We start from the raw sequence: 55,217 nt of genomic DNA, 5'->3' as shown, positions 1-55,217 counted from the left end.
GACGCCCAGCGTGAAGCGCAACGTGGCCACCTGGATCGCGGTGCTCGGCTTCCTCACCGTGCTGATGAACCTGTTCGGCGTGAACATCTTCTTCACCGGCCTGCACTCGTACGGCGGGCTGGACTGAACCACAGTTGACAGAATGTAGAACTACACTTCTTAGAAGCGTAGTTCTACATTCTGTAGGGGTGGCAGTGAAGCGGTGGCCTGCTTGCCGGTTCGGCTCCGCTGCGCGGACGGGCCGGGCTGGAACTGCCCGTGCCACCGCTGGACTACCGGGCAGCCGCAAAATTCTGGGGGATCGATGACCCTTCACTCGCCGCCCGCGTGTTCGCCATCGTCGGAGGCACACCGGCCTACCGACGGGAGTACGTCCAGGACGATGTACCCGACGGGCCAGACGATTTTGACGATTGGGTAGTGCGCGCGGTGCTGAATCCAGCCCGCCCGTTGTTCCGCGAGGCTCGCTATCTGCTCGCCGAGGATCCCGACCTGCGGGACACCGCGCTCTACCATTCCGTACTGTCTGCGGTCGCCGAAGGCAACGGCACCCGAGGGGGGATCGCCGGGTACATCGGACGGAAGGCCACCGACCTCCAGCACCCGCTCACCGTCCTTGAGGACGCCGGCCTCCTCATCCGCGAGCCCGATCCGCTCCGTAGCGGGCGTAGCCGTTACCGCATCGCCGAACCCCTGATCACCTTCTATCAGGCGGTCATGCGGCCCTCCTGGACGGCCTTGGAGCAACGGCGTGGCACGGACGTCTGGAGGCGTTCCAACCGCCGGTACTCAAGCGGGGTGCTGGGTCCGGCATTCGAGGAGATCGTTCGGCAGTGGGCTCTGCGCTTCGCCACGCCGGAGACGTTCGGCGGTGTCGTCGCGGAGGCCAGCGCGGCCGTCCTCAGCGATCCCTCCACTCGCACCAGCCTGGAACTCGACCTGGTTGCATTCGGGGAGCCACCGTTCGGCGACGGCCCTCGGCCGCTGCTCGCCATCGGCGAGATCAAGTGGGGTCGCACGCTGGGTCGGGCCGAGTTGGATCGACTGGGCCGGGCACGTGACCTGCTCGCCGCGCGTCCCGGCCTGGACGCGCGGGACGCCCGGTTGCTGCTGGCAAGCGCCGCGGGCTTCACCGACGAACTTCGGCACGCGGCAGGTCAGCGTCCCGATGTCGTCCTTGTCGACCCGTCGCGGCTCTATTCGGGCGACTGAGGGCGACCGGGCCGCAGGGGAGGATATCGACGGCTGCGGGTGCTGCGCAGGGTCTCGTCCACGCGCAGAGTGACCTGGTACGACACCTCCGGCAGGTCAACCAGCTCGATCCGTTCGCCGCGCAGCGCCAGTTGGGCGTGCAGCTCCCGGGCGATGGCGTCGCGAAGCGCGACCAGCAGAGGAGACAGCCCGTCCGGGTCACCAACGACGAAGGCGTCAGACATGGATCCACCCTGCCCCCGCGTCCCGCCGATCCGCCACCGGGGGTGAGATGTGTCCGCCAGGCTTGACCCGGCTCGGGCTGAGCCGCCCAACCCCCCGATATCCGCGTCATGTGATGACACAGCGTTCAGCGCTCGCTACCGTGCGGCAGGTGGGTCGGGTGACCCACCGATCGCGGCGGAAGGTGGGTGCGGTGACCACAGTGGTGTCAACGGCGGCGCTGATCCGGGAGCAGCTCCGGCGGTCCCGGCTCGCGGCCGGGCTGACTCAGGAGGAGTACGGCAAACGGGCGCACTACTCGCCGTCCACGGTGTCGGCCGTCGAGCTGGGGCAGACGGCACCCAACGAGGCGTACCTGAAGCGGGCCGACGAGGTGCTCGACACCGGTGGCTTGCTGACCTCGCTCCGCGACCTGGGCCGGCGCGACGGCGAGCCGGTCTGGTTCCGTCCGTGGCTGGAGGTCGAGCGGGTCGCCACACAGCTGCGCTGCTTCGAGGCGACGATGATTCCCGGGCTGTTGCAGACCGCCGACTACGCCCGGGCGGTGTTCCGGCTCGACCTGGGGCTGACCGCAGACCGGGTGGAGGAGTTGGTGGCGGCCCGGCTGGAGCGGCAGACGATCCTCGACCGGGACCACCCGCCGCAGCTCACCGCTGTGATCGACGAGGCCGCGTTGCAGCGCTTCGCGGAGGGCTGCGCCGGGGTGCTGGCCGACCAGTTGCGGCACCTGGTGGCGTGCGCCCGCCGCCCGCACATCAGGGTGCACGTGCTGCCGCAGGGTGTGGGTCTGCACGCCGGCCTCTTCGGGCCGTTCATCCTCGGCCGCACCGCCGACGGCAGTTGGCTCGGCTTCCTCGACAACCAGACCGGTGGCACCGCCGTGGACGACATCTTCGAGGTGGCGACCCTGCTCGGAAGGTGGGAGAGTCTGCGCAGTGACGCGCTGCCCCGGCAGCAGTCGATCGACCTGCTCGAGGAGATCGTGAAGCCATGGATCTGACCGGAGCCCGCTGGCGCAAGTCCACCCGGAGCGGCAACAACAGCGGTGCGTGCGTCGAGGTCGCCGACAACCTGGCCGGCCGGGTGCACGTCCGCGATTCCAAGGACCGCGACGGCGGCCTGCTGACCTTCACCCCGGCCGCGTGGCGGGCCTTCGTCGAGCTGGCCCGCACCCAATGACCGTCCGCTGAACCGGTCGGCCGGTAGCCGCGATCAGCCCCTCAACCAGCCGGCCGGCAGTCGCGGTCAGCCGCTGAAACAGCCGGCCGGCAATCCGCGATCAGCCGCCGAACCGGTCGGCCGGCAATCCGCGGTCAGCCGTTGGACCGGTCGGCCGGCGGCCCGCGATCAGCCGCCGAACCAGCCGGGCACGTCGAGCCGGAACCAGTTGGCCGAGGCCATCGTGCCGAGGTCGTCTTCCATCGCGGTGACCCGTTCCGGGCCGAGCGTGTCTGCCCACTGTGCACGCAGCCGGTCGAAGATCTCGGCCGAGCGGCGTAGCCCGTCGGCGCCGCGCGGGGTCACCCGGACCAGCCGCCGTCGGGCGTCGGTGGGGTCGTCGGCCCGCTCCAGGTAGCCGACGGCCACCAACCGGTCGACGGTCTTGCCGGCGGCCTGTTTGGAGATGCCCAGTCGCTGGCCCAGCTCGGTGGCGGTGGTGCCCTCCGCGCCGACCGCCTGGAGCACGAACCCGTGCAGCGGTCGCAGCTCCGGATGCCCCTCCCGGGCCAGCTCGGCGTGCAGGTCGTCGATCAGCGTCCGGAAGCCGGCCAGCAGCAACAGCGGCAGCGCGAAGCCGGGGCGCGCGGGATCAGCGGTTGCCATCTTCGACAACCACGTTTACTATTTCATCAACCACGTTGACCATCTTACGTCGTCCGATCCAAGCTCGGGAAAGTAGGCAGCCATGTCCGTCTTCACCGCTCACACCGCCGAGACCGCGCCCGCCGCCGCCCGACGAGCCATCAAGGGCGTACACGGCCGGTTCGGCTGGCTGCCCAGCGCGGTGGCGCTGATAGCCGACTCGCCGCAGTTGCTCACCGGCTTCCTCACCGCCAGCGCGGGCTTCGAGCAGACCGACCTCGCCCCGCTGGAGCGGGAGGTTGTCATCCTGGCGATCTCCACCAGTCACGAATGCCATTTTTGCGTCGCCCTGCACAGCGGCAAGCTCACCCAACTCGGCGCGACCGCCGAACTGATCACCGCGCTGCGTGCCGGCTCGGCGCTGCCCGACCCACGCCTGGAGGCGCTGCGCCGGTTCACACTGGCCGTGCTCGACCACCGGGGCGCAGTGCCGGACGACGAACTGGACGACTTCCTGGCCGCCGGCTACCAGCCCCGGCACGCGCTGGACGTGGTGCTGGGCGTCGGCGCGTACACCATGTCCACCTTTGCCAACCGGCTCACCCGGGCACCGCTCGACCCGCCACTGGCCGCCCACGCCTGGACGCCCGCCGCCTGACTGCTGACACCTGCGGGCCCTGCTCAGGCCGTCTCAAGGAAGTCCCGCAACAGGGCGAGCATCTCGTCCGGACGCTCCTCGTACAGCCAGTGCCCGCAGTCCTCGATCACCTCGCCGCGCACCGTGTCGGCGTACCGGCGGACCTGCTCGGCGACCTGCCCACCGAGGCTGGCCGCCGCCCCGACGGCCAGCACCGGCATGGTCAGCTTCGTGCCCCGGTACGCAGCGTTGTCCGCGATGTCCTGCTCGAACGCCCGGAAGTAGGCGAAGCTGGCCCGCAGATGTGCCGGGTCGCGCAGATGGCTGGCGAACTCCTCGATGTCGGGCGCGCTGATGCTGCCCTTGCGCACCATCAGCGCGTCGGTGAACCTGTCCACCCAGAGCGACTCCCGCCCGTCGACCAGCGCCTCCGGAAGCCCGTTGCCGAGGGAGAAGTAGCCGAAGTTCCACACCCCGGGCCCGGCCGAGGTGAGCGCGGGGAACGTGTAGATGCTCTCGTCGGGGATCGGCGCCTCGGTGAGCGCCAGCCGGCTCACCCGCTGCGGATGGGCGGCGGCGTACGCGTACGCCACCATGGTCCCCAGGTCGTGCCCGACCAGTCGAAGGTCACTGACCAGGCCGAGCTGGTCGAGTAGTCCGTGCAGGTCGGCGGCGACCGTCTTCTTGTCGTACCCGCCGTCCGGGGCGTCGCTGCCCCCGAAGCCGCGCAGGTCGGGCGCTACCACGTCGAAGGAGCGCCCCAACTCGGGCAGCAGGTGCCGCCACATGTACCAGCACTGCGGGTACCCGTGCAGCAGCACCAGCGGCGGGCCGGCGCCGCCACGGACGTAGTTCATGGTGATCTGGCCGACCCGAGCCCGCTGCTCGGTGAACCCCGCCGGGACCCGTTCCACGCCCATCGCCGCCTCCGCCCGCTGTCCGTCTGCCCGGCTACCCGCTCAACCGCCCGCCATGCCCGCGAGGTTCGGGTTCTGCCGGTTGATCCACTCGCCTTCCTTGAAGTCGCGGTGTCCGGCGGCCTGGGACACCGCGACTTCCTGAAAGCCGAGTCGATCAGGGGGCGATCGCGAGCGTCACAGCACCCGGCTTGGGCCGTTCGGGAGCCCGTGCGGGAGACTGGGTGACATGGCGGCTCGTGGCTTCCCGTACACCGATCTCAAGGACTTCCTCGCGGCGCTGGAGCGCGCGGGGGAGTTGCGCCGGGTCGACGTCCCGGTCGATCCGACCCTGGAGATCAGCGAGGTGGTCACCCGCACGGTGCGGGCCGGCGGCCCGGCGCTGCTCTTTGAGCGTCCGACCCGGGGCGAGATGCCGGTGGCGATCAACCTGTTCGGCACCGAGAAGCGGATGGCGATGGCCCTCGGGGTGGAGAACCTCGACGAGATCGGCGCGCGGATCGGCGAGATGCTCAAGCCGGAACTGCCGCAGGGCTTCTCGGGCATGATGGGCGGGCTCGGCAAGGTCATGCAGCTCAAGTCCATGCCGCCGAAGAAGGTCAAGACGGCCCCCTGCCAGCAGGTGGTCTACCGCGGCGACGACGTCGACCTCAATCGGTTGCCCGGGCTGCAGGTCTGGCCGGGCGACGGCGGGATCTTCCACAACTTCGGGCTGACCCACACCAAGCACCCCGAGACGGGCAAGCGCAACCTCGGGCTCTACCGCCTGCAGCAGCACTCGCACAACACCATCGGTATGCACTGGCAGATCCACAAGAACTCCACGGCGCACCACGCGGTCGCCGAGCGGCTCGGGCAGCGCCTGCCGGTCGCGATCGCCATCGGTGCCGACCCCGCGGTCGCCTACTCGGCCAGCGCGCCACTGCCTGCGGACATCGACGAGTACCTGTTCGCCGGTTTCCTGAGCGGCGAGCGGGTGGAGATGGTCGACTGCCTGACCGTGCCGCTGCAGGTGCCGGCGCACGCGCAGATCGTGCTGGAGGGTTACATCGAGCCGGGCGAGCGACTGCCGGAGGGCCCGTTCGGCGACCACACCGGCTTCTACACGCCGGTCGAGCCGTTCCCGGTGATGCACATCGAAGCGATGACCATGCAGCGCAACCCCGTCTACCACTCGATCGTCACGTCGCAGCCGCCGCAGGAGGACCACGGCCTCGGCAAGGCCACCGAGCGGATCTTCGCACCACTGCTGCGCTTCCTGATCCCGGACATCGTCGATTACAACCTGCCCGCCGCCGGGGTCTTCCACAACTGCGCGATCGTGTCGATCCGTAAGCGCTACCCGAAGCACGCGCAGAAGGTGATGAACGCGATCTGGGGCGCGCACATGATGTCGCTGACCAAGCTGATCGTGATCGTCGACGAGGACTGCGACGTGCACGACTACAACGAGGTGGCCTTCCGCGCCTTCGGCAACGTCGACTACGGCCGCGACCTGCTGCTCACCGAAGGGCCCGTCGATCACCTCGACCACGCTTCGTACCAGCAGTTCTGGGGTGGCAAGGCCGGCGTCGACGCGACCCGCAAGCTGCCCACCGAGGGCTACACCCGCGGCTGGCCGGAGGGGATGAGCATGAGTCCCGAGGTCACGTCCCTGGTCGACAAGCGCTGGAAGGAGTACGGAATCTGATGGCCGTTCTCGACGCACCGGCCGAGAAGCCGGGCCGGGTCAAGTCCTTCCTCAAGCTCGTGGCGATCGAGCACTCGGTGTTCGCGCTGCCCTTCGCGTACCTGTCGGCGCTGAGCGCCATGCAGGTCAACGGTGGGCGCGTGCGCTGGTGGGACCTGCTGCTGATCACCGTGGCGATGGTCGGGGCGCGGACGTTCGCGATGGCCGCCAACCGGATCCTCGATCGCAAGATCGACGCGCGGAACCCGCGTACCGCCGGCCGGGAACTGGTCACCGGAGCGGTGAGCGTGCGGACGGCCTGGACCGGCGCGGCCGTCGCGCTGGTGGTCTTCCTCGCCGCAGCGGCTCTGCTCAACCCGCTCTGCCTGGTGCTCGCGCCGCTGGCCGTGGTGCCACTGGTCGTCTACCCCTACGCCAAGCGGTTCACCAACTGGCCGCACGCCATCCTCGGGATCGCCCAGGCGGTCGGCCCGGTCGGCGCCTGGCTCGCGGTCACCGGTACCCTGGACGGCTCCTGGCCGGCCTGGCTGCTCGGCGTGGGGGTCGGGCTGTGGATCGGCGGCTTCGACCTGATCTACGCCTGTCAGGATTCCGAGATCGACCAGGAGATCGGCGTGCACAGCGTGCCGGCCCGGTACGGTCGGCGCTTCGCCCTGCACGCCTCCACTGTCGCGCACGTGGTGACCTTCGGGTTGTTCGTCTGGTTCGGCGCGCTGATCGGTTTCGGCTGGCTCTGGTGGATCGGGCTGGCGTTGACCGCTGTCGCGTTCGGCTACCAGCACCTGGTGGTCACGCCGACCGACCTGAGCAAGGTCAACCGGGCGTTCTTCACCGCCAACGGGTTCGTCGGCATCGCGCTGTTCGTGTTCGCCCTGCTCGATCTTGTGGTGCGGCTCGGCCTGAGCGGCTAGTCCTGGCCGCTGTGGCGGCGGCCGACGGCGGCGGTGCGCTCGGCACCGCCGCCGTCGGCGTTTCCCGGCGAGGGTCTGCTCGTCGAGCGGACCGGCGAGCGTTCGATCGTCGTCACGGTGGCCGACGCCGGCACCGCCGCCGCCCTGCTCAACACCCTCGCCGACCGTCACCGGCGGACCCATTGACCCGGTAGCCCACCCCCCCCGGGGGGATCAGCTCCAGGACGCCGAATATCGATCGCTCTCCAGCGACCAGTCGATCGTGCCGCGCACCGAGCGGGCGACCCCCTCAACGTGCGCGGCCACCGCCGGATCCAGTTCCGGGCCGAAGGACGGGATCGTGGCCCGCAGCTCCATGAACCGCCCCATCGCCATGCGCCAGCGATCCACCGCCGCTTCCACTGCCCGCTCGTCCGGCAGGCGCTGCTCCCTCGCGATGGCCAGCACCAGGTTGTGCCCGCCTGAGATGACGCGGTCCTTCTCCAACGACACCAGGTCGTTGAACCAGGAGAGCAGGTCGTTGCCGGTTGCCGCCAGTGCCCGTAGCGCCGGGTGGTGGTAGACGGGGTCTGGCAGCGCGTGACCGGTGACGAACTCGATCATGGTGTACGACACGTACGCCGCCGAGGTCGCCCGGCGCAGCGCAACGTATTCGGCGACAGTGGGGAAGTGGCTCCTGGTCTTGTTCTCCGCCTCCGTACGGTCGCCTTCCAGGTGGTGGGCGACCGCGTCGGCGAAGCGCTGCTGCCAGGACGGGGGCATCCGGGCACGCGGCGCCTGCCACGCGTCCGCGAGCATCCGGCGCAGCGGTCCCCGAAACCCCGCCGTGCGGGCGCCGGGGCCGTGGCGCAGCACCTGGAGCACGCCGTCCCGCAGGGCAGCGACGTCCGCGCCGCTCGCACCGTGCGGTCCGTCGCAGGCGTCGTCGAGCAGGAAGAACCAGGTCCAGAGAGCGGCGACCGTACGCAGATCGGCGGCGCCGGCGTCAGGGTAGAGCCGACCCGCATACCAGGCGATGCGACCGGCGTCCAGCCGACACAGCTCGTCGTCGTCCAGCGGCAGGTCGAAACGGCGCACCCAGCCCGCCAGCCACTCCTGGGTCTCCTCGGCATGCGGCGAGCACCGCGAGGGAAGGGGACATTCGGCACGTAGTGTGCGGGCTGCCGCCACCGTCATCGGTCGTACCGTCCCTCCGGTTGCTGCACAGAGGTTTCCCCCAGCCGAGCATGTCAGAAATCGGCTGTCGATGATGTCCGTCGTGGGCCGGGAGGACGGCGGACGGGCGAGGGCGGGGGCCACGGCACGGCGCCCGGCCGGACCAGGCAGGCTGGGGGCATGCGGGAACCATGGGTGGTCGGGGTCTCCGGTGCCTCCGGCACGCCGTACGCGGCGGCCGTCATCGGCGGACTGCTCGACGCGGGCGAGCCGGTGGACCTGATCGTGTCCCGGGCGGCACGACTCACAGTGCTCGACGAGACCGGCCGCCCCTTCCGTGACGGGCACTGGGCCGAAGACCTCGCCGCCTGGCTGGATCGGGACCTGACCGCGGCGGATGTGCGGCACTGGCCGGCCGGCGACCTGGCCGCCGGGCCGAGCAGCGGCTCCTACCGGGTACGCGGAATGGCAGTGGTCCCGGCCAGCACTGCCGCCTGCGCGGGCATCGCGATCGGGCTCTCGAAGGACCTGTTGCAGCGCGCCGCCGAGGTCAACCTCAAGGAACGCCGTCCCGTGGTGCTGGTCCCCCGGGAGACACCGGTGACCCGCAGCCACCTGGAGCACCTCATCGCCCTGCACGACGCGGGCGCGGTGGTGCTGCCGGCCAGCCCCGGCTTCTACGGCGCCGGGGCGGCGGCCAGCGCGCAGCAACTGGTCGACTTCGTGGCCGGCAAGGTGCTGGACGCGCTCGGCGTCCCGCACACCCTGTTCCGGCGGTGGTCCGGCCAGCTCGGCGCGGCCCGGAGCTGAGCCGTCCCGCGCGTGCTGCGCCGTCCCGCTCGCGCTGCGCCGTCCCGCTCGCGCTGTGCCGTCCCGCTCGCGCTGTGCATTGTTGTGCTGCTCAGCACGAGCGGTGCTGCCGCCCGGCGGTTGGCCGAAGCGGGACGCGGACCGGACTGGTGTCCGGTCCGCGTGGCGTTGTCCGCACCAGTTCAGTACATGCCGGCGTTGGCCGGACCCGGCCCCGTGGATGCTGCCGGCCCCACATTGCGTGGCTTACCGACCTCATCCACTTCGTCCAGCATGCCCTCCCCCTCAAGCAGGGCTCGCACCTCGGATTCCCGAAACCGGCGATGCCCGCCTGGAGTCCGGATGCTTCCTATCCGGCCGGCCGCCGCCCATCTCGTCACAGTTTTCGGGTCTACCCGAAACAGCGCGGCGACCTCACCCGGTGTCAGCAGGCGATCTCCAGTGTCCACAGCCCCCTCCTCGCGTCGACGAAGCCCCCGGCTGAACACACTGCCCCCGGCTGGTGCGTAGCCCAGAGCCGTCATGAGGGACGTATGGCAATTACAGCACCAGGGACATGGCCTGTCCGCCCAAACGCGAAAAATGCACTGAGTGGGGAGTTAGTAATGTTACTGGTGCTACCTCGACCCTGACCGGTGGTTTATGAACAGTGACTCACCGCTCAGTCCAACGGGTGCCGAAGGCCGCACGTTACGCGTCAGCGGTTAAGGTGACTCTCTGTGGATGCCATCGACCTGAGCCTCGTCGACCTGCTGCGCGGCAACGCCCGCCTCTCGTACGCCGAGTTGGCCCGTCAGGTGGGTCTCTCGGCGCCGGCCGTGCACGAGCGGGTCGGCAAGCTGGAGAGCAGCGGCGTCGTCCGGGGTTACCGCGCGGATGTTGCCCCGGAGTCGATCGGGTTGGGTGTCACGGCGCTGATCGGCATCGTCGAGGACTCCGGTGCCGACAGCGACGACATGCTGGAGTCGCTGCGGGTGCTGCCCGAGATCGAGTCCTGCTACTTCATGGCCGGCGTGGAGTCGTTCCTGCTCAAGGCGCGGGTCGGCACGATCGCCGAGCTGGAGCAGTTGATCGTGCGGTTGAACCGGACGCCGGGGGTGGCCTCCACCCGTACCGCCATCGCGCTCTCCACGAAGTGGGAGAACCGCCCCCAGCCGGTCGGCCCGCCCGCGGCCTGACCGCCGCGTACCCCTGGTGTCGCCCGGGCGGCCAGCGGTAGCGTGCGCCGATGACCCAGCCTGCGCGCCCCGTGGCCGTGGTGACCGGCGCTGCCGGCGGCCTGGGCCGTGCCATCGCCACCGCGCTGCACACCGACGGTTGGTCGGTGCTGCTCACCGACCTCGACCCGGTGGCGGTCCAGAGCGCCGCCGCGCCGCTCGGCGGCTGGTCGGCCGCCCTGGACGTCCGGGACGAGGCCGCCTGCGCCGCCGTCGCCGCGACCGCGGCAGGCCGGGGTGACCTCGCCCTCTGGGTCAACAACGCCGGCATCCTGGTGACCGGTGCGTCGTGGGAGCACGACGCCGCGACCCGCCGTCGGCTGCTCGACGTGAACACCCACGGGGCCATGAACGGCACCCTCGCCGCGCTGACCGTGATGCGCGTCCAGGGCCACGGCCACGTGCTCAACGTCGTCTCGCTGGCCGGGCTGATCGCCGCGCCCGGCGAGACGGTGTACGCGGCCAGCAAGCACGCTCTGCTGGCCTTCAGCCTCGGCACCCTGTCCGACCTGCGGATGGCCGGGTACCGGCGGGTGCACGTCTCCTGCCTCTGCCCGGACGGCATCTGGACCCCGATGCTGCACGACCGGCTGGACGACCCGGGGGCGGTGGCCTCGTTCACCGGATCGATGCTGACCGCGCAGCAGGTGGCGGCGCGGGCCGTCCGGCTGGCCCGCCGGCCACGTCCGGTGGTCAGCCTGCCCCGCTGGCGGGGAGCGCAGGTGCGCCTGTTGGACGCACTGCCCAGGCTGGCCGTCGCACTCACCCCGATCGTCCGGGCCGCCGGCCGCGCCGGTCAGCGCCGCCAACGCCGCAGGTCAACGCCGCCGGACCCGCGCTGACCACCGCTGGCCCGCTTGCTAGGTTTCCGAGCGTGACTCATCTCGACCGGTGCGACGAATCCAGCCGAACCTGGGTGACCGAGGCGATCGCCGCCGTCGAGGCAGACGCCAACCGGTCCGCCGACACCCACCTGCTGCCGTTCCCGCTGCCCAGGGAATGGGGGATCGACCTCTACCTCAAGGACGAGTCGTCACACCCCACCGGCTCGCTGAAGCACCGGCTGGCCCGTTCACTGTTCCTTTACGGGCTCTGCAACGGCTGGATCGGGCCGCGCACCACGATCGTCGAGGCGTCGTCGGGTTCCACGGCGGTCTCCGAGGCGTACTTCGCCCGGATGCTGGGCCTGCCGTTCATCGCGGTGATGCCCGCCTCCACCTCGCCCGAGAAGATCACGCAGATCGAGTTCCAGGGCGGCCGGTGCCACCTGGTCGACGACCCGGCGAGCGTGGTGGTCGAGGCCCGGTGGCTCGCCGAGGACTCCGGCGGGCACTTCATGGACCAGTTCACCTACGCCGAGCGGGCGACCGACTGGCGGGGCAACAACAACATCGCCGAGTCGATCTACGCGCAGTTGGAGCTGGAGCGGCACCCGATCCCCGCCTGGGTCGTGGTGGGCGCCGGCACCGGGGGCACCAGCGCGACCATCGGCCGCTACGCCCGGTACCGCCGGCTCGCCACCAAGCTCTGCGTCGTCGACCCGGAGAACTCGGCGTTCTACCCGGCCTGGCTGGCCGCCGACTGGTCGGTACGCACCGGGAAGGGCTCCCGCATCGAGGGGATCGGCCGGCCCACGGTGGAGGCGTCGTTCCTGCCCTCGGTGGTGGACCGGATGGTCCAGGTGCCGGACGCGGCGTCCCTGGCCGCCATGCGCGCCGGCTCGGCCCTGCTCGGCCGCCGGGTGGGCGGGTCCACCGGCACCAACCTGTGGGGCGCGTTCGGACTGATCGCCGCGATGCTCGCCGAGCGTCGGACCGGTTCGGTGGTCACCCTGATCTGCGACCCGGGCGACCGGTACGCCGACACGTACTACGCCGACGACTGGGTGGCCGCCCAGGGCCTCGACCTGGCTCCGCACCTGGCCACCATCGAACGCTTCCTGGCCAGCGGGACCTGGCCCGCCTGAAGCGGTCAGCGGATCCCGGCCCCCCGGGCGGCTGAGCCACTGGCCCCGCCACGATGCTGATCAGCGCGGATCGATCCGTTCGGCCAGCCCGGGGTAGCGCACCACGTAGCCGCTGTCGTCCAGATCGATGTCGGCTGTGAAGGTGCCGCTGGCGAAGCGCACCCGACCGGGCCCGCGCCCGGTGTAGATCTGCTCGGCCGGCACCACCTCCAGGCCGGGCAGCAGCACCCAGGCAACTGTGATCCGGTGCGCCACATCGGCCGGCTCCGCCGCCATCCGGAGCCGGTGGACCGGCAGGGTGTTGAACAGCGGCGAACCGCTCAGGTCGACGTCGAGCGCGTCGGCCAGCCGGTCCGGGTCGTCCGTACCCGGCAGGCCGGCCCGGGGATGACCGGCCGCGACCAGGGCGGCGTCCAGGTCGCCCTGCTCGGCGGTGGTCACCCGCCAGCGGCCGGCGGCCCGATCCAGGGTCACCCGGCGCAGCCAGCCGAGACCCTCTGCCTCGACCTCGACGCGGGTGGTGGCCCAGTCCGGCGTGGTGGTCAGCTGATAGCGGGCGGTCCACGGGATCGGGTCCACGGCGAGCAGAGTGCCCCGGGCCGCCAACCCGTGGCCGTCGTCGAGTAGAACCTGCTCGCTGCCGGCGGTGTCCGTCCGGGACCAGAAGATCGACTTAGGCATGGTCGGCATGAGCCGGACGTTACGCGACCCGTTCGGTATCGGCAGGGCATGCGCGAACGCCGCCGCGAAGCCTGGGCTTCACGACGGCGTTCGGTGGATCAATCAGTAGGTACGAGCTGCCGGTCGCCCGCCGAAACCGCGCCGGTCGTCACGCGGGCGGTCCTCGCGGGGCCGGTCGTCGCGGGGCCGGTCGTCCCGTACCCGGCTCTCCGGGCGGAACCCACCCCGAGCATCCCGGTCGCCGAAGCGCCGTTCACCCTGCGGCCGGTCGCCGAAGCGCCGCTCGCCGGTCGGTCGGTCGCCCCGACCGTCGCGGTCACCGAACTGCGGCCGGTCGCCGAAGCGGCGCTCGCCCTGCGGCCGGTCGCCGTACCCCCGGGTGTCCCGATCGGCGTAACGCCGCTCGCCCTGCGGTCGGTCACCGTAGCTCCGGTCACCCTGCGGTCGGTCGCTGTGCTGCCGGTCGCCGAAGCGGCGCTCGCCCTGCGGTCGGTCGCTGTAGCTCCGCTCGCCCTGCGGGCGGCCGCCGTAGCTCCGGTCACCCTGCGGTCGGTCGCTGTAGCTCCGGTCACCCTGCGGGCGGTCACCGAAGCGGCGCTCGCCCTGCGGTCGGTCGCTGTAGCTCCGGTCACCCTGCGGCCGTCCACCGTAGCTCCGGTCGCCCTGCGGGCGGTCGCCGTAGCGCCGCTCGCCGGTGGGCCGGTCGCCGTAGCGCCGCTCGCCTCCCGTGCGGTCGCCGAACCGGCGCGGTCCGCCGGAGCGGTCGCCGTAGCCCCGGGGCTCCGCCTCGAGGCGGACCGGGACGCCACTGGGCTCGCGGGCGCCCACCAGCTCGGCCAACGCCGCGTCCCCGACCCGGACCCGGGTCTCGGCCGGCGCGACGCCGGCCTTCTCCATCATCGCCAGGGTGGTACGGCGCTGCTTGGGCAGCACCAGCGTGGCGACCGCGCCCGACTCGCCGGCCCGGGCGGTACGCCCCGCGCGGTGCAGGTAGTCCTTGGGGTCCTTCGGCGGGTCGACGTGCAGCACCAGGGTGACCCCGTCGACGTGGATGCCTCGCGCCGCCACGTCCGTGGCGACCAGCACGTTCATCCGGCCCTCACGGAACTCGGCGAGCGTCTTGGTGCGCATCCGCTGGGTCTTGCCGCCGTGCAGCCCACCGGCGCGTACGCCGACGGCCGCGAGCTGCTCGACCAGCCGGTCCACACCGAGCTGCGTGCGGGCGAAGACCATGGTCCGGCCGTCCCGGGCGGCGATCGAGGCCGCCACCGGGAACTTCTCGTGCGGCGGGATCAACAGCATGTGGTGGTCCATGGTGGACACCGAGGCGGTGGAGGGCGCCGTGGAGTGGGTGACCGGGTCGGTCATGAACCGCTTGACCAACGCGTCGACGTCACCGTCCAAGGTGGCCGAGAAGAGCAGCCGCTGACCGCCCGCAGGCGTCTTCGCCAGCAGATCGGTCACCTCGGGCAGGAAGCCCATGTCGGCCATCTGGTCGGCCTCGTCGAGCACCGTCACCTCGACGTCGTCGAGCTGGCAGATGCCCCGCTCGATGAGGTCGCCGAGCCGGCCCGGGGTGGCCACGATGATCTCCACGCCGCGGCGCAGCGCGTCGATCTGTCGGTCGTACGGAACGCCGCCGACGGCGGTCTTGAGGAAGATGCCGACGGACTTGCCCAATGGCACCAGAGCGTCGTTGACCTGCATGGCCAGCTCGCGGGTGGGCACCAGGACCAGGGCGCGCGGGCGCATCGGCCGGGCCCGGTTACGGGTGGCCAGCCGGGCGATCATCGGCAGACCGAAGGCGAGCGTCTTGCCCGACCCGGTCTGCCCGCGGCCCAGCACGTCGCGGCCGGCGAGCGCGTCCGGAACGGTGGCCCGCTGGATCTCGAACGGGCTGGTGATGCCCTGCTGGGCCAGCGCGCGGACCAACTGCTCCGGAAGGCCGAGAGCGGCGAAGCTCATCGGCTCGGCGGTCTCGGTGGTCTCGGCGGTCTCGGTCTGAGCGGTCGTTACCGCAGGGGTGCCGGCATCGCTCGGGGCGACGTCGAGCTGCTCCCGGGAGGCGTCGGCCGCCGGGACTGAGTTGAAAACGGACGTAACGGTGCTGTGGTCAGCAGAGGTGGTCAACAAAAACCTTTCGAGCGGGGCGCATCTTCGCGATGGCCTGCCGCGGCTGTGCCGCCGGATCGCCCGCAAGATCGCCCAGGGGCGCACACCACGCGCGCCGGGTCAGTGATCTCGACCAGTGTACGGCGGTCTGGCGAAGTCGCCAGTCGGTTGACCGACCGTAGTGGGCGGACTCACCATCGCCGGCGCTCGCTGGCTCACCCGTTGAGCACGCTGCCCACCAGACCGTCCAAGGCGTCGCCGGCCAGCAGGACGACCATGACACTGATCGCCACCAGCAGCCCCAGCGCGGCGGCCAGGACGATCATCACCCGGGCGTTACTGGACCGTTCGGCCGGCGTGTCGGACCACCCCTGGGCCAGGATGTGCCCGGTCAGCGAGCCAGAGTTCTCCACCGCGTTGGCGGGTATCGCGATAGTGGTGAAGCCGGCGCCCTCGCCGTTGCCGTTGCCGTTGCCGTAGACGGTGCCAGCCAGGTCGGTGCGGTTGTCGCGCCGCCCACCACGGGCGCCGTCCCGTCCGGCGGAGCCAGCCGGCGGGCCGCCAGGCGGCGCGGTCACACGCGAGTTTCCGGCGTTCGCGGTCGACGAAGGTGCCCCGGCGGTGGACGGTGGCCAGCTCGGCAGTGCTGGTGCGGGCACCACCGGCGGCGCGGAGACGGCTGCACCGGCCCATCCGGCACCGGACGTCGGGCGGGTCGCCCCGGTGGGGGACGACCACCCGGCCGGTGGTGCGGAGACCGAGGCGCTGGCCCGTACGCCGGGCGTGTCGATCATCGCGGGCGGCGGCGGAAACGGCGGTGCCGGCATCGGGCCGGGCGGGGCCGGTGGTGCCGGCACCGGCGGACCGGGTGGCGGCAGCGGCGGGCTCGGGACGGGCGGCGTCGGCGGGCCGGGGATGGGCGGCATCGGCGAGGGCGGCGGGGACGGCGGGCCCGGAAGGGGTGGAACCGGACCGGGCGGCGGCGTCGGTCGGGGACCCGGCGTCGGCGCCGGACCGGGCGGGTACGGACCCGGGGCCGGCGCGGGCTCCGGTTCCGGTGGCGACGGCTGGGTCGGCCCGGGGCCGGGTGGCGTGGGGTCCGGCTCCGGCTCCGGAGTCGACGGCGTCGGAGGTTGGGCCGGCTCGGCACCCACCGGCGCGGCTCGATAGACGGCGGGCGCGCTCTCGCGACGGTCCGGGGTGCCCAGGGCGCTGGCAGTGCCCCGGCTGCTGCTCGGAACCGTGGCGCTGGCCCGGGCCGGCGCTGAGGAGTCGCTTCGCTGGCCCGGCAACGACACGTCGGCTGGGCTGGCCGAGCCGGTCGCACGGTAGGTGGTCGCGGTGACCGGAGCGCTGGCCGGCAGGTCACTGCGGAGAGCGCCGGCGGTCACGACGCTGGCACGTGCGCGTACCGGTGCCGCCGCCGGGCTCTGGTGCTCGTCGCCGGCCGCCGCGTCGTCATCGGCGTCGGTCGAGTCGTCAGCGACGACCGCTGCCGTGCCACCGCCGACCTGGCCGCTGACCGCCGTGCCGCTGACCGCCGGGGCGGCGTCGCTGGCGGCGGAGCCGGCGTCCGTCGAGCTGGTGTCGCTGCCTGTCGAGCTGGTGGCAGCCGGGTTGGCGTCGCTGGCAGCCACCGACTCGGCGGTGTCCGGCCCCGGTGGGCCGGGCTGGTCGACGGTGTCCGGCCCTGGTGGGCCGGGCTGGTCGACCACGGGGTCGACAGTCTCCGCCGGATCTCTCTGCTCGGCCATTTCCGCCCTCCGCGCCGTGCTCGCACCCGGACCCGTGACGTCGAGTCGGATGTGCCTGGTTGTCACGGTGCCACAGATCTTCCCGAGCGGACAGCCGGAGCCGGTCGTGGCGGATCAGCCCGTGGCGCTGGGGCTGCCCGTCGCGCTGCTACTGCTCGACGCGCTCGTGCTGGCCTTCGGCGTGGTCGGCGGAGACGTGCTGGCCGGCGCGCTGGTCGTTGCCGGAGGCAGGGTCGTCGGAGGGTTGCTCGCAGTGCTCGACGGCTTCGGCGTGGTGCTGCTGGTCGGAGTGGGCGTCGGGGTGGTCGTCAGCGTCGGCGTCGGCGTGGGCGTCGCGCTCTCGGTGGGCTTCGGGGTGGTGGTCGGCGTCGGCGTCGGCGTCGGCGTCGGCTTGGTGGTCTTCGTCGGCGACGGGGTGGGCTTCGGCGTCGACACGGGCGGGGTCGGGTTGGTCACGACCGGTGCCGGCACCGCGCCGATCACCCGGGTGGCGGCGTACAGCCGGGACCAGCGGACGACCGAGATCTTGACGACGTCGCCAGTGGTGGGCGCCTGCACCATCTTGCCGTTGCCGATGTACATGCCGACGTGGTGGATCGTCGTCCAGCTGCTGCCCGAGGCGAAGAAGAGCAGGTCGCCGGGGAGCAGCGCGCTCTGCGGGACGGTGCGGCCCCGGGTGGCGGCGTACTGGTCGCGGGAGACCCGTGGCAGGTCGAAGTAGTCAGCGCCGGGGGACCGGTACGCCGCCCACATCAGGCCGGAGCAGTCGAACTGGTTCGGCCCCTCCTCGGACCACTTGTACGGGTCGCCGAGCTGGGCGAGCGCGTACCGGACCGCGGCCAGTGCCCGGGGGTGCGCGGCCATGCCGCTGATGCTCTGGTTGGAGACGTAGCCGGCACCGATCTGCTGCTCGGCGGCCTCCTGCTGACGTTCGATCTCGATCAGCGCGGCGGCGTTGTCCCGGCGCAGCTTGAGCAGGCTCGCCTCGGCGGTGCGCAGCGCCGTCTCACCGGTGGTGAACTCCGCCTCGGCGGCGGCAAGCAGATCCTTGGCCTGGCTGTGCTTCTGGTACGCGGCCTGCTCGCCCGCGCGGGCCCGGGACAGCTCCCCGGCCACGCCGGTGGTGCCGCCGTCGACCTTCTCGCCACGGGTGATCGCCTGGAGGCGGCTCAGCCCGCGGATGTCCTGGGCGAAGTCGCCCGGCGGCAGCGCGGCGGCGGCCTTGACGGCCTCGGCGGCGGCGGTGTCGGCCGACTGCTGGGCCCGGAGCAGGGCGTCCTGCGCGGTCGCCAGCGCCTTGCCGGCCGCGTCGAGCTGCGCCTGGGCGTCGACGCGTTTCTGCCGCCTCACCAGCAAATCCTCGCCGAGCGCGCCGACCTGGACCTCACCGGCGGAGATCGCGGTGGCCAGCGGACCGTTGCCGATGTTGACCACCGGAGGGGCGGGCACGCCGGCGACCGGCGCGCTGCCCGGCAGTTGGAGCGAGCCGGTGACCGCCGGGCGCGAACCCGTGTCCGGCACTGTGGTCGGCACGCCGGGCTCCGCGTACGCGGGGGTGGCCAGCACGGCTGCGGCGATCGCGCCGAGCAGGGCGGCCCAGAGCCTCGGACGCAGGACCGGCGAGATCACCGGGCTCCGTCGTCGCTGCCGTCGCCCGCGCCCGCTGTAGACCATGCCGCTCCCCGTCCAACCACTCGTCGCCGCGCTCGGTGGGCGCGACCGCCGGGACGGTACCAGTGTGTGTGTTCCGCCCCACGTTGTTACTACCGCACCGCGCCACTCATGTCGATGTGTTGTCGGGTTACGGGAGGCTGAGAGTCTGGTGAGGTGGGTCGCTGCCAGCGACCGTGCCGCCGGGCCCGTCGGTGTCGCGACGTACGCTCGATCCGGACCGCAGGTGGAAGGGACGTGCCATGGACGCCGGACTCAAGCGTGAGCTCGAAGCGAAGGTGTACGCCGGTGAGCGGCTGACCCGGGAGGACGGGGTCGCCCTCTACGAGAGCGACGACCTGACCTGGCTGGGGCGGCTGGCGCACCACAAGCGCACCGAGCTGAACGGCGAGCGGGTGATGTTCAACGTCAACCGGCACCTCAACCTGACGAACGTCTGCTCGGCGTCCTGTGCGTACTGCTCGTTCCAGCGCAAGCCGGGCGAGAAGGACGCGTACACGATGCGCATCGACGAGGCGGTCCGCAAGGCCAAGGAGATGGAGGACGAGCAGCTCACCGAGTTGCACATCGTCAACGGCCTGCACCCCACGCTGCCCTGGCGTTACTACCCGAAGGTGCTGCGCGAGCTGAAGGCGGCGCTGCCGAACGTCAAGCTCAAGTGCTTCACGGCGACCGAGGTGCAGTGGTTCGAGAAGATCAGCGGCCTGAGCGCCGACGAGATCCTCGACGAGCTGATGGACGCTGGTCTGGAGTCGCTGACCGGTGGCGGCGCGGAGATCTTCGACTGGGAGGTCCGACAGCACATCGTCGACCACGCCTGCCACTGGGAAGACTGGTCGCGCATCCACGCCCTGGCGCACAGCAAGGGCATGAAGACCCCGGCGACGATGCTGTACGGCCACATCGAGGAGCCCCGGCACCGCGTCGACCACGTGCTGCGGCTGCGTGAGTTGCAGGACGAGACCGGCGGCTTCGCGGTCTTCATCCCGCTGCGCTACCAGCACGACTTCGTCGACTCGGCGGACGGCAAGATCCGCAACCGGATCCAGGCGCGCACCACGATGGCCTCGCCGGCCGAGTCGCTGAAGACGTTCGCCGTCTCCCGGCTGCTCTTCGACAACGTGCCGCACCTGAAGAACTTCTGGGTGATGCACGGGCTGTCGGTTGCCCAGCTCTCGCTGAACTTCGGCGTGGACGACCTGGACGGCTCCGTCGTCGAATACAAGATCACCCACGACGCCGACTCGTACGGCACCCCGAACACGATGCACCGGGACGACCTGCTGCACCTGATCTGGGACGCCGGCTTCCAGCCCGTCGAGCGGGACACCCGCTACAACGTGGTCCGGGAGTACGACAAGGCCCCGTCGCTGGCCGAGCGGCGCGCCGAGCCGCAGCAGGTCTGGGCCTGAGCCACCACGTACCCTCGCAGTCGATGACCGAGCAACGAGGACCTGAGCCGCAGAGCGGGTTTCCCCGCCGGGACGCCGAGGGCCGCATCCGTACCCTGGGCGATCTGCTCGGGGTGTGCCTGGCCGGCCTGGTCATCGGCGTGCTCGCGTTGGTGTTGTTCGACTGGGCGTTCGCCTCGATCGGCGCCGGCGACTTCGGGCACACGAACGGTTGGCTGGCGGTGATCCTGCCGGCCTGGCTGTTCTGGGACGACTTCCGGGCCTGGGAGTTCGGCGCGGCCCGGGTGGTGGCGGCGGTGGTCGCCGCTGCCGTCGGGGTGTTCGCCGGGTTGCTGATCGCCGGTCTGGGTGCGGGGTTGCCGCCGCTGCTCTCCGGGGCGTTGGCGGCGGCGGCGTTCACTGTGGCGTACGCGGCCCTCTGGTTCCCGGGTGTCCGCTGGCTGGCCCGCCGGACCGGCTGACCGCGACCGCCCGTCGGGCGGCTCGACCCTTCCGCCGGCAGTGGCGGGCGACGGAGAGAACGGAGTGGTGCAGGTGAGTGCCGCGCTCAAGTACACGCTGGGCCGGATCGGGCTGTTCGTCGCAGTGCTGGCGGGCCTCTGGCTGGTCGACATGAACGTGTTCCTGAAGCTGATGCTGGCGCTGGTGTTCTCCGCCGCGCTGTCCTTCTTCCTGCTGCGTGGTTGGCGGGACGAGATGGCCGGGGAGATCGCCGAAGCAGCCGAGCGCCGCCGCACCGAGAAGGAACGCCTCCGCTCCGCCCTGGCCGGCGAAGACCACACCCCCCCCCCCACCCCGACCCCCCCACCCAAACCCCCGACTCCCAGCGTTGATCATGAAGTTATTGCCACGACACGCCGACCGGCCGGGCAATAACTTCATGATCAACCGCAGGTGACCCGCCGGCCGGAGCTGATCCCGGGCGCGGGGCAGAGGGTTACCAGTTGGTGGAGCCGGAGCGCTTGGGCCAGGGCTTTGAGATCGGCTTGATCAGGTACGCGATGCCACCCGAGCCGCCGGAGACGCCGCCGCTGGCGTTGGTGCGCTTGGTGCGTAGCCAGATCTGCTCGAACTGCGCACGCTTGTAGACGTTGCGCACGACGTCGTTGCTGGACGAGGCCGGGTCGTTGACGATCACGTCGCCGTCGGCGGTGAAGCCGACCACCACGAAGAGGTGCCCGGAGGTGCCGTAGTTCGCCCCGTCCAGCTCACTGGCGAGGAATGACTGGCTGGTCACGACGGGGATGCCGGCGGCGATGAAACGCTCCAGCTCGTCCAGCGAGTGCAGCCGGGTCACCCGGCCCTCCAGCCCGGGGAAGCTGGCCGCGTACGCGGTGTTGAACGGCCAGTTGCCCGCGCCGTCGTACGCGTAGTCGTAGGTCATCCGGGCGGCGTGGTTGACGGTCGGGTCGGGGTAGGTCGGGTCCACCCAGGAGGTGTCGGCCGCCGACGGTCTGCGACCCCAGTACTCGACGACCATCTCCGTCGAGGTGGGTGAGCACCACGCCTCGCCGCCGCCGTCGTACTCGGGGTAGTGCCCGGAGTGCACGTTCTGCGAGTAGCGCGGCACGGGCAGTTCCCGGCCCCAGGCGATGTGTCCGGCGCTCGGCGCCACGGTGAACCGGTCCGGCACTGTGCTGCTCATCGCGCCCAGCATCCGGACCACCGGGGCGGCGCTCTGCCCGGGTGCGCGGTAGAGGGTCAGCTTGAGCTGGTACGACCGCAGCAACACTCCGGCGGTGGCGTCGTCGATGCTGAAGGTGTCGGTCCAGATCGTCGACCAGGGATCGCCCTGCCGGTTGACGCTGGTCCGCTTGATGTCGGTGTCGCCGGACGCCCAGCGACCCAGGACGTACCACGGGGTCTGGTCGCCGCTGGTGTAGCTGCCCTGCATCTCCACCTGGATCCAGGTGCCGGCGGGGGTCTCCGCGTTCCAGGAGGCGATCAGTTCGGTGGCGTCGAACCCGACCCGGGTCACCGGCGAGGTCCAGGTGCCGTACTCCCAGGTGCGGGTGGTGCCGGTGTGCGGGTCCGCGTACTCGGTGGTGCCGGCCGGGCGGGCCAGGGTGACGCCCGATCGGGCGCCGGGCACGACGCGGGTGCCGGCCCGGCTGCCCCGGTGCCAGTCGGCGGGCCCGGACCAGTCCTGGTAGGTGATCTGCTCGTCGTGGGCGGGGGCGGGCGGGTGCGCCGCCAGCGCGGGTGTGGCGCTGGTGAGCAGGGTGAGCGTGGTGACGCCGGCGAGGGCGGCCGCGCGCAGGCGGGGTCTGGCCATGGGTGCTCCGCGGTGTCGAGGGGGCATCGTCGCTGGTCAGTTTTCCGCTTGGAGGGAAGTTTCGCCAGGTGTTGATAGGTGGAAAATCATTGCCGCCATGATGATCCGCCTGGGATGGCCAACGCAACGATCAATATTGATATGACCATGTGACAGGTGGTGAAGTGTCCTCACCGAGCGGGATCTCCCGCCCATCGAGGAGGTAGTCCATGGCCCTCCGCACGCCCATCCCCCTCCGCCGTGTCCTGGTGCTCGCTGTCGTCACCGGGCTGGGCATCGTCACCGTCGCCGCCGGCCCGGTCACCGCCGGCCCGACCGCCGCCCGACCGGCACCGGACCGCACCGCTGAGCAGGCCGCCGCCGGCTACCGGGTGCTCGGGCCCCGGACCCTCGCCGACCGCAACGCGGTGGCCCGCACCGGAGCCGCCATCGACTACTCCGAACACGGCGTGCTGCACATCTCGGCCACCGCGGCCGAGGCCGCCGCGATCGGCAAGCTCGGCTTCCGGTTGGAACCGCTCGCCCCGCCGCCCAACGCCGAGCGCGGCGCCGGCGACTTCGGCGCGCTGGCCTTCCCGCCGGCCGACTCGAACTACCACGACTACGCGGAACTGACCGCCGTCGTGAACCAGGTCGTCGCCGACCACCCGGCGATCGCCCGCAAGATCAGCATCGGTTCGTCGTACGAGGGCCGCGACCTGATGGCCGTGAAGATCTCCGACAACGTCGGCACCGACGAGAACGAGCCGGAGATCCTGTTCAACTCCCAGCAGCACGCTCGTGAGCACCTGACCGTCGAGATGGCGATCTACCTGCTCAATCTCTTCACCGACAGCTACAGCAGCGACTCCCGGATCACCAACATCGTCAACGGCCGGGAGCTCTGGATCGTGCCGACGGTCAACCCGGACGGCAGCGAGTACGACATCGCCACCGGGTCGTACCGGTCCTGGCGCAAGAACCGGCAGCCCAACAGCGGCTCGTCCAACGTCGGCACCGACCTGAACCGCAACTGGTCCTACAACTGGGGATGCTGCGGCGGCTCGTCCGGCACCACCTCGTCGGAGACCTACCGGGGGCCGTCGGCGTTCTCCGCGCCCGAGACGCAGGCGCTGCGCAACTTCGTCAACGGCCGGGTCGTCGGCGGTGTGCAGCAGATCAAGGCCAACATCGACTTCCACACGTACTCTCAGCTGGTGCTCTGGCCGTACGGCTACACCACGGCGAACACCGCGACCGGGATGAACGCGGACCAGTACAACACCTTCGCCACCATCGGTCAGCAGATGGCGGCCACCAACGGCTACACCCCGGAACAGTCGAGCGATCTCTACATCACCGACGGAGACAGCCTCGACTGGATGTGGGCGACCCACAACATCTGGGCGTACACCTTCGAGATGTACCCGGGCTCGTCCGGCGGCGGCGGCTTCTACCCGCCCGACGAGGTGATCCCGGCACAGACCTCGCGCAACCGGGACGCGGTGCTGCTCCTCAGCGAGTACGCCGACTGCCCGTACCGGGCCATCGGAAAGCAGGCGCAGTACTGCGGCGGCGGTGGCGGCACCACTGTCTGGTCGGACACCTTCGAGACCGCCACCGGCTGGACCATCAACCCGTCCGGCACCGACACCGCCACCCTCGGCGCGTTCGAGCGGGGCGCCGCCCAGGCGACCACGTCCTCCGGAGCCAAGCAGCTCACCCCGTACGCCGGGTCCAACGACCTGGTCACCGGCCGGCTCGCCGGCTCGGCGGCCGGTGACTACGACGTGGACGGCGGAGTGACCAGCGCCCGGTCACCGGCTGTGACACTGCCGTCGTCCGGCACGCTGACGCTCTCACTCGCCTGGTACCTGGCGCACGGCTCGAACGCCTCGTCGGCGGACTACCTGCGGGTGAGCGTGGTGCACAACGGCGGCACCACAGCGCTGCTCACCCAGGCCGGAGCGGCCAGCAACCGTAACGGAACCTGGGCGGTAGCCAACCTCAACCTCACCCCGTACGCCGGCCAGTCGGTCCGCGTGCTCGTCGAGGCGGCGGACGCGTCCGGAGCCAGCCTTGTGGAGGCGGCTGTGGACAACGTCACCATCACGTCCTCCTGATCGGGTGGGGCCCCGTCCCGCCCCGGCGGGGCCCCACCACCCGCTCCTGAGCCTCCAGATCCGGGACAAACCCCTCGTGCGCCACCGCTCTGAGATCGACCCACGCTGATCGGCCCTTGATCGATCCGGCACGTCCCGGCGGTGCGCTACCGTCTTAGCGACCAGTCCGCAGCGAAGCCGGTGCTCATCCCGGCGCTGTCCCGCAACTGTGATGCCCCACCGGTCGGTGGGGACGAGCCAGGTCGCCTACGGATCGGTCGCGAAACGCGCTCTCGAGGAAGGGCGCCTCGTGGGCGGGCGTACGAAAGTCCCTGTCGGCGAAGCACCACACTCCTCGACCGACAGGAGGCCCCTATGAACAGACGTACCCCTCGGATCTTCGCGGCGACCCTCGCGGTCGCCGCGCTCGCCCTCGGCGCCTGCGCCGAGAAGGCCGACGACAAGCCGAGCGCCGGCACCGCTGCCGCCGCCTACCCGGTCACCGTCGGCGCGCTCACCCTCGACAAGCGCCCCGAGAAGATCGTCGTGCTGTCGCCCACCGCCACCGAGATGCTCTTCGCGATCGGTGCCGGCCCGCAGGTGACCGCCGTCGACGACCAGTCGAACTACCCGGCCGACGTGCCCAAGACCGACCTCTCCGCCTTCCAGCCGAACGCCGAGGCGATCGCCGGCAAGAACCCTGACCTGGTGGTGCTCTCCGACGACCGCAACAAGATCGTCGAGCAGCTCGGCAAGCTGAAGATTCCGGTGTACCAGACCCCGGCGGCGGTCACGCTCGACGACTCGTACCGGCAGATCACCGAGCTGGGCACGCTGACCGGTCACGCCGACCAGGCCACCGACGTCGCCACCCGGATGAAGGACGACATCGCCAAGCTGGTCAAGGACCTGCCGCAGCGCGCCGAGAAGCTCACCTACTTCCACGAGCTGGGCCCGGAGCTCTACAGCGCCACCAGCAAGACCTTCATCGGCTCGCTCTACAGCCAGGCCGGCCTGACCAACATCGCCGACCCGGCCGACGCGGACGGTAAGAACTTCGGCTACCCGCAGCTGTCCCAGGAGATCATCGTCAAGGCCGACCCGGACTTCGTCTTCCTGGCCGATGCCAAGTGCTGCCAGCAGAGCGCCGACACGGTCAAGGCGCGCAGTGGCTGGGCGGGCCTCACCGCGGTGAAGAACAACCAGGTCGTCGCCCTCGACGACGACATCGCCTCCCGCTGGGGCCCCCGGGTCGTGGACCTGCTCCGGGTCATCGTCGACGCGGTCGCCAAGGTGCCCGCGTGACCGTCGTCCGTCGGTGACCGGGCCGCGACAGGTGTCCGATCCGGCACCAACCGGTCAGCCGACCGAGCCGCCACCGCCATCCCCGCGGGCCGAGCCACGTTCTCCGGCGCGGCCCGCCGGGCTGCGGTCCACGGCCCGGCCCGCCGGGCTGCCGCCCGGGGCGCGGCCCGCCGGGCTGCCGCCCGGGGCGCGGCCCGCCGGGCTGCCGCCCGGGGCCCGGCCCGCCGGGCTGCGTATGCGGTGGCTGGTCGCGGGCCTGGTGGCGGTGCTCGTCGCGCTCGTCGTCGGGGTGTCGCTCGGCCCGGTGAGCCTGCCCCCGGGCAGCGTCGCCGCCGAGCTGCTCAACCTGATTCCCGGGGTGCACCTCGACAGCGGGCTGACCGAACGTGAGATCGCGATCGTCACCGAGCTGCGCCTGCCCCGGGTGGTGCTGGGCCTGCTCGTCGGCGGTCTGCTCGCCCTCGCCGGTGGTTGCTACCAGGGCGTGTTCCGCAACCCGCTGGCCGACCCGTACCTGCTCGGTGTGGCCGCCGGCGCCGGCCTCGCGGTCACCGCGGCGATCGCCCTCGGCGGCGCCGGCCGGCAGGGGACGCTCTCCGGGTTGCCGATGACCATTCCGCTGGCCGCGTTCGCCGGTTCGCTGCTCGCCGTCACGATGACCTACGTGCTCGGCGCGGCCGGTGGGCGACGCGGATCACCGGCCATGCTGATCCTGGCCGGGGTGGCGGTCTCCGCGTTCCTCTCCGCCGGGCAGACGTACCTCCTGCAACGCAACGCCGACACCATCCAGCCGGTGTACTCCTGGTTGCTCGGCCGGCTCGCCACCGCCGGTTGGCACGACGTGCTGCTGGTGCTGCCGTACGCCGCGCTGACCACCGTGGTGGTGCTGCTGCACCGCCGCGAGCTGGATGTCCTCGCGGTCGGCGACGACGAGGCGAGGAGTCTGGGCCTGCACCCGCAGCGCACCCGGTACCTGTTGATCGCCGCCGCATCGCTGGGCACCGCCGCGGCGGTCTCCGCGACCGGCCTGATCGGCTTCGTCGGCATCATCGTGCCGCACACCGTCCGGCTGCTCGCCGGGTCCAGCTACCGGGTGATCCTGCCGATGTCACTGCTGTTCGGCGGCGCGTTCCTGGCGCTGACCGATGTGGTGGCCCGCACCGCCGCCGCTCCGTCCGAGCTGCCCATCGGAGTGGTGACCGCCCTGCTGGGCGGCCCGTTCTTCGTCCTCGTGCTGCGGACCGCCCGGCGAGCGCTCACGTGAGCCACGAACCCGCCGCCGGCACGCCGGCCGTCGAGGTGCGCGGGCTGCACGTCGACCTCGGTGGCACGCCGATCCTGACCGGCGTCGACCTCACCGTCGCCGTCGGCGAGTGGGTCACCGTGATCGGCCCGAACGGCGCCGGCAAATCCACCCTGTTGCGCGCCGTCGGCGGCCTGCTGCCCGCGCCGAGGGCGATCAGTCTCTTCGGTACGCCGAGTGCTGCGCTGCGCCGCCGGGACCGCGCCCGGATAGTGGCCACGGTGGCGCAGTCCCCGGTGGTGCCGCCCGGCATGTCGGTGCTGGACTACGTGCTGCTCGGCCGCACCCCGTACATCCCGACCCTGGGCCGGGAGTCGACAGCCGACGTCGACGCCGTGCACGAGGTGCTGGGGCGGTTGGACCTCGCCGGCTTCCACCGTCGCGAACTGGCCACCCTCTCCGGCGGCGAACGGCAGCGGGTGTTCCTCGCCCGCGCGCTCGCCCAGGGCGCGACGCTGCTGCTGCTCGACGAGCCGACCAGCGCGCTCGACATCGGCCACCAGCAGGACGTGCTCGAAGTCGTCGACCAGCTGCGCCGGGAGCACGGCCTGACCGTCCTGGCCACGATGCACGACCTCTCCCTGGCCGGGGAGTACGCCGACCGGATGGTGATGCTCGCCGCCGGTCAGGTGGTGGCCGCCGGAACTCCGACCGAGGTGCTGACCGAGGAGCTGCTCGCCACCCACTACCGGGCCAGCGTCCGGGTGGTCCCCGGCTCCCACGGCCCCCTGGTGGTCCCCGTCCGCCCCACCCGCCCCTGAGCACGCGCCACCCGGCCCTGAGCACGCGGGCGCTGGGTCAGGGGCCCAGGTCGATGACGGAGAAGAGGGCGCCCTGGGGGTCGCGGAGGGCGGCGAAGCGGCCCGCGGGGATGTCGCGGGGCGGGACCAGGATCGTTCCGCCCAGCTCGGCGGCGCGGGCCGCGGCGGCGTCCGCGTCGGCAACCGCGAAGTACACAGTCCAGTACGCGGGCAGGTCGGCCGGGAAGTCGTCGGCCAGCGGCGGCATCATCCCCGCGACGATCTGCGTCCCGAGCCGCCACCCGGTGTACGTCATCGCACCCACCGCCTGGTCGTCGGGCTGCCAGCCGAACACCAGCTCGTAGAAGACCTTCGCGCCCTCGGGGTCGGGGGTGACCAGCTCGTTCCAGCTCATCGCGCCGGGCACGTTGAACACCTCGGCACCGGCCATGGCCAGTGGCTGCCAGACGCTGAACGTGGCACCGGCAGGGTCGGCGAAGACCGCCATCCAGCCCCTGTCGAAGACCTCGAACGGTGGTACGACGACCTGACCGCCGGCCCGTTCGACCCGGCCGGCGACCAGCTCGGCGTCGTCGGTGGCGAGGTAGGTCGACCAGATCGGGATCTGGTCCGGGATCGCGGGCGGGCCGGCGCCGGCCACCGGCTTGCCGTCGAGCAGGAAGACCGTGTAGCCGCCCGCCTCGGGTTCCGGGGTGACCCGGCCGGTCCAACCGAACAGCTCCGGGTAGAAGCGCCGCGCGTCGGTCAGGTCCGGGGTGGCCAGGTCGGCCCAGCAGGGCGTACCCGGCGGGACGGTGCTCACGTCAAGACCCCTTTCGGCCCGGCGGCCACGGCGGCCCCCTGCCGGAATCCTGGCACCGTCCCGCCGCGGCCCGGGGCGGAAACGGACGAATCGTCAGCTGAACCGGCGACCCTCGTCCCGTCGGTACGCCCAACCGGCGAGCGCGGCGAGCAACACCACCCAGACACCGAGCATGATCAGTGCCAGCGGTTGCACGTCGTAGTCGGCCACCGACGCCCACATCAGTTCGGCAGCGCCCCGGGTCGGCAGGTACGGCGCGATCGTCTCGATGAACCCGGGCGCGTCGCCCGGCGCGGAGAGCAGCCCGCCGCCGAACGCCAGCGGCAGGAAGATCAGCTGTGCCACCACGATCGCCGCCTTGCTCGGCAGCAGGTAGCCGATGGCGAGCCCCATCAGCGTGAACGGCACCGAGATGACGGCCACCGTGCCAAGAGCCAGAAGGAACGCCGCCGGCGTGACCTGGGCCGCGGTCAGCGTCGCGCCGATCACCACGACCGGGATCAGCGAGAGGTAGGTCAGCGCCAGGCCGGCCAGCACCCGGCCGGCGAACCGCGGGGCCGGCCCGGTCGGCAGGGTCCGGGTGTACGGGTTCCAGGGCTGGTCGCGGTCCTCGGCGACACCGACGCCGTACTGGAAGATGTTGGCGCTCATCACCGAGAAGGTGACCATCGACGCGGTGGCGTAGGTGGCACCGACCGGATCGTCACCGGCGAACGGCACCACGAAGAAGATCATGGAGGCGGCCGGGAAGAAGGCGCTGCCGAAGACGGCCACCGGAATCCGGATGATCTCCAGGAGTTGGTAGCGGGCGTGGACCAGGGCGAGCTGCACGGTCGCCTCCTCAGACGGTGGTGGGTCGGCCGCCGGCAGCGGCGGTGGCGGGACTGTCGTCGGCAGCGGTGGAACGGTCGGTGCCGGCGAGCGTGTCTTCGCTGGACGTGTCTTCGCTGGTGATGGCGAGGAACGCCTCCTCCAGCGAGGTCGGCCGTACCTCCAGGTCGGTGAACGGGGTCCGGGCCGTGACAAGCGCTCGGACCAGTTCGTCGGCGTCGGTGGTGAGCAGGTGCAGCCGACCGTCGACCCGTTCGGTGCGAACCACCCCCGGCAGGTCGGGCAGGTCATCGGCGACCAGGCTGACCCGGCGTACGCCCACGATGCCGCGCACCGCGTCCACTGTGTCGTCGGCGAGCACCCGTCCCTGCCCGATGACCACCACCCGGTGGGCGAGTGCCTCCACCTCCTCCAGGTAGTGGCTGCTGAGCAACACGGTCCCGCCGTCGTCGTGGAATGCCCGGATCGCGTCCCAGAGGGTGCGCCGGGCGGCAACGTCCAGGCCCGTGGTCGGTTCGTCGAGCAGCACCAACCGGGGCCGGCCGACGAAGGCCAACGCCACCGCCAGCCTGCGGCGTTGCCCGCCGGAGAGCCCACCGGTCTGCCGTCGGGTCAGGTCGGTGAGGCCGAAGCGGTCGAGCAACTCCGCCCGGGGCACCGGGTCGGGGTAGTGCGCGGAGACGAAGTCGACGACCTCGCCGACGCGCAGTGTGCTGGGCGGGCCGGTCTCCTGCATCGTGACCCCGATCTGTCGCCGGCTCGCCGGGTCGCGGGGGTCGCCCCCGAACAGCTCGACCCGCCCCGAGCTGGGGCGGCGCAGGCCCGTCAGCAGTTTCATCAGGGTGCTCTTGCCGGCGCCGTTCGGCCCGAGCAGGCCGACCAGCTCACCGGCTTGGACTTCCAGGTCGACACGGTCGAGCGCGAGGACGTCGCCGTACCGGCGGCTGGCCTGGTCGGCGCGGGCGAGGGTCATGGCTGCTCCTTCGACGGGGTGGGGTCGAGCAGGGCGCGGATTGCTTCGGTGTACTCCTCGAATGCCAGCCGACCTCGCCGGCTGAGCCCGACCAGGGTCGTCGGAGTGCGTCCACGATGGGTCTTGCTGATCTCCACGTAGCCGGCGTCCTCGAGTTTGCGCAGGTGCACCGAGAGGTTGCCGGCGGTCATCGCGAGCAGCTCCTGCAGGCGGGGGAACGCGATCTTGTCGTTGACGTTGAGAGCGGAGAGGCTGGCGACGACCCGCAGCCGGGCCTGCGCGTGGATGACCGGATCCAGCTCGGTCACGGCTGCTGTCGCTGTCGCTGCCGCCGCCGGGCGAGCGCGCCGGCCACCAGCATTCCGCCGCCGCCGGCCAACGCCACGATGAGCGGGTGCCAGCCCGGCCCGGCGAACGCCCCGACCAGGTTGATCACGCTGATCCAGACGCCCAGCCGGAACAGGTCCTGGTCCAGCCAGACCGCCCCGCCGGCCATGTGCAGCGCACCGGTCAGCCCGACGGCGGTCGCCGACCAGAGCAGCGCCGCCAGGTCGTGCGGCAGGTGTTCGGAGATCCGGCCCAGCCCCGCGTAGACGCTGACCGTTCCGAGCGCCCAGGCGTACCCGTACCACTTGCCACGCCGGGCGGAGTCGCCGGTCACCTGGCCGTAGGCCCGCATGCTGACCACCGCCTGGGTCGCTCCGGCGGCCGCGAGCAGTACGAAGAGGACGGTCAGCGGCAGCCAGCTCGGCAGTGCGACCAGCGCCCGCTCACCCGGGGGGAATCGCAGGAAGAACAGCCCGAAACCGACCAGCCAGGCGACACCCCACGGCCAGTAGAGCAGGCGGGCGTCGGGGTCGAGCTGGCGTGCCGTCGCTGACCGCTGGTCCTGGATCAGCTGGAGCGCCGCCGCGGCGTCAGTGGGTGGTGAATCATCGTCGAGGTCCACGCAAACTACTTTACGACACAAAGTCGAGCGGGGTGACCCCGTCATCACCGACGGGACCCCCCGATGCCGGCGAGCATTGCCTATGGTGGTTCAGTCGTGACGACTGATCCGTCGCACAGGCCACAGGGGAGGGTTCGTGTCAAGCCCGAGCAATGAGCTGGAGGTCCAGCCGGAGGCTCTGACGGCGTTCGCCGCCGGGTCCAAGGATCGGGCGGCCCGTTTCCGCGAACTGCACCGCGCCTTCGGCGACGGGCACGTGCCACGGCACGCCTTCGGGGTGATGCCGGCGTCCTTCAACCTCGCGGCGTCGTACGCCGAGCAGTTCGAGGCGTGCCTTCAAGGGCTGGCCGACGGCGCCGAGATGATGGCGGACATCGCCGAGGGGCTCACCGACACCGCCGCCGCCTACACCGGCACCGACGTGGCCAACACCGACCTCTTCGTGCCCGGCCGCCCGCCCGCTCCCGACCTCATCGCACCCGGCCCCTGGTCGGGTGGCAACGGCGCTCCGACCGGTTCGGTGCCGGCGTGAGCACCGAGGCGTTGCAGCGCAACAAGACCTACTTCGAGCAGATCGTCTCGGGCACGCCCGAGCCCTTCAAGCCGCTCTCCAACGCGGTGCTCTGGCCGTTCGAGCAGCTGTTGGAGCTGGTCGCCGGCGAACCGGACGACCTGATGCGGGCCGCGCAGCTCTGCCTGGACACCGGCGCTGCGGTACGGGAGATCGCCGGTGACCAGATCGCCGACCGGGCCCGCCTGCGTGGCGCCTGGTCGGGCGACGCGGCCGAGGGCTTCCACGCCTCCATGGAGTCGGTCGAGGCGGCGATCGAGGAGCTGGCCCAGGGGCTCGACGGCACCAAGGACGTGCTGGTCGAGGCGGCGAACGCGGCGGTGGACGCGTTCAATCTGCTGGTCGAGCTGATCCTTGAGTTCCTGCTCTGGTTCCTCACCGAGGTGATCATCGCGGCGGTGGCCGCGGCGCTGAGCGCCGGCGTCTCGTTGGCCGCCACGGTGGTCCGGGTGCTGGCCCGGCTGGCCACCACGGTGGGTCGGATGGTCAAGATCGTCGCTCGGTTCGCCGAGGTGCTCACCCGCCTCGCCGCCCGGCTGGGCAAGGTCGCCGGGCAGCTCCGCAAGTACGCGGAGACCGTCATGGAGATCAAGAAGCGAAAGAAGCAGTACAAGCTGCTCAGCAAGGGCGGCTGGACGCCCGAGGGGCGGGCCTTCCAGGTCGAGAAGTTCAAGACTCTCTTCCCGGGCAAGTTCGTCATCAACCAGGTCTCGCCGGTCAACATCCCCGGGTTCGGCGGCGCTCTGCTGGACACCGGCGTGGGCCTGCACGACATCTCCGACGGGCAGAAGGACCGCAACTACCTGGTGGACGGCACGTACAGCGAGGACCTGGGCCCGTACACAGCGGGTGTGCAGAATGTCTTCGACTCCATCGTGAACTGAGAGGCAGCCATGACCTTCCCCGCCCTGGACCGAATCGAGGCGCTGGCTCGCAACCTCGACGGATGGCAACGGCAACTCGCCGATCGGATGGCGGAGCTGGAGCAGACCAGCGCCGAGGGTGTGAGCGACTCCGGTCTGGTGCGGGTCACCGCCGCGGCCGACGGCAAGATCCTTTCTTCGGAGCTGAACGCGCGGGCGATGCGACTGGACTCCTACAGCCTGGCCGAGGAGTTCACCGCAGCCGCCAACCGGGCGCAGGAAGCCGCCGCGGCCCGCGTCCGGGAGTTGGTCGGGGAGGTCATCGGCGACGCAGGCGCCGGTCCGCGCCGGTCCGCCGACTACGAGGGACACTGATGACGACCGACGGGAGCCAGACACGGTACGTCGAGGGGATCACCCGACTGCTGGCGGCCGGGGAGCAGGTGCGCGCGGTGGCCCAGGTGCGAGCGGGCGGCGGGCTGACGCCGGCGCCTCCTTCGCAGCCGTCGACCCCACCCGCCACGGGTGGGCCGGGCTTCCTGGGTGTCCTGCTCAACGTGCTGTCCCCGAACATCACCTTCGGTCGGGCAGACAACGCCGTCGACTGGCTCTTCTTCGGTGTCGGAGGTCGAGGCGACCCGGATTCCCAGGCATCCGTGCTGCACCACGCCCTGACCGCGGCGGCGAAGGGCCCCGGCCTCCGGACCCTCGTGCTGGGGGTCACCGACCAGCGGCTGCTGCTCGGCGCGACAGCACCCGTCGGCCTGCTCTCCAGTTCGACGGCTGACGAACAGGCGCAGGCCGACATCGAACTGCTCGGGTCCGTCCCGCGCACGACCGTCGCCGCCCGGGTCGGCAGGTACCGGTTGAACTGGAAGCGGCTGCGGATCGACTTCGCCGACGGGTCGTGGCTGTCGTTCCACGTGCCGCTGGCCGACTCCAGCCGCCCGCTGCGGGAGGTCGCGGCAGCCCTGTCAGCCGGCTGAGCCACCGACGAGCGGGGCGGGCAGCGGCGCAACGTGCAGCACCGCCAGCCGGGACACCGCCCGGGTGAGCACCACGTACAACCGGTGCAGTCCGCGCGGCTCGGCCGCGACGATCGCGGCCGGCTCGACCACCACCACATGGTCGTACTCCAGGCCCTTGACCAGCGTCGCCGGCACCACCGTGACCCGCTCCGCGGCCGCCACGTCGTCGGCGGTCGCGGTCTCGACACCGGCCTCGGCCAGCGCCGCGCGCAGGCCGTCGACCGCGTCGTCCGCGGCGATCACCCCGACCGATCCGTCGTGCGCGAGCGCCGCGCGCACCTCGGCCACCGTCGCCGAGGTCAGGTCGGTCACCGTACGCACGTCCAGGCCGCCGTCGTGTCGCAGCGACTCAGCCGGCGGTACGTCCACCGCGAGCGCCGGGAGCAGCAGGTTCGCGAATGCGACGACTGCGGCCGGCACCCGGAACCCGATGGTCAACGGGACCACCACCGCGTCCGGCTTGCCCAGATGGGCGAGAGATTCCCTCCAGTCCGTCGCCGCCCACGGCGCGGTGCCCTGGGCGAGATCACCGAGGAGCGTGACCGAGCCGTGCTCACTGCGCCGAGCGATGGCCCGACACTGCATCGGGGAGAGGTCCTGCGCCTCGTCCACCACCACGTGCCCGAACCCGGAGAGCCGTTCCAGCAGCCCGGTCGCCTCGTCGATCAGCACCGCGTCCGCAGCGGTCCAACGGGTCGCCTTCGGCGTGCGGGCCGGCTTCACCCACGTCAACTGCGCCTGCTCAGCGTCGCTGAGCAGCCCGTCCGCTGCGGCGGCGAGCCGGTCCGGATCGGAGAACAGGCCGTGCACCAGCCCTTCCGGGGTGAGCGACGGCCAGACCGCGTCCAGGAAGTCGAGCACCGGCCGGCAGCGGCTCATCCGGCGCAGCCAGGCATCGCTGGGCGACTCCGCACGCCGCGCCTCGGCCTGCCGTTGCAGCAGACTCACCACCCGCGCCTGGACACGTTCCCGACCCGTGCCGTACGGCAGCCCCTCCCGGCGGGTCTCCTCGACGATCCGGTGCAACGGCTCCACCCCGATGCGCCAGCGGAACGAGCCGTCCGACACGGTGATCGACTCGGTCGGAGTGTCGATCTGCGCCTGCACGGCGCGTCGCAGCACGCTCGCCATCCGTACGTCGTGTTTCAGCGCGGCCACCGCCGGCGCCTCGACCGCCCGAACCGCCACCCGGGAGATCAACTCCTCCACGGTGGCCTGCTCGACCTCGACCTCACCGAGCGCCGGCAGCACCGCCGCGATGTACGACAGGAACGCCCGGTTCGGCCCGACGATCAGCACACCCGCCCGCCGCAACCGCTCCCGGTGCAGGTAGAGCAGGTACGCGGCCCGGTGCAGACCCACGGCCGTCTTACCCGTACCCGGCGCGCCCTGCACACAGATCGAGTCGGCGAGATCAGCCCGGACCAGCTCGTCCTGCTCCGGCTGGATCGTGGCGACGATGTCCCGCATCGGCCCGACGCGTGGACGCTCGATCTCGGCGGTGAGGATCCGACTGGTCGTACCGAGCTCTTCGCCCCGATCCAGCCGCTCATCCTCGAAGCTGGTCAGCACACCATTGCTGAACCCGAACCGTCGCCGAACCGCCACCCCCTGCGGATCCCGCACACTGGCCCGGTAGAACGAACGGGAGACCGGTGCCCGCCAGTCCAGCACCAACGGCTCACCACGATCATCGGTGACATGCCGCCGCCCCACGTGATACCGCCGACCGTGATGATCGCCGCTGGCGTCAGGCGGGGTCGGCTCGATGGCGGGCCTGCCGGCTGTGGTCCGGTTGTCTGTGGCCGTGTTGCCTGTGGTCCCGTTGCCTGTGGTCCCGTTGCCTGTGGTCCGGTTGTCTGTGGCCGTGTTGCCTGTGGCCGTCTTGCCTGCGGTGCTGTTGTCAGGGGCGCCGGCGAAGTCGAGGCGGCCGAAGAAGAGCGGGGTGGTCGGGTCGTCGGCCAGCTCGGCGACCCGGCGGGCCAGGGTGCGGCCGAGCGTCTCGGCCGCGTACGCGTCGCCGGCCACCTGGTCACCGGTGGCGAAAAGAGACTCGGCCCGCTCCCGCATCCGACCCAGTGCCGCCCGCGAGGTGCTGAGATGTGCGCGTTCGGCGGCCAGGTCCGCGTCGAGGCCGGTGTCAGTGTCGGTGTCGAGGTCAAGTGCGGGCATGCTGACGTCCCATCGTTCACATCTGCTGCGCGCTCGCGTGTCCGGGGGCGGATGGCCGGCCGCCCGGCGCGAAGACGTCCGTTCCGGTGCAGCTCACCTCGGCCGTCAAGCGGCCTGCAACCCTACGCTTCCCAACCCGCCACAGCCATCGAATTACCGACGCGACCACCCGTCCGAGACGGCGTGTCGCCCGGTCGGCTGTCGCTGGGCGATCACGCCCCGCCCGAGGCCGTGCTTTCTCCTGCCGCGACCGCGCGCCGCCAGTGATCGACTCGACTCGGCTTTCAGGAAGTCGCGTGGCCTGGGCCGGTGGGACGCCCCGGTTTCCAGCAAGCCGAGTCAATCAGCGGGAGGCGCGGCTCGGGATGGCAGGGGACAGCAGGGCTAGCAGGGTTGTCGCGGTCGTTGATCGCGGTGGCGGTGGCGGTGGCGGTGGCGGTGGCGGTGGCGGTGGCGGTGACGGTGGCGGTGGCAGGGCGCGGCCGTCCGCCGCGGTCGCCGGTCGCTGATCGCGGTGGCGCGGTGGCAAGGCGCGGGCCCTCCGTCGTGGTCGCCGGTCACCGGTCGCCGGTGACGCTGGCAAGGCGCGGCTGTCTGTCGCGGTTGCCGGTCGCGGTGGTGGTGGGAGGGCGCGGCTGTCTGTCGCGGTTGCCGGTCGGGGTGGCAAGGCGCGGTCAGGGTCGCCGTGGCGGTCGCCGGTCGCGGTGGCAGGCGTGGTTGCGGGCGGAGTGGCCGTGGCCGGCCGCTTCAGCAGCGCAGGTGGTAGAGGTTGCGACGCGGGGTACGTAGTGGGTCTAGCCAGCTGGGCGGGAGGAATTCAGGCCGGCCGTCCGCGAGCCGGACCGTCCAGTCGCCGCGGTGGATGAGCCGGTGGTGGTAACCGCAGAGCAGCACCGCATTGCCCAGCGCCGTCACCCCACCGTCGGCCCAGTGTCGGATGTGGTGGCCGTCGCACCATCTCGGCGGTCGATCACAACCAGGAAAGGCGCAACCGCCGTCTCGCAGGACCAGCGCGCGTCGCAATGGGCCGGTGAAGAGCCGGCGCTGCCGGCCGACGTCCAGGACCTGACTGTTGCCGTCGAGCACGACCGGCAGCACACCCGCGTCGCAGGCCAGGCGCCGGACCGCACCGGGGGTGAGGTGCGTGCCGGTCTCCAGTGTTCCGGCGCGTACGCCGTTGACCAGTTCCTCCAGCGCAACGGTCACCACCAGCTGAGGACGGTCGCCGCCGTTGTCGGGCAGCTGACCGGTGCGTAGAGCCAGTCGGCAGATCTCGCCCAACGCATCAGCGCGGCGCTGACCAGGACTGCGGTCATCCTGCCCACCGGCTGGAGCGCAGAGCGGATCGATCGCCTCGCGCAGCAGGCTCGCGGTTTCGGTGTCGAGGTTGCCGCTGAGGCGTACCTGGCCGTTGCGTTGCTCGGAAAGCGTGACGTGCCGGCGGGCCTCTGCTCGCTCGGTGGCCCGCTCCAGAGCCTTCAACTCAGCCTGGTCGGCCAATTCCGGGGCGACGTGCGCGAGGACGCGCTCGCCGAGCCGGCTCAGGCTTGTCGGATCGAAGCGGTCGGCCAAGGCGACCAGTAGTTGGGTGGCCTTGTCCGCAACCTCGGGGCCTGCTTCGACCGGGAGGGCGGCGATCGTTTCGGCCACCACCCGACCCTGCTCAACCGTCATGACACCGGCGAGCAGAGCGTCGCGCACCGCTGGCGGAGCAGCGTCGATGGTGGCGGCGAGCTGGACCAGTTGGCGGGCGCTGCGCCCCGAGAGCCGCAGCCGCTCCCGGAGCCACACGGCAGTGGACGAGGCGCCCTGAGCGACCGCCACCCCGCGACCGTCCAACTCGCGGACCAGACCGAGCTGGACTGCGGCCAACCGCTGCCCCAACACGTGGGTCGCGTCGAGCGAAGCAAGCAACTCGTCATCGGAGAGCGCCCAGAGCGCGGTTTCGGCGCAGTCGTCAACTGCCCCGCTCACCTGCGCCAACGCCTCCAACATAGAACCAGAATAGAACTGGTGTACGACACTTTGCAGTCGTCTTGATCAATGAGTGGAACTGACATCATCGAGCATCGTGAGCTGCCGGCTCGCCGTGCCCGATTTCCCCCGCCAGCTTGCGCGTCCGCCGAAGCCGCGCTGCCGAAGCCGCGCTCGCTGGCCCGCGCCGCGAAGCCGTGCTCGCTGGCCGCGCCGCGAAGCCGTGCTCGCTGGCCGCGCCGCGAAGCCGCGCTCGCCGCGCCGCTGCCCCGCGCCGCTGAGACGTCAGGCCGCGCTCGCCGTTTAGGCCACCCCGTCGAACCGTGCCCGCCGTCGAATCCGCCTGCTCGCTGCCGAAGGTAAGGCGTGACCGGCGCGCGGTGGCCCGAGCGGGACGCGGAGGTGATGGCAGGTTGGGGAGGCTGCCGGGATCATGGGTGTATGACCGAGGCCCGCTCCGATTCGCGCCGGATGACGATCAGCGACCCCCAGGTGATGCGGGCGATGGCCCATCCGGCCCGGATTGCGATCATGGAGTATTTGAACAGTCGCGAGAGTGGTGGGACTGCCACCGAATGTGCCGAGATCGTCGGGCTCTCGCCGAGCGCTACCAGTTATCACCTGCGGGCGTTGGCGAAGTTCGGTCTGGTCGAGCAGGCGCCGAGCCGTGGGGACGCGCGCGAGCGGCTGTGGCGGGTGTCGAGCCCGAGTGTCCTGGTCGAGGCCGGTCGTGATGCCGGGCCTGAGGCGCGTGCGGCGGAGCGGGCGCTGGTGGAGGCGCATGCGGTCCGGGACATCGAGCGGACCCGGGACTGGTTGCGGCGCGCCGGGGACGAGCCTGCGGAGTGGTACGACACGACGCTGTTCGCTGACACGTTGCTTCTGTTGACCGCGGAGGAGTTGAGCGGGCTGAACGACGCGGTCATGGCGCTGCTTCGGCCGTACCAGGCGCGCCGCCGGCAGGCCGACCCGCCGCCGGGGGCGCGTTCGGTCGCTGTGCAGTACCGGACGGTGCCCCTGGCGTAACGGCCCTTGCGCGCACAGTTGTGAAGGATTATTTTCGAAGTATGTCCTTCACAACTGATGAGTCGCGCTGGTCGGACGTCTGGCTCGCCGCCGCCGCTCGGGGCACCACGATCTGCGGCGACTTCCTCGCCGCGACCGCGCTGGCGCTGGCGCTACAGGGTGCCGGTGCCGGTGGGCTGGCCGTGTCGGGGCTGCTGCTGGCCGCCACCCTGCCCCTGGTGGTGCTCGCCCCACTCGCGGGCAGACTCGCCGACCGGGTGGACAGCCGTACCCTGCTGGTGACCATCGGGTTCGGCCAGGCCGCCATCTGCGCGCTCCTTGCCGTCGTCGAGCAACCGGTCCTGGTGGTAGGGCTGGTCGCCCTGCTGGCCTGCGGGCTCGCGGTCACCCAACCCTGCCTGGCCGCGCTGCTTCCGGCGATGGTCCGCCCGGCTGACCTGCCGCGAGCCAGCGCGATCAGCCAGACCGCCGTATCGCTCGGTGCGCTCGGCGGCCCGGTGCTGGCCGGTCTGCTGGTGGGACAGTTCGGCACCCGCGTACCGCTGCTTCTCGATGCCGCGACCTACCTGGCGCTCGTGGTCGCGGGCCTACTCCTGCGGACCCGACGCGGCGGCCGGCAGTCCGCCGCCGCAGCCAGCAAGACCGCAGCCAGCGGCACCGCACCCAGCAAGGCCGCAGCCAGCGAGACCGCAGCCAGCGGCACCGCACCCAGCAAGGCCGCAGCCAGCGAGACCGCAGCCAGCGAGACCGCCGTGAGCAGCGAGACCGCCGTGAGCAGCGAGACCGCCGCCAGTCGGGCCGCCGCCGTCAGCAGTCCGGCCGTTTCGGGCGATGTGCCAACCCCGGGGGGTACGGAGGTCGGCTGGCGGCTGCGCCGCGATCCGCTGATGCTCGTCATGGTGGTGAGCACTGCCGTGGTGATCGCGGCGATCGGCGGCATCAACGTGATCGAGGTCTTCTTCATCCGGGAGACCCTGGGGGGCTCGGCGACCACGTACGGCCTGGTCAGTGCCGCGTGGATGGCCGGCATGCTGCCGGGAACCTGGCTCGCCGTACGACTTGCCCGGCGGCTCGACGACGACGGCGCGTTGGTACGGGGGGTGTTGGCCACTCTGGCCGTGTGCAGCCTGATGGTGTTGCTGGCGGCGACGGTGCCGGCGGCAGGTGTGCTGGTGCCGCTCTGGTTGGTGGGTGGTGCGGCCAACGGTGGCGAGAACGTCTTCGCCAACCTGCTCACCGCTCGGCGGGTACCGGAGGCGATGCGCGCGCGGGCGTACGCCAGCTACGGCGCGGCGGTGCAGGGTGGCTCGATGGCGGGCTTTCTGATCGGCGGGGCGCTGCTGGCGGTCGTCCCGCCTCGGCCGCTGATCGCCGGCGCCGGTGTGGTCGGGCTGCTGGTGGTGCTGGCTTTCGTCCCGGTCTTAGCCGGGGCGGCACGACGGTCGTCAAGTGCGGGCTTGGCCACTCCGGGCCGGCCCGCCGAGCCGGAGCCGGCAGCCGGGGATACGGTCGGGCCATGGCTGAGCGCATCGCACGCCCGCGGGTCGGGCACATCCAGTTCCTGAACTGCCTGCCGATCTACTGGGGTCTGATGCGCTCCGGTGCCCTGCTCGACGTCGACCTGCAGAAGGACTCGCCGGACCGGTTGAGCGCGGCGCTGGTCGCCGGCGACCTCGACATCGGCCCGATCACGCTGTTGGAGTATCTGAAGCACGCCGACGAGTTGCTGCTCCTGCCTGACCTGGCGGTAGGCAGCGACGGGCCGGTGCTCTCGGTCAACATGGTCTCCACCCGGCCGCTCGCCGAGCTGGACGGCGCCCGGGTGGCGCTCGGCTCGACCTCGCGGACCGGGGTGATGACGGCCCAACTGCTGCTCGCCGAGCAGTACAACGTGCGACCCGAGTACTTCCGCTGCCCGCCGGACCTGACCCAGATGCTGCTGGAGGCCGACGCGGCCGTGCTCATCGGGGACGTGGCGCTGCGGGCGTACTACGAGGCACCGCAGAAGGGCCTCACTGTCACCGACCTCGGGCAGGCGTGGCGGGAATGGACCGGGCTGCCGATGGTCTTCGCCGTCTGGGCGGTCCGCCGTGACTTCGCCGCCGCCCACCCGGGCCTGGTGAAGGAGGTGCACGAGGCCTTCCTGCGCTCGCGGGATCTCTGCCTGGCCGAGTTGGACCAGGTCGCCGAGGCGGCTGCCCGCTGGGAGGCCTTCGACGCGGAGACGCTGGCCACGTACTTCCGGGCCCTCGACTTCTCCCTCGGCGAGCGGCAGGTCATCGGGCTGCGCGAGTGGGCCCGTCGGGCCGCCGCCATCGGCGAGGCCCCGGCGCTGCCGGACGGCGGCCCGGAGTTCTTCGCCGGCTGACCGCTGCCAAGCCGGGCCGGCAGAGCGCCGAGCTGCCAACCACGCCCCGGGTCAGAGGTCCCGGGGCGGGCGCGGCCGGCGTCAGCCTGAGCGGCTCAGGTGCCGGGGCGGAGCAGTGCCTCGGTGATCTTCTCGCAGTTCTTCATGCCGTAGTCGTAGCCCATGTTGATCGGGTATTTGACCATCACGCCCATCGTCCAGGTGTCACCGATGGCCAGGCAGTTGATGTGCATCTCCTGCTCCTTGGTCCGGTCGATCCACCCGTTCTTGATGGCGATCTTCTTCTGCTCGGAGGCCGGGAAGGCCTTGCGGATACCGAAGTCGCCGGCTCCGCGAACCAGTTTCATCTCGTTGAGCAGCCACTTGGTCCACTTCGGCCCGGCGGCTGTGCCGGTGACGATGCAGTTGCCCATTCGGGCGGTGTCCCGGGGGGAGAGCGCCGTCCGGCTCCAACCCTTGTCGGGGGCGACGCTGCTGTCGGTCAGTTTGCACATGGAGATGAGCCGCTTGATCGACGCTTCCCGGTCGACCTGGTTGTAGAACTGTTCGGCCCGGCTGTTGTCGCTGTCCCGGATGATCCGCGTCGCGTCGGCGAGCTTCGCGTCGCTCGGGGTCTGGCCGGCGTCGGCCGCGCGACGCAGGTAGTCGGCGACGATCCAGGCCTTGATCATCGAGGCGGTCGTGCTGGTCTCGCCCATGTTCTTCGAACCGATGATCTTTCCGGTTCGGCGGTCGAGGACGCTCCAGGAATACCAGCCCTCGATGTTCAGGTCGAGGTCCTTGGCAACGAACGGCAGCGGCTCCAGCGACGGGCTGGGCTTCGGCGACGGCGAGGACGGCTGGCGGGCGCTGCGGTCGGTGCCGGAGCCGGTGGGGCGGTCGCTGGTGCCGGAGCCGGCGTCGCCCCACTGGGCCGCGGCGGACGACTCGAACGGCGACCCGGGCAGCAGTCGCAGCGACACCAGGACCAGCCCGATGAGGATGACCGCGACGGCGATCAGCCGAACCGGGGAGGCCTCGCCGCCGCCGTTGCGGCGGTCGACTCGGCGGTTGCCGGCCATCAGAGCTTTCCGACCGGCTGCTGCGGCACCTTGAGAGCGGCGCCCGGCTGCGGGGTGACCAGTTGGGTGGCCACACTGGCGCAGACCTTCGCGCCGTAGTCCAGACCGGTCCTGATCGGGTAGCGCAGCATCACCGCGAGGCTCCACTTGCTGGTGACGGCGAGGCAGTTGACGTGCCAGTCGCCGTCGCCGTAGATGGGGGTCCAGCCGTTCTTGATGCTGACCGGGCCCTGAGAGGTGATCGACTTGGGTAGACCGTCGATGATCCCCCAGCGGCCACCACCGGAGGAGGGTTTCTGGTCCTTGGCCGCGGTGGTGCCCCTCACCTTGCTCATCTGGTCCAACACCCACTTGGTCCACTTCGGGCCGGCAGCCTTGCCGTCGGCGATGCAGTCGCCGACGCGAGCCGCGTCGCGGGGGGACATCCGGGTGAAACTCCAGTAGCCGGTGTACGGCTGGACGTTGCCGCGCTTGGTGTCGGTCAGCCCGCAGATCTTGATCGCCCGCTGGATCACCGCGTCGGGGACGCTGCTGGACGAGGGCTTGTAGGAGCCACCCGCAGCGGCGTGGATCTTGTTGGCGGCTCCGTCGTTGCTGTCGATGATGGCGAGGCTGGCCAGCTTCTTCATCGCTGCGGGCGGCTCCCTGTCGCCGAGCTGTCGCAGATAGTCGGAGACGATCCACGCCTTGATCATCGACTCGGTGGAGCTGGTCGCGGTCATGTTCGGCGACCCGGAGATCTTGCCCGTCTTGCGGTCCAGCAGGGCCCACGAGAAGAACTCACCCTTGAAGCTCACCGACACCGGGCCGGCGGCCAGGGTGGGCGGCGGTGGTGGAGTGGGCGCGGGCGCGGCCACGCTCGACGTGCCGCCTCCACCGCCTCCGCCGCTGTCGTCGCTGGCGAGCCGGGCGTACGCGGTGGGGACCAGTAGGACGCCGCCGAGCACGACCGCCGTGATGGCGAGCACCAGGGTCACGCGAGATCGCATGAGTGGGTGAACTCCAGGTGTCAGGGCCGGGGGGACCGGCTTGTCGTCGGGACGAATCGGGTGCGATCGCCGAGGCCGGGGGAGGTGGCCTCTGTGGAGATGTCGACGTCGGCAGCCGATCGGTTGTCCGGCAGAAGTCTACGTCCGGACCAGCGGACCGCCAGGGTCCGACACTAGGCAACCTGGGATAAAGGCGGGATATGGGGCCGGTATGAGGTTTTTGCAGTGATTCATCTTTGTTTCGTGGCCTAGGTCACGGCAACGTAACTGTCCTCGGGTAGCGCAAAGCAGTCATCCGCTCACAGATGGGATGGGCGGATTCCTGTTACACCCCCTGGTGCAACGAGGCGCAAGCTGTAACACTTAGCCTCATGTATGGCAACGACTTCTCCGCCCCGGACGGCGCCACCGACGAGGCGCCCGGCGGCCTGCTGGGCGAGGTCGAGGCCGCCGAGGCCGAGCTGCGCGCAGCGGCGGCGCGCGGGCGACGTGGCGGACCCGCTCCGGACGAGGACCTGGCGGCGTACTTCGCGGAGGTCGTCGACGCCGAGCAGAAGATCGAGCCCCGTGACTGGATGCCCGAGGCGTACCGGCGGACGCTGATCCGGCAGATCGCCCAGCACGCCCACTCCGAGATCATCGGCATGCAGCCGGAGGGCAACTGGATCAGTCGGGCGCCGTCGCTCAAGCGCAAGGCGATCCTGCTGGCCAAGGTGCAGGACGAGGCGGGTCACGGCCTCTACCTCTACGCCGCCGCCGAGACCCTCGGCATCAGCCGCGACGAGCTGGTCCAACTGCTGCTCGACGGCCGCCAGAAGTACAGCTCGATCTTCAACTACCCCACTTTGAGCTGGGCCGACGTGGGCGCCATCGGGTGGTTGGTGGACGGCGCGGCGATCGTCAACCAGGTCCCGCTCTGCCGCTGCTCCTACGGCCCGTACGCCCGGGCGATGATCCGGGTCTGCAAGGAGGAGTCGTTCCACCAGCGGCAGGGCTACGAGATCCTGCACACCCTGGCGCACGGCACCCCCGCGCAGCAGGCGATGGCGCAGGACGCGGTGGACCGTTGGTGGTACCCGTCGCTGGCCATGTTCGGCCCGCCGGACGGCAACTCCACGCACTCCGCCCAGTCGATGGCCTGGAAGATCAAGCGCTTCTCGAACGACGATCTGCGCCAACGCTTCGTCGACATGTGCGTCCAGCAGGCCGAGATCCTCGGGCTGCGCATCCCCGATGCGGACCTGCGCTGGAACGACGAGCGGCAGGCGTACGACTACACCCAGCCGGACTATGACGAGCTGATGCAGGTGATCTCGGGCGACGGGCCGTGCAACCGGGAGCGGATGGCCCACCGCCGGGCCGCGCACGCCGACGGCGCATGGGTACGCGAGGCCGCCGCGGCGTACGCCGCGAAGCGGGCGGGACAGAAGGAGACGGTGGCCGCGTGAGCGAGCGTAGCGAGCAAGCCGGAAAACCCGGCATGACGAGTCATTCGCCTCTGTGGGAGGTCTTCGTGCGGGCCCGGCGTGGGCTGTCGCACACGCACGTCGGCAGCCTGCACGCGCCCGACGCCGAGCTTGCCCTGCGCAACGCCCGCGACCTCTACACCCGCCGCCAGGAGGGCGTGTCGATCTGGGTGGTGCCGGCCGGTGCGATCACCGCGTCCAGCCCGGACGAGAAGGACGCCTTCTTCGACCCGGCCGCCGACAAGGTGTACCGCCATCCCACCTTCTACGAGGTGCCGGACGGGGTGGCCCACCTGTGAGCGAGCGGAGCGAACGAACCAGCCAGCTCAGCAGCGGGGCGCTTCGCGCCACCGCCGAGCGAAGCGAGGTGACGGCGTGAACGGGCCCTTCGACTTCACCCTCTCGCTCGCCGACGACGCGTTGATCGCGGCCCAGCGGCTGGCCGAGTGGACCACCCGCGCCCCGGAGATGGAAGAGGACATCGCGCTGGCGAACATCGCCCTCGACCAGCTCGGGGCGGCGCGGCTGCTGCTGTCGTACGCCGGCGAGCTGGAGGGCGCCGGCCGCGACGAGGACGCGTTGGCGTACCTGCGCGACGACCGCGAGTTCCGCAACGCGCTAGTGGTCGAGCTGCCCAACGACGACTTCGCGGTGACGATGGCGAAGCTGTTCTTCCTGGCGGCGTACCAACTGCCGTTGTACACGGCGCTGGCCGGCTGCGCGGACGAGCGGCTGGCCGCCATCGGCGCGAAGGCGCGCAAGGAGTCGGCGTACCACCTGGACCATGGCGCGCTGTGGGTGAAGCGGCTCGGTGACGGCACCGAGGAGTCGCATCGTCGGATGCAGGCTGCCGTCGACCAGGTGTGGCCGTACACCCACGAGCTGTTCGCCGCGGACCCGGCGGCTCCGGTCGATCCGGCCACCCTGCGGTCCTCGTTCGACGAGGTCGTCGGCCCGGTGCTGGCCGAGGCGACGCTCACCCAGCCGGGCGGTTCCTGGGCCCCGGCCGGTGGGCGGGCCGGTGTGCACACCGAGCACCTGGCCTACCTGCTCGCCGAGATGCAGGTGCTGCACCGCGCCCACCCCGGAGCGAAGTGGTGAGCGCGCCGAGCGCGAGCCCGGCAATCGCCGACCGCGCCGGCAGGGCGAGCGCACGGGAGGCCGCCGCCAGCGTCGTGGACCCGGAGATCCAGGTCATCACCATCGACGAGCTGGGCATCCTGCGGGCGGTCGAGGAGGATCCGGCCAGCGGCCGGGTGACCGTCACCATCACCCCGACCTACACCGGCTGCCCGGCGATGGACGTGATCCGGGCCGACATCCGCCGCGCGCTCGCCGCCGCCGGCCACCCGGACGCGCAGGTCCAGACCGTCTACAGTCCACCGTGGAGCACCGACTGGATCTCCGAGGGTGGGCGGGCCAAGCTCGCCGCCGCCGGGATCGCCCCGCCGGCCCCGGTGCCCGCCGCCGGCGTCGTGTCCCTGACGCTCGCGGTCCGCTGCCCGCAGTGCGGTTCACCGGAGACCGAGCAGGTCAGCCGGTTCGGTTCCACCGCGTGCAAGGCGTTGTGGCGGTGCCGTTCCTGCTCCGAACCCTTCGACCACCTGAAGGCGCTGTGACTGTCACCATCACCCGCCCGGTTCGCCGCCGGCCGGTCTTCCATCCGTTGTCCGTCGCTGCCGTCGACCGGCTCACCGACGACTCCGTGGCGGTGACCTTCGCCGTACCCGAGGAACTGCGGGAGACCTTCGCGTTCCGCGCCGGCCAGCACCTCACCGTGCGGCGAGCCGCGGAGGACGGCACGGACGTGCGCCGGTCGTACTCGATCTGCTCCACCCCCGACGACCTCGCCCGGCACGGCCGGTTGCGGATCGGGGTGCGGGAGATCCCCGGCGGCGCCTTTTCGGCGTTCGCGTGCGGGGCGCTGCGCGGCGGCGACACCGTGGAGGTGCTGCCGCCGCTGGGCACCTTCACCACGGCGTTCGCGCCGGACCGGGCGCGGCACTACGGCGCGGTCGTCGCCGGCTCCGGCATCACCCCGGTGCTCGGGCTGGTCGCGACGGCCCTGGCCGTCGAGCCGGCCAGCACCTTCACCCTGGTGTACGGCAACCGCACGGCGAACACCGTGATGTTCGCCGAGGAGCTGGCCGACCTGAAGGACCGTTACCCCACCCGGCTGCACCTGGTGCACGTCCTCTCCCGGGAACAGGGCGAGTCGCCGCTGCTCTCCGGTCGGATCGACGCCGAGCGGCTGGGCCGGTTGCTGGGCACCATCGTGCCGGGCGACCTGATCGAGGAGTGGTTCCTCTGCGGCCCGTACGGCATGGTGGTCGACGTCCGGGATGTGCTGACCGCACGTGGGCTGCCCGAGTCGGCGGTGCACACCGAACTGTTCCACGTCGACACGCCACCGGAGCCGGTGCGCCGACCCGTCGACCAGGCGGGCGCCGGGGCCGAGGTGACCATCGTGCTGGACGGCCGGTCGTCGAGCTTCACCATGGGTCGCGAGGAACGGGTGCTGGACGCCGCGTTGAAGGTGCGGGGTGAGCTGCCGTACGCCTGCAAGGGTGGCGTCTGCTCGACCTGCAAGGCGAAGGTCGTGGACGGCGCGGTCACGATGGTCCGCAACTACGCGCTGGAGCCCGACGAACTGGCCGCCGGCTACGTGCTGACCTGCCAGTCCAGCCCCACCACCGACAAGCTCACTGTCGACTACGACGCCTGAGACTCGCCGTTGGGTGTTCCACGGAACGGCCCAATTCCTTGCCCGTCGGAGACGGGCAGAGGTAGCCTGCAACTGCCAGGAGCATTAGCTCCTTGGAAGTGGACCCGGCAGCCTTCCGGACGGTGGGTGGGCCGGGTCTCGCGTTTTTGGGCGTTGTCAGACCTGCCGAGACTCACTGACGATCCGTTGCACGGATGTCTTCCATCGGCCACCCTTGGCCCAGCACCAGGCTAGTGCGTCGGGAATGGCCAGCAGGCACTCCTCGTGCGCTCGCAGGTGGTCGTAACGAAGGGTCCTCGAGATTCCCGACTTTCTCACCTGCTGGAAGAGCAGACGCTGGTCGGCTTGCAACGTCGAATCATCACGTTCCAGAACAAGGCGTCCAGCGCCTATCTTCGCTGCGTGCTCCACGAGCTCGATGAGGCAGGCCTCGCGTGCCGCCCTCGGGTCACGGTGTCTCTTCGCATCGAAGATCACCGCGTAAGCAGACAGCGTGACGACAGCAGCAACTATCTGCCGGCGTCGATCGTCTCTCTCCTTGTGGAAGTGGATTCGGCGCTGACCAGGGAGAATCAGGTCGCGGATGGTCCGCCGGGCAGCAGCCAGGTCAGCTGGCAGTACGACCGCAGCCGCGACGAGAAGCCCTCGCTCCTTGGTTTCGTCCACGAAGACATGCGCGTTCATCGCGCGCGGTCCCTTCCTCTGGCGGCCAAAGGGCTCGGGTCAGGCGTTGACGATGTCCCGGATCCGGTCAAGCCTCTGTTGGGGAGTCAGCGCTTCGAGGTGCTTGGTGTCGATGGCGTCGAGTTCTGCCCGAACGTCGCAGCTGTCAGGCTGAAGCACAGCGTCGATCACCCGTGCCCGGGATCCCCCGTCTCGAACGTAAATCCACACCGTCTGCGACTGGCGTGGCTCAGTGTTGAGTTCGGCGTCGAGACGTTCCGGAGGGAAGAAGCCCAGGCCGGTCGCCCTGAGCCTGTCGGCGATCTCCACCAGGACCCAACGGCCCAGCTTTCGGTAGCCCAACTCTCCCCGTAACTCGCCGAGGGTTGCTTCCGTTAGCCCGCCGTCGGCCCGGCATCGGGCGGCAATGCCCGGAGCGGTATCCATCTCGCTCATGTCGCACTCTCCCGCACGTCGATGCCGTGGAGAGAATGTTCGCGTTCGACAGAACATCTTGTCAAGGATGTGCCAGCAAGTTATATGTGATCTCGAAATATAATAGAGACCTAGCTTGGGTCACATCCATGTCACCGGGCCGAGAGGTAGGCGAGGGGGCGACGTAGGCTCGGGGTGTGACGGTGAGCCGGGAGATCGACGACATCCTGCAGCGCAGCGCGGACGGCGGGCGGATCACGCCCGAGGAGGCGCTGCTGCTCTACACCGAGGCGCCCTTCCACGCGTTGGGCGAGGCGGCGGACGCGGTGCGCCGGCGGCGCTACCCGGACAACGTCGTCACCTACCTGATCGACCGCAACATCAACTACACGAACGTCTGCGTGACGGCGTGCAAGTTCTGCGCGTTCTACCGGGCGCCCAAGCACAAGGAAGGGTGGACCCACCCGACCGAGGAGATCCTGCGCCGCTGCGGCGAGGCGGTCGAGCTGGGCGCCACCCAGGTGATGCTCCAGGGCGGGCACCACCCGGACTACGGCGTGGAGTACTACGAGGAGCTGTTCTCCTCGGTCAAGCAGGCGTACCCGCAGCTGGTCATCCACTCGATCGGCCCCAGCGAGATCCTGCACATGGCCAAGGTCTCCGGGGTGAGCCTGGACGAGGCCATCGCCCGGATCAAGACCGCCGGCCTGGACTCGATCGCCGGCGCCGGCGCGGAGATGCTGCCCGAGCGGCCCCGCAAGGCGATCGCCCCCCTCAAGGAGTCGGGCGAGCGCTGGCTGGAGGTCATGGAGCTGGCCCACCGGCAGGGCATCGAGTCGACCGCCACCATGATGATGGGCACCGGCGAGACGCACGCCGAGCGGATCGAGCACCTGCGCATGATCCGTGACGTGCAGGACCGCACCGGCGGTTTCCGGTCGTTCATTCCGTGGACGTACCAGCCGGAGAACAACCACCTGAAGGGCCGCACCCAGGCGACCACCCTGGAATACCTGCGGCTGGTCGCGGTGGCCCGGCTCTTCTTCGAGACCGTGCCGCACCTGCAGGCGTCCTGGTTGACCACCGGCAAGGACGTCGGGCAGCTTTCGCTGCACATGGGCGTGGACGACCTCGGGTCGATCATGCTGGAGGAGAACGTCATCTCCTCCGCCGGTGCCCGGCACCGCTCCAACCTGCACGAGCTGATCGGCATGATCCGCTCGGCGGACCGGATCCCCGCGCAGCGCGACACCCTCTACAACCGGCTCGCCGTGCACCACACGCCGGCCGACGACCCGACCGACGAGCGGGTGGTCTCGCACTTCTCCTCGATCGCGCTGCCCGGCGGAGGCGCGGGCCGATCCCTGCCGCTGGTGGACGTCAGCTGACGGTCGACACCCGGCCGTTCGGCTGATCGACGCTCATGCTCCCGCCGGGTCACCCCGGCGGTACGGGTGGTCCCCGTCGCCGCAGCGTCAGCCTCTCCGGTCTGGGGCTGGTGGAGATGATGGTCGGCGGCTAGCGTCCCGGCTCATATTCGTCGCCACCGTCGACGGAAGAGGCTGTCCTCCATCGGCCCGCTGCGGGTCGTTCATATAACGCACGGCAGTACGGGCGGGATGGGTGACCATCCCGCCCGTACTGTCTGCGCAGCTCGGGCCGGACGGACGAAAACGGCTCCGCCCGCTGGCGTGGAAGATCGGCCTCCGATAGCGTCCGCTCGTTCCGCAACCATTCTTCCTTCCCTACCCCCCGGGGGACTGATGACAGCGTTCCACCGCACGACGCTGGTGCGCGCCAGTGTCGTGGCGCTGCTCGCGGCCGGCGGCATCGCCGCCGTGGCCGCTCCAGTGCTGGCGGCCGAGCAGGCCGATCTGGCCCTGGTGCCGCTCAGCTACAACCTGGCCAAGGGTGTCACGGAGGCCAAGAGCAAGCCGTTCAAGTTCTCCGTCGACAACAGCCGGAGCGAGGAAGACGCCAAGGGTGTCAGTTACACGGTGGACACCAGCAAGCTGAAGACGAACAAGGTCCGGGTCGTGGTGCCCGACGGCTGTCGGGTGAACGGCAAGAAGTTCACCTGCCGCCTCGGCGATCTGGCCGCCGGCACCAGCGAGGACTTCGGCATCCCGATCTTCTCCACCGGTGGCAAGGGCGCCGCCGGCACCCTGGTGGTCACCATCCGCTCGGCCACCGAGGACCCCAACAAGGAAGACAACAAGGTCGAGCACGACATCACCGTCACCGAGCCCGGGTACGACCTGACCAGTTGGGTGCAGGACGTCAACGCCAACGTCGTGCTGAATGGCGTCAACGGCGACGACCCCGACCTTCGGCCGGTGCGGCCGGGCGAGACGGTGCCGGTCGACTGGGCGGTCTACAACGACGGCAGCCGCAAGGCCACCGGTCTCGCCTACGTGCTGACCCTGCCGGCGGGCGTCACCTTCGACACCCTGCCCGACACGTGCACCAGGCAGACGTTCGGCGTCGCTCAGGCGCTCTGCCAGGACGACGGCGCGGTGATCCGCCCCGGTGACTACTACACCGCGGACATCAAGGTGACAGTCGGCAAGGACGTCACCGAGCCCGTGCTGCGGGTCGGCGAGCTGGTGGCGCACGGCCTGGACGCGGCAGCGGGCCAGCCCGAGAAGCAGCCACGGCGGGCCAGCACCGCCCAGCGGAAGGCCTTCACCGAGATCGACGAGGGCGACAACCAGGCGATCTTCGACGTCTTCGTCGACCAGACCGTCGACCCGACGCCGACGCCGACGCCGACGGTCACGCCGACCGAGTCGCCGACCCCGACGCCGACGGTCACCCCGACCGAGACGCCGACGCCGACGGAGACGCCGACGCCGACGGTCACCCCGACCGAGACGCCGACGCCGACGGAGACGCCGACGCCGACGCCGACGGTCACCCCGACCGAGACGCCGACGCCGACGGAGACGCCGACGCCGACGCCGACGGTCACCCCGACCGGGACGCCGACGCCGACCGAGACGCCGACCCCGACGCCGACGGTCACCCCGACGCCGACGGAGACGCCGACGCCGACGCCGACGGTCACCCCCACGGCGACGCCGACCCCGACGGTCACTCCGACGAAGACGCCGACCGTTACGCCGACCCCGACCGCAACGGAGACGCCGACGGTCACCCCGACCGCGACTGCCACTCCGACGCCGATCCCCAGCGGTACGACGACGCCGGGCACGACCGTCTCGCCGGGTGCCGGTGATGGTTCCACCGGTGGTGGCTCGGGCGGTGGCGGCCTGCCGGTGACCGGTGTGCAGGTTGGCCTGATCGGCGGCATCGGCGTGATCATCCTGCTGGTGGGTGGGGCGCTGCTGGTGCTCACCCGTCGCCGCAAGGTGGTCCTGGTCTCGCCGACGGACGAGAAGTCGACCGACTGACACCGCTGTCCTGACCAACGGCGCGCACGAGCGGCGCGACCGCGACGGGTGCCATGGCGACAGGCGTTCTGACCGAGGTGTCACGGACGCGGGTACGACGCGAGGGCGGGGTGGGCGACCACCCCGCCCTCGCGTACGGGGTGCGGGCCGCCCACCCAGCGAACGTCGGTTGGCGGGCGGCTGGCAGAGTGAGGGGGTGAGCCGTACCCCGCAGGGCCAGCGCGCCAGTCTGGACAAGCAGCCGCACGAGGTCGCCGCGATGTTCGACGGCGTGGCAGAGCGTTACGACCTGACCAACACGGTGATCTCGCTGGGCCAGGATCGCTCCTGGCGGCGGGCCACCCGGGCGGCGCTCGGGCTGCGGCCGGGCGAGCGGGTGCTGGACGTGGGCGCGGGCACCGGCGTCTCGACGCGCGAGCTGGCCCAGTCCGGGGCGTACGCGGTCGGGGTCGACCTGTCACTGGGCATGTTGCACACCGGCAAGCGGGCCCGGCCCGAGGTGCCGCTGCTGGCGGGAGACGCGCTGCGGCTGCCGTTCGCCGACGCCAGCTTCGACGCGGTGACCATCTCCTTCGCGTTGCGCAACGTCAACGACACCGACGCGGCGCTGCGTGAGCTGGCCCGGGTGACCCGGCCGGGCGGCCGGCTGGTGGTATGCGAGTTCAGCACCCCGGTCAACCCGGTCTTCCGGACGGTCTACCTGTCGTACCTGATGCGGTCGCTGCCGGCGGTGGCCCGCACTGTGTCGAGCAACCCCGAGGCGTACGTCTATCTCGCCGAGTCGGTCCGCGCCTGGCCGGCGCAGTCCGCGCTGGCCGGCCGGGTGGCCGCGGCCGGGTGGGGGCGCGTTGCGTGGCGCAACCTGACCGGTGGCGTGGTGGCCCTGCACCGGGGGATCCGCGAGTAGCGGGCGGACCGCACCACACGGCACTGACAATTATTCAGGTTCCGTAAATATCGGACTTGGTCCACTTTGCCCGGTACGCTCGATCGCATGACCGGAGCAGACCCGGCGGACCCGGTGGCCGCGACCGATGACGACGCTGCCGAGCTCATCTCCCAGTTGCGCGAGTTGGCCGGGGCCGACCCGGTGGAGGTCCGGCAGGTGGTCGCCGAGGTTCTGGCGGCACTGGACCGGGTGGCGGGTGGGGCGCTCCGCGAGCATCTGCCGGAGACAATTCGGGTCGATGCGGGCTTGGACGCCTCCAGCCCGGCCTGACACCTGACCGCTGTGGACGGTGGTGAGCTGTCACATCGGCGAGTTAGGTACCCCTGATCCTGCGCTGGTATGACGCCGGTCATACACTCGTCCCGTCTGGCTTGTGAAGCATTTCACGAGCGTGCGGGAGGAGGCGCGGATGACCGCGGTGGAACATGACGCCGACGTCATTGTCGTGGGCGCCGGTCCCGGTGGATCAGCGACTGCGTACCACCTGGCCCGGCACGGCGTACGGGTGCTGTTGTTGGAGAAGACCGAGTTCCCCCGGGAGAAGGTCTGCGGCGACGGGTTGACCCCGCGCGCGGTGCGCCAGCTCATCCGCATGGGTGTGGACACCTCGCCCGAGGCGGGCTGGCTGCACAACCGCGGCCTGCGGGTCATCGGCGGTGGGGTGCGCCTCGAACTGGACTGGCCGGAGCTGGCCAGCTTCCCCAACTACGGTCTGGTGCGCACGCGCCTGGACTTCGACGACCTGCTCGCCCAGCGGGCGGTGGCTGCCGGCGCGAAACTTCGGACCAGCGTCAACGTGCTGGGCCCGGTGCTCGACGGCGATGGCCGCGTCACCGGCGTCGAGGCGGAGGTCGGGCCGGGCAAGGAGCCCACCACCTTCCACGCCCCGCTGGTCGTCGCGGCGGACGGCGTCTCCGGCCGGTTCCCGCTGGCGCTCGGGCTGGCCAAGCGGGAGGACCGGCCGATCGGTGTCGCCGTCCGCCGCTACTACCGCTCGCCGGCCAAGCACGAGGACAACTACCTGGAGTCCTGGCTGGAGCTGCGCAGCAAGGACAGCGGCGACAACCTGCTGCCCGGGTACGGCTGGATCTTCGGCCTCGGTGACGGGCGGGTCAACGTCGGGCTCGGCGTGCTCAACTCGTCCTCGGCGTTCGGCAAGACCAACTACCGCCGGCTGCTGACCGACTGGCTCGCCAACACCCCGGAAGACTGGGGGATGACCGACGAGACCAACGCCGACGGCCCGATCCTCGGTGCCGCGCTGCCGATGGGCTTCAACCGGGTGCCCCACTACACCCGGGGAGTGCTGCTGGTCGGCGACTCAGGCGGCATGGTCAACCCGTTCAACGGCGAGGGCATCGCGTACGCGATGGAGTCCGGCGAACTGGCCGCGGAGGTCATGCTCCAGGCCCTCGCCCGGCCGGCCGGCCCGGAACGCGAGCGCGCGTTGTTGGCGTACCCGAACGAGTTGAAGGCCCGGCTCGGCGGCTACTACCGGCTGGGCGGCATCTTCGTGAAACTGATCGGCCGCCCCGAGATCATGCGGATCGCCACCAAACACGGCATGCCGCACCCGACGCTGATGCGTTTCGTGCTCAAGCTGTTGGCCAACCTGACCGACCCGCGCGGCGGGGACGCGATGGATCGGGTCATCAACGCGATGACGAAGGCCGCCCCAGCCGTATAAGTAGGACGGCATCGGTGCTGGTCAAGGCCCCGATGCCGACAAAGATCGACCCCCGCCGACTGCCACTGCGAGGGACGTGAATAGTGTGATTTTCGTCAAGCACCGAGGGCAGGGAAGGACGAGCAGGAGAAAACGATGACGCTCTCGCCTTACGCACCGATCATCGGGCTGTTCGCCCTCGCCGCGGCGTTCTCGCTGTTTTCCGTCGGCGCCGCCCGCTTCGCCGGTCCCCGTCGCTACAACAAGGCCAAACTCGAGGCTTACGAGTGCGGCATCGAGCCCAGCCCGCAGCCGGTCGGCGGCGGGCGGTTCCCGATCAAGTTCTACCTGACGGCGATGCTCTTCATCGTCTTCGACATCGAGATCATCTTCCTCTA

General features: G+C 71.0%; 57 protein-coding genes and 1 pseudogene (2 of these 58 running past the window's edge). 37 read left to right on the top strand and 21 right to left on the bottom strand.

Features of this window, described 5'->3' with window-relative positions; genetic code table 11:
- Nucleotides 1-127, top strand: the 3' end of a protein-coding gene (ccsB, locus tag ACFYPG_RS09915; RefSeq protein ID WP_355004804.1) for a c-type cytochrome biogenesis protein CcsB. 839 nt of this gene lie to the left of the window's left edge; only the last 127 of its 966 coding nucleotides appear in the window; the start codon falls outside the window, past its left edge; it ends in the stop codon at nt 125-127.
- 293 nt (nt 128-420) lie between these two features.
- Nucleotides 421-1,212 (top strand): ATP-binding protein, encoded by a 792-nt coding sequence (locus tag ACFYPG_RS09910; RefSeq protein WP_387351384.1) that lies wholly within the window; start codon nt 421-423, stop codon nt 1,210-1,212.
- Here ACFYPG_RS09910 and ACFYPG_RS09905 read toward each other — a convergent pair.
- A complete protein-coding gene (locus ACFYPG_RS09905) occupies nt 1,197-1,436 on the bottom strand; it encodes a hypothetical protein (RefSeq protein WP_387351382.1) in 240 nt (79 codons plus the stop codon). The genes ACFYPG_RS09910 and ACFYPG_RS09905 overlap by 16 nt on opposite strands.
- Before the next feature lie 191 nt (nt 1,437-1,627).
- Here ACFYPG_RS09905 and ACFYPG_RS09900 point away from each other — a divergent pair, with 191 nt between their 5' ends.
- Complete coding sequence (locus tag ACFYPG_RS09900) at nt 1,628-2,434, top strand: Scr1 family TA system antitoxin-like transcriptional regulator (RefSeq protein ID WP_387351380.1); 807 nt, start codon at nt 1,628-1,630, stop codon at nt 2,432-2,434.
- Entirely contained in the window at nt 2,425-2,613 is a 189-nt protein-coding gene (locus ACFYPG_RS09895) for a DUF397 domain-containing protein (protein WP_387351379.1), read from the top strand. Before ACFYPG_RS09900 ends, ACFYPG_RS09895 begins: the two co-directional genes overlap by 10 nt.
- Before the next feature lie 168 nt (nt 2,614-2,781).
- On the opposite strand, the gene ACFYPG_RS09890 is transcribed toward ACFYPG_RS09895, so the two are convergent.
- A complete protein-coding gene (locus tag ACFYPG_RS09890) occupies nt 2,782-3,258 on the bottom strand; it encodes a MarR family winged helix-turn-helix transcriptional regulator (protein WP_387351377.1) in 477 nt (158 codons plus the stop codon).
- Nucleotides 3,259-3,340: 82 nt separating this feature from the next.
- Here ACFYPG_RS09890 and ACFYPG_RS09885 point away from each other — a divergent pair, with 82 nt between their 5' ends.
- Entirely contained in the window at nt 3,341-3,895 is a 555-nt protein-coding gene (locus ACFYPG_RS09885; RefSeq protein WP_387351375.1) for a carboxymuconolactone decarboxylase family protein, read from the top strand.
- 23 nt (nt 3,896-3,918) lie between these two features.
- Here the strand turns inward: ACFYPG_RS09885 and ACFYPG_RS09880 are convergent, their stop codons facing one another.
- Nucleotides 3,919-4,794, bottom strand: a complete 876-nt coding sequence (locus ACFYPG_RS09880; RefSeq protein ID WP_387351373.1) for an alpha/beta fold hydrolase — start codon at nt 4,792-4,794, stop codon at nt 3,919-3,921.
- 226 nt (nt 4,795-5,020) lie between these two features.
- Between ACFYPG_RS09880 and ACFYPG_RS09875 the strand changes: the two genes are divergently transcribed.
- From ACFYPG_RS09875 to ACFYPG_RS09865, 3 genes are read left to right on the top strand one after another with little or no spacing between them, the layout of a single operon-like run.
- Nucleotides 5,021-6,481, top strand: coding sequence for a menaquinone biosynthesis decarboxylase (locus ACFYPG_RS09875; RefSeq protein ID WP_387351371.1), 1,461 nt, complete (start codon nt 5,021-5,023; stop codon nt 6,479-6,481).
- A complete protein-coding gene (gene mqnP, locus ACFYPG_RS09870) occupies nt 6,481-7,392 on the top strand; it encodes a menaquinone biosynthesis prenyltransferase MqnP (RefSeq protein ID WP_355004813.1) in 912 nt (303 codons plus the stop codon). Before ACFYPG_RS09875 ends, mqnP begins: the two co-directional genes overlap by 1 nt.
- 33 nt (nt 7,393-7,425) lie before the next feature.
- Nucleotides 7,426-7,578, top strand: a complete 153-nt coding sequence (locus tag ACFYPG_RS09865) for a hypothetical protein (RefSeq protein WP_387351369.1) — start codon at nt 7,426-7,428, stop codon at nt 7,576-7,578.
- A gap of 27 nt (nt 7,579-7,605) precedes the next feature.
- Here ACFYPG_RS09865 and ACFYPG_RS09860 read toward each other — a convergent pair whose 3' ends face one another.
- Nucleotides 7,606-8,568 carry a terpene synthase gene (locus ACFYPG_RS09860; protein WP_387351367.1) on the bottom strand — a complete coding sequence of 321 codons (963 nt, stop codon included), beginning with the start codon at nt 8,566-8,568 and terminating at the stop codon, nt 7,606-7,608.
- 159 nt (nt 8,569-8,727) lie between these two features.
- On the opposite strand from ACFYPG_RS09860, the gene ACFYPG_RS09855 reads away from it, so the two are divergent.
- A complete protein-coding gene (locus tag ACFYPG_RS09855; RefSeq protein WP_355004816.1) occupies nt 8,728-9,357 on the top strand; it encodes a UbiX family flavin prenyltransferase in 630 nt (209 codons plus the stop codon).
- Nucleotides 9,358-9,539: 182 nt separating this feature from the next.
- Here the strand turns inward: ACFYPG_RS09855 and ACFYPG_RS09850 are convergent, their stop codons facing one another.
- Nucleotides 9,540-9,806, bottom strand: coding sequence for a BldC family transcriptional regulator (locus tag ACFYPG_RS09850; RefSeq protein WP_007454516.1), 267 nt, complete (start codon nt 9,804-9,806; stop codon nt 9,540-9,542).
- A gap of 270 nt (nt 9,807-10,076) precedes the next feature.
- Here ACFYPG_RS09850 and ACFYPG_RS09845 point away from each other — a divergent pair, with 270 nt between their 5' ends.
- Genes ACFYPG_RS09845 through ACFYPG_RS09835 form a run of 3 tightly spaced genes read left to right on the top strand, consistent with a single transcriptional unit; the run spans nt 10,077 to nt 12,540 of the window.
- Nucleotides 10,077-10,535 carry an Lrp/AsnC family transcriptional regulator gene (locus tag ACFYPG_RS09845; protein ID WP_091395696.1) on the top strand — a complete coding sequence of 153 codons (459 nt, stop codon included), beginning with the start codon at nt 10,077-10,079 and terminating at the stop codon, nt 10,533-10,535.
- 50 nt (nt 10,536-10,585) lie between these two features.
- Nucleotides 10,586-11,416 carry an SDR family NAD(P)-dependent oxidoreductase gene (locus ACFYPG_RS09840; RefSeq protein ID WP_387351365.1) on the top strand — a complete coding sequence of 277 codons (831 nt, stop codon included), beginning with the start codon at nt 10,586-10,588 and terminating at the stop codon, nt 11,414-11,416.
- A 32-nt stretch (nt 11,417-11,448) separates the two neighbouring features.
- Nucleotides 11,449-12,540 (top strand): PLP-dependent cysteine synthase family protein, encoded by a 1,092-nt coding sequence (locus ACFYPG_RS09835; protein ID WP_355004818.1) that lies wholly within the window; start codon nt 11,449-11,451, stop codon nt 12,538-12,540.
- 60 nt (nt 12,541-12,600) lie between these two features.
- Here the strand turns inward: ACFYPG_RS09835 and ACFYPG_RS09830 are convergent, their stop codons facing one another.
- The 4 genes from ACFYPG_RS09830 to ACFYPG_RS09815 all read right to left on the bottom strand — a co-directional run bounded on the left by ACFYPG_RS09830 (nt 12,601) and on the right by ACFYPG_RS09815 (nt 18,761).
- A complete protein-coding gene (locus ACFYPG_RS09830) occupies nt 12,601-13,221 on the bottom strand; it encodes a putative glycolipid-binding domain-containing protein (RefSeq protein WP_355005178.1) in 621 nt (206 codons plus the stop codon).
- A 102-nt stretch (nt 13,222-13,323) separates the two neighbouring features.
- Complete coding sequence (locus ACFYPG_RS09825; protein WP_387351364.1) at nt 13,324-15,351, bottom strand: DEAD/DEAH box helicase; 2,028 nt, start codon at nt 15,349-15,351, stop codon at nt 13,324-13,326.
- 197 nt (nt 15,352-15,548) lie between these two features.
- Nucleotides 15,549-17,087, bottom strand: a complete 1,539-nt coding sequence (locus ACFYPG_RS09820; protein WP_387351362.1) for a hypothetical protein — start codon at nt 17,085-17,087, stop codon at nt 15,549-15,551.
- Nucleotides 17,088-17,201: 114 nt separating this feature from the next.
- Nucleotides 17,202-18,761, bottom strand: coding sequence for an NlpC/P60 family protein (locus ACFYPG_RS09815; protein WP_387351360.1), 1,560 nt, complete (start codon nt 18,759-18,761; stop codon nt 17,202-17,204).
- A gap of 239 nt (nt 18,762-19,000) precedes the next feature.
- On the opposite strand from ACFYPG_RS09815, the gene mqnE reads away from it, so the two are divergent.
- The 3 genes from mqnE to ACFYPG_RS09800 all read left to right on the top strand — a co-directional run bounded on the left by mqnE (nt 19,001) and on the right by ACFYPG_RS09800 (nt 21,046).
- Complete coding sequence (gene mqnE, locus ACFYPG_RS09810; protein WP_091395685.1) at nt 19,001-20,170, top strand: aminofutalosine synthase MqnE; 1,170 nt, start codon at nt 19,001-19,003, stop codon at nt 20,168-20,170.
- Nucleotides 20,171-20,193: 23 nt separating this feature from the next.
- The gene (locus tag ACFYPG_RS09805) at nt 20,194-20,631 is read left to right on the top strand and encodes a hypothetical protein (RefSeq protein WP_355004821.1); all 438 of its coding nucleotides are present in this window, start codon (nt 20,194-20,196) and stop codon (nt 20,629-20,631) included.
- Nucleotides 20,632-20,704: 73 nt separating this feature from the next.
- Nucleotides 20,705-21,046 (top strand): DUF4229 domain-containing protein, encoded by a 342-nt coding sequence (locus ACFYPG_RS09800; protein ID WP_387351841.1) that lies wholly within the window; start codon nt 20,705-20,707, stop codon nt 21,044-21,046.
- A gap of 61 nt (nt 21,047-21,107) precedes the next feature.
- Here ACFYPG_RS09800 and ACFYPG_RS09795 read toward each other — a convergent pair whose 3' ends face one another.
- A complete protein-coding gene (locus ACFYPG_RS09795; protein WP_387351358.1) occupies nt 21,108-22,445 on the bottom strand; it encodes a C39 family peptidase in 1,338 nt (445 codons plus the stop codon).
- A 209-nt stretch (nt 22,446-22,654) separates the two neighbouring features.
- Here ACFYPG_RS09795 and ACFYPG_RS09790 point away from each other — a divergent pair, with 209 nt between their 5' ends.
- From ACFYPG_RS09790 to ACFYPG_RS09775, 4 genes are all read left to right on the top strand, one after another.
- Nucleotides 22,655-24,547: a M14 family metallopeptidase gene (locus ACFYPG_RS09790; RefSeq protein ID WP_387351356.1), complete on the top strand. Its 1,893-nt coding sequence runs from the start codon at nt 22,655-22,657 to the stop codon at nt 24,545-24,547.
- Nucleotides 24,548-24,901: 354 nt separating this feature from the next.
- Nucleotides 24,902-25,831, top strand: coding sequence for an ABC transporter substrate-binding protein (locus ACFYPG_RS09785; protein WP_355004824.1), 930 nt, complete (start codon nt 24,902-24,904; stop codon nt 25,829-25,831).
- 235 nt (nt 25,832-26,066) lie between these two features.
- Nucleotides 26,067-27,095: an iron ABC transporter permease gene (locus ACFYPG_RS09780; protein ID WP_355005181.1), complete on the top strand. Its 1,029-nt coding sequence runs from the start codon at nt 26,067-26,069 to the stop codon at nt 27,093-27,095.
- Entirely contained in the window at nt 27,092-27,895 is an 804-nt protein-coding gene (locus tag ACFYPG_RS09775) for an ABC transporter ATP-binding protein (protein WP_355004825.1), read from the top strand. The genes ACFYPG_RS09780 and ACFYPG_RS09775 overlap by 4 nt, the downstream gene beginning before the upstream one ends.
- A 37-nt stretch (nt 27,896-27,932) precedes the next feature.
- Here the strand turns inward: ACFYPG_RS09775 and ACFYPG_RS09770 are convergent, their stop codons facing one another.
- The 5 genes from ACFYPG_RS09770 to ACFYPG_RS09750 form a co-directional block, all read right to left on the bottom strand.
- Nucleotides 27,933-28,697: a VOC family protein gene (locus ACFYPG_RS09770; RefSeq protein WP_355004826.1), complete on the bottom strand. Its 765-nt coding sequence runs from the start codon at nt 28,695-28,697 to the stop codon at nt 27,933-27,935.
- A gap of 93 nt (nt 28,698-28,790) precedes the next feature.
- Nucleotides 28,791-29,528: an ABC transporter permease gene (locus ACFYPG_RS09765; protein WP_355004827.1), complete on the bottom strand. Its 738-nt coding sequence runs from the start codon at nt 29,526-29,528 to the stop codon at nt 28,791-28,793.
- A gap of 10 nt (nt 29,529-29,538) precedes the next feature.
- A complete protein-coding gene (locus tag ACFYPG_RS09760; protein ID WP_387351354.1) occupies nt 29,539-30,501 on the bottom strand; it encodes an ABC transporter ATP-binding protein in 963 nt (320 codons plus the stop codon).
- On the bottom strand, nt 30,498-30,809 hold the full coding sequence (locus tag ACFYPG_RS09755; protein WP_355004829.1) for a transcriptional regulator: 312 nt from the start codon (nt 30,807-30,809) through the stop codon (nt 30,498-30,500). The genes ACFYPG_RS09760 and ACFYPG_RS09755 overlap by 4 nt, the downstream gene beginning before the upstream one ends.
- The gene (locus tag ACFYPG_RS09750; RefSeq protein WP_387351352.1) at nt 30,806-31,450 is read right to left on the bottom strand and encodes a transporter; all 645 of its coding nucleotides are present in this window, start codon (nt 31,448-31,450) and stop codon (nt 30,806-30,808) included. Before ACFYPG_RS09750 ends, ACFYPG_RS09755 begins: the two co-directional genes overlap by 4 nt.
- A gap of 136 nt (nt 31,451-31,586) precedes the next feature.
- On the opposite strand from ACFYPG_RS09750, the gene ACFYPG_RS09745 reads away from it, so the two are divergent.
- The 4 genes from ACFYPG_RS09745 to ACFYPG_RS09730 are packed head-to-tail and all read left to right on the top strand — an operon-like array spanning nt 31,587 to nt 33,870.
- Complete coding sequence (locus ACFYPG_RS09745; RefSeq protein ID WP_355004831.1) at nt 31,587-31,982, top strand: type VII secretion target; 396 nt, start codon at nt 31,587-31,589, stop codon at nt 31,980-31,982.
- Nucleotides 31,979-32,905, top strand: coding sequence for a WXG100 family type VII secretion target (locus tag ACFYPG_RS09740; protein ID WP_357196611.1), 927 nt, complete (start codon nt 31,979-31,981; stop codon nt 32,903-32,905). Before ACFYPG_RS09745 ends, ACFYPG_RS09740 begins: the two co-directional genes overlap by 4 nt.
- 9 nt (nt 32,906-32,914) lie before the next feature.
- The gene (locus ACFYPG_RS09735) at nt 32,915-33,259 is read left to right on the top strand and encodes a YbaB/EbfC family nucleoid-associated protein (RefSeq protein WP_355004833.1); all 345 of its coding nucleotides are present in this window, start codon (nt 32,915-32,917) and stop codon (nt 33,257-33,259) included.
- A complete protein-coding gene (locus ACFYPG_RS09730; RefSeq protein WP_357229254.1) occupies nt 33,259-33,870 on the top strand; it encodes a hypothetical protein in 612 nt (203 codons plus the stop codon). The genes ACFYPG_RS09735 and ACFYPG_RS09730 overlap by 1 nt, the downstream gene beginning before the upstream one ends.
- Here ACFYPG_RS09730 and ACFYPG_RS09725 read toward each other — a convergent pair.
- Entirely contained in the window at nt 33,859-36,084 is a 2,226-nt protein-coding gene (locus ACFYPG_RS09725; RefSeq protein WP_387351348.1) for a HelD family protein, read from the bottom strand. The two genes, ACFYPG_RS09730 and ACFYPG_RS09725, sit on opposite strands and share 12 nt — an antisense overlap.
- Before the next feature lie 747 nt (nt 36,085-36,831).
- Complete coding sequence (locus ACFYPG_RS09720; protein WP_387351346.1) at nt 36,832-38,079, bottom strand: DUF222 domain-containing protein; 1,248 nt, start codon at nt 38,077-38,079, stop codon at nt 36,832-36,834.
- Between the two features lie 420 nt (nt 38,080-38,499).
- Here ACFYPG_RS09720 and ACFYPG_RS09715 point away from each other — a divergent pair, with 420 nt between their 5' ends.
- From ACFYPG_RS09715 to ACFYPG_RS09705, 3 genes are read left to right on the top strand one after another with little or no spacing between them, the layout of a single operon-like run.
- Nucleotides 38,500-39,084, top strand: coding sequence for an ArsR/SmtB family transcription factor (locus ACFYPG_RS09715; protein ID WP_387351344.1), 585 nt, complete (start codon nt 38,500-38,502; stop codon nt 39,082-39,084).
- Between the two features lie 41 nt (nt 39,085-39,125).
- The gene (locus ACFYPG_RS09710; RefSeq protein WP_387351342.1) at nt 39,126-40,649 is read left to right on the top strand and encodes an MFS transporter; all 1,524 of its coding nucleotides are present in this window, start codon (nt 39,126-39,128) and stop codon (nt 40,647-40,649) included.
- A complete protein-coding gene (locus ACFYPG_RS09705) occupies nt 40,601-41,452 on the top strand; it encodes a menaquinone biosynthesis protein (protein WP_355005183.1) in 852 nt (283 codons plus the stop codon). Before ACFYPG_RS09710 ends, ACFYPG_RS09705 begins: the two co-directional genes overlap by 49 nt.
- 95 nt (nt 41,453-41,547) lie before the next feature.
- On the opposite strand, the gene ACFYPG_RS09700 is transcribed toward ACFYPG_RS09705, so the two are convergent.
- Both ACFYPG_RS09700 and ACFYPG_RS09695 read right to left on the bottom strand, forming a co-directional pair.
- The gene (locus ACFYPG_RS09700; protein WP_387351340.1) at nt 41,548-42,513 is read right to left on the bottom strand and encodes a hypothetical protein; all 966 of its coding nucleotides are present in this window, start codon (nt 42,511-42,513) and stop codon (nt 41,548-41,550) included.
- Nucleotides 42,513-43,502, bottom strand: a complete 990-nt coding sequence (locus ACFYPG_RS09695) for a hypothetical protein (RefSeq protein WP_355004839.1) — start codon at nt 43,500-43,502, stop codon at nt 42,513-42,515. Before ACFYPG_RS09695 ends, ACFYPG_RS09700 begins: the two co-directional genes overlap by 1 nt.
- Before the next feature lie 371 nt (nt 43,503-43,873).
- On the opposite strand from ACFYPG_RS09695, the gene paaA reads away from it, so the two are divergent.
- From paaA to paaE, 5 genes are all read left to right on the top strand, one after another.
- The gene (paaA, locus tag ACFYPG_RS09690) at nt 43,874-44,950 is read left to right on the top strand and encodes a 1,2-phenylacetyl-CoA epoxidase subunit PaaA (protein ID WP_387351338.1); all 1,077 of its coding nucleotides are present in this window, start codon (nt 43,874-43,876) and stop codon (nt 44,948-44,950) included.
- The gene (paaB, locus tag ACFYPG_RS09685) at nt 44,947-45,267 is read left to right on the top strand and encodes a 1,2-phenylacetyl-CoA epoxidase subunit PaaB (protein ID WP_387351336.1); all 321 of its coding nucleotides are present in this window, start codon (nt 44,947-44,949) and stop codon (nt 45,265-45,267) included. Before paaA ends, paaB begins: the two co-directional genes overlap by 4 nt.
- Before the next feature lie 76 nt (nt 45,268-45,343).
- Nucleotides 45,344-46,069, top strand: a complete 726-nt coding sequence (gene paaC, locus ACFYPG_RS09680) for a 1,2-phenylacetyl-CoA epoxidase subunit PaaC (RefSeq protein WP_387351335.1) — start codon at nt 45,344-45,346, stop codon at nt 46,067-46,069.
- 23 nt (nt 46,070-46,092) lie between these two features.
- Nucleotides 46,093-46,587, top strand: coding sequence for a 1,2-phenylacetyl-CoA epoxidase subunit PaaD (gene paaD / locus ACFYPG_RS09675; protein ID WP_387351839.1), 495 nt, complete (start codon nt 46,093-46,095; stop codon nt 46,585-46,587).
- Nucleotides 46,584-47,693: a 1,2-phenylacetyl-CoA epoxidase subunit PaaE gene (paaE, locus tag ACFYPG_RS09670; RefSeq protein WP_387351333.1), complete on the top strand. Its 1,110-nt coding sequence runs from the start codon at nt 46,584-46,586 to the stop codon at nt 47,691-47,693. The genes paaD and paaE overlap by 4 nt, the downstream gene beginning before the upstream one ends.
- Before the next feature lie 156 nt (nt 47,694-47,849).
- Here the strand turns inward: paaE and ACFYPG_RS09665 are convergent, their stop codons facing one another.
- Nucleotides 47,850-48,377: a hypothetical protein gene (locus tag ACFYPG_RS09665; protein WP_387351331.1), complete on the bottom strand. Its 528-nt coding sequence runs from the start codon at nt 48,375-48,377 to the stop codon at nt 47,850-47,852.
- Between the two features lie 39 nt (nt 48,378-48,416).
- Nucleotides 48,417-48,812, bottom strand: a complete 396-nt coding sequence (locus tag ACFYPG_RS09660; RefSeq protein ID WP_357196581.1) for a hypothetical protein — start codon at nt 48,810-48,812, stop codon at nt 48,417-48,419.
- 176 nt (nt 48,813-48,988) lie between these two features.
- On the opposite strand from ACFYPG_RS09660, the gene mqnC reads away from it, so the two are divergent.
- The 6 genes and pseudogenes from mqnC to ACFYPG_RS09630 all read left to right on the top strand — a co-directional run.
- A complete protein-coding gene (mqnC, locus tag ACFYPG_RS09655) occupies nt 48,989-50,179 on the top strand; it encodes a cyclic dehypoxanthinyl futalosine synthase (RefSeq protein WP_387351328.1) in 1,191 nt (396 codons plus the stop codon).
- Between the two features lie 375 nt (nt 50,180-50,554).
- Nucleotides 50,555-51,610 (top strand): annotated as a pseudogene (locus ACFYPG_RS09650) (cell wall anchor protein); the annotation flags it as partial.
- A gap of 790 nt (nt 51,611-52,400) precedes the next feature.
- Complete coding sequence (locus ACFYPG_RS09645) at nt 52,401-53,111, top strand: demethylmenaquinone methyltransferase (protein ID WP_196920656.1); 711 nt, start codon at nt 52,401-52,403, stop codon at nt 53,109-53,111.
- A gap of 87 nt (nt 53,112-53,198) precedes the next feature.
- A complete protein-coding gene (locus ACFYPG_RS09640) occupies nt 53,199-53,423 on the top strand; it encodes a hypothetical protein (protein ID WP_387351326.1) in 225 nt (74 codons plus the stop codon).
- 139 nt (nt 53,424-53,562) lie between these two features.
- Nucleotides 53,563-54,840, top strand: a complete 1,278-nt coding sequence (locus ACFYPG_RS09635; RefSeq protein ID WP_091395584.1) for a geranylgeranyl reductase family protein — start codon at nt 53,563-53,565, stop codon at nt 54,838-54,840.
- Nucleotides 54,841-54,975: 135 nt separating this feature from the next.
- Nucleotides 54,976-55,217 carry the 5' portion of an NADH-quinone oxidoreductase subunit A gene (locus tag ACFYPG_RS09630; RefSeq protein WP_074316036.1) on the top strand. Its footprint extends 124 nt past the window's final position, so the window shows 242 of its 366 coding nt (coding positions 1-242); it begins with the start codon at nt 54,976-54,978; the stop codon falls past the right edge of the window.

This window comes from Micromonospora sp. NPDC005553 (assembly GCF_042871765.1).
Taxonomy (GTDB): domain Bacteria; phylum Actinomycetota; class Actinomycetes; order Mycobacteriales; family Micromonosporaceae; genus Micromonospora.
Note: the sequence above shows the minus strand (reverse complement) of the source record. Positions and strands in the feature narration are given on the sequence as shown.

What these genes read in the sequence shown, in the direction of transcription:
- ACFYPG_RS09780 (WP_355005181.1), top strand. Translation starts at nt 26,067, where the DNA reads ATGCGGTGGCTGGTCGCGGGCCTGGTGGCGGTGCTCGTCGCGCTCGTC.
- ACFYPG_RS09860 (WP_387351367.1), bottom strand. Translation starts at nt 8,568, where the DNA reads ATGACGGTGGCGGCAGCCCGCACACTACGTGCCGAATGTCCCCTTCCC.
- ACFYPG_RS09665 (WP_387351331.1), bottom strand. Translation starts at nt 48,377, where the DNA reads ATGAACGCGCATGTCTTCGTGGACGAAACCAAGGAGCGAGGGCTTCTC.
- ACFYPG_RS09660 (WP_357196581.1), bottom strand. Translation starts at nt 48,812, where the DNA reads ATGAGCGAGATGGATACCGCTCCGGGCATTGCCGCCCGATGCCGGGCC.
- ACFYPG_RS09725 (WP_387351348.1), bottom strand. Translation starts at nt 36,084, where the DNA reads ATGCCCGCACTTGACCTCGACACCGACACTGACACCGGCCTCGACGCG.
- mqnP (WP_355004813.1), top strand. Translation starts at nt 6,481, where the DNA reads ATGGCCGTTCTCGACGCACCGGCCGAGAAGCCGGGCCGGGTCAAGTCC.
- ACFYPG_RS09885 (WP_387351375.1), top strand. Translation starts at nt 3,341, where the DNA reads ATGTCCGTCTTCACCGCTCACACCGCCGAGACCGCGCCCGCCGCCGCC.
- ACFYPG_RS09730 (WP_357229254.1), top strand. Translation starts at nt 33,259, where the DNA reads ATGACGACCGACGGGAGCCAGACACGGTACGTCGAGGGGATCACCCGA.
- ACFYPG_RS09875 (WP_387351371.1), top strand. Translation starts at nt 5,021, where the DNA reads ATGGCGGCTCGTGGCTTCCCGTACACCGATCTCAAGGACTTCCTCGCG.
- ACFYPG_RS09640 (WP_387351326.1), top strand. Translation starts at nt 53,199, where the DNA reads ATGACCGGAGCAGACCCGGCGGACCCGGTGGCCGCGACCGATGACGAC.
- ACFYPG_RS09840 (WP_387351365.1), top strand. Translation starts at nt 10,586, where the DNA reads ATGACCCAGCCTGCGCGCCCCGTGGCCGTGGTGACCGGCGCTGCCGGC.
- paaA (WP_387351338.1), top strand. Translation starts at nt 43,874, where the DNA reads ATGTATGGCAACGACTTCTCCGCCCCGGACGGCGCCACCGACGAGGCG.
- ACFYPG_RS09705 (WP_355005183.1), top strand. Translation starts at nt 40,601, where the DNA reads ATGGCTGAGCGCATCGCACGCCCGCGGGTCGGGCACATCCAGTTCCTG.
- ACFYPG_RS09905 (WP_387351382.1), bottom strand. Translation starts at nt 1,436, where the DNA reads ATGTCTGACGCCTTCGTCGTTGGTGACCCGGACGGGCTGTCTCCTCTG.
- ACFYPG_RS09735 (WP_355004833.1), top strand. Translation starts at nt 32,915, where the DNA reads ATGACCTTCCCCGCCCTGGACCGAATCGAGGCGCTGGCTCGCAACCTC.
- ACFYPG_RS09795 (WP_387351358.1), bottom strand. Translation starts at nt 22,445, where the DNA reads ATGGCCAGACCCCGCCTGCGCGCGGCCGCCCTCGCCGGCGTCACCACG.
- ACFYPG_RS09635 (WP_091395584.1), top strand. Translation starts at nt 53,563, where the DNA reads ATGACCGCGGTGGAACATGACGCCGACGTCATTGTCGTGGGCGCCGGT.
- ACFYPG_RS09895 (WP_387351379.1), top strand. Translation starts at nt 2,425, where the DNA reads ATGGATCTGACCGGAGCCCGCTGGCGCAAGTCCACCCGGAGCGGCAAC.
- ACFYPG_RS09720 (WP_387351346.1), bottom strand. Translation starts at nt 38,079, where the DNA reads ATGTTGGAGGCGTTGGCGCAGGTGAGCGGGGCAGTTGACGACTGCGCC.
- ACFYPG_RS09785 (WP_355004824.1), top strand. Translation starts at nt 24,902, where the DNA reads ATGAACAGACGTACCCCTCGGATCTTCGCGGCGACCCTCGCGGTCGCC.
- mqnE (WP_091395685.1), top strand. Translation starts at nt 19,001, where the DNA reads ATGGACGCCGGACTCAAGCGTGAGCTCGAAGCGAAGGTGTACGCCGGT.
- ACFYPG_RS09790 (WP_387351356.1), top strand. Translation starts at nt 22,655, where the DNA reads ATGGCCCTCCGCACGCCCATCCCCCTCCGCCGTGTCCTGGTGCTCGCT.
- ACFYPG_RS09695 (WP_355004839.1), bottom strand. Translation starts at nt 43,502, where the DNA reads ATGCGATCTCGCGTGACCCTGGTGCTCGCCATCACGGCGGTCGTGCTC.
- ACFYPG_RS09715 (WP_387351344.1), top strand. Translation starts at nt 38,500, where the DNA reads ATGACCGAGGCCCGCTCCGATTCGCGCCGGATGACGATCAGCGACCCC.
- ACFYPG_RS09880 (WP_387351373.1), bottom strand. Translation starts at nt 4,794, where the DNA reads ATGGGCGTGGAACGGGTCCCGGCGGGGTTCACCGAGCAGCGGGCTCGG.
- ACFYPG_RS09830 (WP_355005178.1), bottom strand. Translation starts at nt 13,221, where the DNA reads ATGCCTAAGTCGATCTTCTGGTCCCGGACGGACACCGCCGGCAGCGAG.
- ACFYPG_RS09890 (WP_387351377.1), bottom strand. Translation starts at nt 3,258, where the DNA reads ATGGCAACCGCTGATCCCGCGCGCCCCGGCTTCGCGCTGCCGCTGTTG.
- ACFYPG_RS09855 (WP_355004816.1), top strand. Translation starts at nt 8,728, where the DNA reads ATGCGGGAACCATGGGTGGTCGGGGTCTCCGGTGCCTCCGGCACGCCG.
- ACFYPG_RS09710 (WP_387351342.1), top strand. Translation starts at nt 39,126, where the DNA reads ATGTCCTTCACAACTGATGAGTCGCGCTGGTCGGACGTCTGGCTCGCC.
- ACFYPG_RS09815 (WP_387351360.1), bottom strand. Translation starts at nt 18,761, where the DNA reads ATGGTCTACAGCGGGCGCGGGCGACGGCAGCGACGACGGAGCCCGGTG.
- ACFYPG_RS09700 (WP_387351340.1), bottom strand. Translation starts at nt 42,513, where the DNA reads ATGGCCGGCAACCGCCGAGTCGACCGCCGCAACGGCGGCGGCGAGGCC.
- ACFYPG_RS09820 (WP_387351362.1), bottom strand. Translation starts at nt 17,087, where the DNA reads ATGGCCGAGCAGAGAGATCCGGCGGAGACTGTCGACCCCGTGGTCGAC.
- ACFYPG_RS09760 (WP_387351354.1), bottom strand. Translation starts at nt 30,501, where the DNA reads ATGACCCTCGCCCGCGCCGACCAGGCCAGCCGCCGGTACGGCGACGTC.
- ACFYPG_RS09805 (WP_355004821.1), top strand. Translation starts at nt 20,194, where the DNA reads ATGACCGAGCAACGAGGACCTGAGCCGCAGAGCGGGTTTCCCCGCCGG.